The sequence below is a fragment of the Olleya sp. KJ81-1 genome (assembly GCF_055808135.1).
Genome location: NZ_CM147854.1, coordinates 1,219,598 through 1,277,268, shown reverse-complemented (window position 1 = coordinate 1,277,268; position 57,671 = coordinate 1,219,598). Strand labels below are relative to the sequence as shown.

The window sequence follows — 57,671 nt, the reverse complement described above, 5'->3', positions numbered from 1 at the left end:
AATCTCTAACATCTAGCGTTGGATTGTCTTGTATGACGGTATTAGTGCCTACTAATATGGCTTGCTCTTCAGCTCTCCATTTATGAACTAATTGTCTAGAATACGTGTTGGTAATCCAAACAGGTTTTTGTTCATTTTTAGATTTTGGTGCGATAAATCCATCGTTTGATTCTGCCCATTTTAATATAATATAAGGTCGTTTTTTATTATGAAAAGTAAAAAAACGTTTGTGGTGTGCTTTGCATTCGGCTTCCAAAACACCAACTTTTACATTACGACCAGCTTCTAATAATTTTTTGATACCTTTTCCAGCAACTTCAGGATTATCATCAATACATCCAATAACTATATTTGGTATTTGATGGTGGATAATTAAGTCGCTACAAGGTGGTGTTTTTCCATAATGACTACAAGGTTCTAGCGTTACGTAAATAGTAGCATCTTTTAAAAGGGATTGATTTTTTACACTATTTATAGCATTTACTTCTGCATGATTGCCACCATATTTGCTAGTGTATCCTTCGCCAATTATACGATTGTTTAAAACAATAACGCAGCCAACCATAGGATTTGGACGTGTTTGTCCTAATCCACTTTTGGCTATTTGTAACGCGCGTTTTATGTAAAATTGATCATTCAAAATTATAACTTTATTTTAATGTCCTCTGTACGATCCACTTGGTAAGAATGAGAAAAACCTAAAATCTTGTATTTAATATCTCCAAGGTATTGAATTTTTATTTTTTTGCTAAAAAAACTACCTAATAAACTGCTTAAGTTTTTATTGCTTAGTAAGCTGTCTGTTGGTATTTTAGCTTGAAGTGGTATTGTAAATTCTTGTCGTGAAGGTACATCAAAACTAACGCTTGAAACAGCACCAATATGATTGTTGTTTACCAATACTTTGATGCCATCAGTTTTAATTTTGCCACCAATACTATTAGGATTTAAAAAAAGAGCATCTGCTGTGATAGTGATAAATTTTGATGAAGACTCTAATACTTTTATGTTTTCAACTCTAATAAATTCTGGTTTTTCAGTCACTTTACAGTTAAAAAAACAGGTTAATATTGTTAATAAAATAAGTACTTTCTTCATGGGTCTTTTTTTGGATTTAATGTATCTTCATCCTCTAAAATAAGGCGCAAAAATACTATATAAAAGTGAGTAATACTATTATTGAAATAAGAGAAATCCAGCCACATGATAATCCTCAAATAGAGGCTGTCATTCGCGAGGTTTTTATAGAATATAATTTGCCTTTAGTTGGGACAGCATATGCAGATCCTGAGACACCAAAAATGTTTGAAGCCTATGCAGACCCAAAATCGACGTATTACGTCGTAGTGGTTGATGGAAAAGTTGAAGGAGGAGGTGGTTTAAAACCTTTACATGGAATGGAAGAGGAGGTATTTGAAATTCAGAAAATGTATTTTTCTAATCGCTTACGCGGAAAAGGTTTTGGTAAAAAACTATTTCTGAAATGTCTGGAAAAAGGTAAAAATCAAGGGTTTAAAAAGGCGTATTTAGAAACTATTCCTATTTTAAAAGAAGCCATACATATTTACGAATCTAACGGTTTTAAGCATTTAAATGGTCCATTAGGTAGCACAGGACATTTTAATTGTGGTATTTGGATGGAAAAACAATTGTAATATCAGCCTATGTTAATAAAAGATTTAAAAGCATTATTCCACAAAGAACTAGATGATATTTATGGTCCAGACGAAGTCTTTACCTTTTTTTTATGTTGACAGAGCATTATTGTAATATTTCTAGATTGGATGTAGCTTTAAATACTAATTTAAGTGTGACAACAGAAGAGAAAATTAGGATATTTAAAGCTTTAGAAAGCCTAAAGCAGCAACAGCCCATACAATATATAATAGGTGAAACTGAGTTTTTTGGAATGCCTTTTAAGGTTAACCCAAACACTTTAATACCACGTCCAGAAACAGAGGAGTTAGTGCAATTAGTTTTAGATAGTTATGACAATAAAAAACAAGGACATAATGCTTCGATTTTAGATATAGGCACTGGTAGTGGTTGCATTGCTATTAGTCTGGCCAAAAATTTAGCTGAAGCAACTGTTTTTGGGCTTGATGTTTCCGCGAAAGCGATAAAAACAGCCACAGAAAATGCCTTATTAAATAAAGTAAACGTGGATTTTATTGAAGCTAGTATTTTAGAAGATACTGCTTGGAAAAGTGTTTTTAAGGATTTAAAATTTGATACTATTGTGTCTAATCCTCCTTACGTGAGACAATTGGAAAAGCAAGCAATGACGTCTAACGTGTTGGATAACGAGCCACATTTAGCCTTGTTTGTGTCTGATGATAATCCGTTAATTTTTTATAAAGCGATTACAAAATTTGCTTCGCAATACTTAAAAACTAATGGCGAATTATTTTTTGAGATAAATGAATATTTAGGTAAAGAAATGATAGCTTTATTGACCGATAATGGATTTAAAAATGTACAATTAAAACAAGATTTTTTTGGTAAAGACCGAATGATTAGTGGTGTTAAACAATAATGAAAGTAATATATTACATACTACTGTTTGTGTTAGTTTTAGGTTGTAAAAAAACCGATAAACAAATGGTAACGCCTGCTGTTAAAAAAACAGTGGATAATAGTGCTTTTATTGACCGTTTTGAGGATGAATTTTTAGGTAGCGTAGGATATGTTGATCTAAAAAAACCACATTTAATTACTTCACGACTATTTAATACGTTTAGTATTTTTTCTGAAGAAGATAATAAGGTACTTGAAACACAAAAGTTATTTAATACTCAGGATACAATTACTAAATTTGGAATGGCTTTAAATATAAATTTTAGTAAAGCATTTAAAGCGTTTGTAATTTACAAGTTTATTGAAGACCAAGTCATGGATTATAAATTAGTTACCTACACTAATAACTACCAATTTATAGATGCTATTGATGTGTCTTATTATAATTTGACACATAAAATTAATCAAACCGAAACTTATGTTTATAATAATAAGTTATTTGTTCATGACAAACAGCTTAATAAGGTTATCCATTACTATTTAAACCCTAACGGAACTTTTGAAAAGCAAAGTGATAGTATAAAATTTAATTATTTACCACTAATAGATTATCAAACTTTAGATTATTTTAAAGTAAACTTTGATCAAAGGATTGTAAAGTCCAAAAACGGTTTAATCATTAGGGATAGTTTGGGTAATAAAGTAGGTGAGTTTGAGTATTTAAAAACTGTTTCTGTTATAGAATATTCGGATAATAAAACAAAAATTATAGATAATGATCAAGTTGTTTATAGTCGCAAAGCTAAAGTGATTATTAACCCTGAAGTTTTAAAGAAAGACGAGAATTTTTATATTGATAACACCAATATAGGTTACGTACCTGAAGCTTATTTTTTCAAAACTTATAGCAATGATGGTAATCATTATAATTATGATGGCTTGTCTGTTAAAGGAAAAAATTTACAGCCAATAGCGCTTAGTGAGTTATTTGATGTAAAGCAAGTTGCTATTAATGAGTATAAAAACCGAGTTTTATATCAACCCAATAGTATAGATGTTACTAAACTTTACAAGAAGGATAACGTATTAACCTTATTGGCAGAAAATGGTAAAAAAGTAGTGTATAAAGACACGACTTACAACTCTGAGTTTAGTCCAACAAAAACATACAGTGTCTTTAAAAATTCAGGTTTTAAAGATGTGTTTTTGGTGCATTATCACATGGTTTTTGATTATCAACGTTTTGATTTTATTGGTCAAGAGACAGGAGAATTATTAGACCAATACGCAGGAGGTTATCCTCATGTATCGCCTAAAAAAGATATAGTAATTTCTATAGATTATGATACTGAGTGTCCTAGCCAGCGTACATTATTTATAGACAAAATAGTGGATGGTAAAATCATAAAGGCTTTTGAGTTATATTATAATTTGGAAGAAAACTATGACTACATAACTTTTGAAAAAAACTCTGATGACATGGAAGTTTATTGGTTAAGCAATAAAGAATTTATTGTGAAATTTTGGGGAGCATCAGAGTGCTATTCGGATTCAGAAAATTATTTTTATTATAAATACAAGATTAAACAGCAATTTTTAGAATTGCTAGAAGGCATATAATATGAGCATACAATTAAAAATAAACGCATTAAGAGAACAGTTAAGAGAGCATAATTATAATTATTATGTTTTAGACAGTCCGACAATTAGCGATTATGATTTTGATATACAATTAAAAGAGTTACAAGCTTTGGAAGAAGCGCATCCTGAATATTTTGATGCAACTTCGCCAACCTTACGTGTAGGAGGTCAAGTGACTAAAAATTTTAATACACTTGTGCATAAGCATAGGATGTATAGTTTAGATAATTCGTATTCTCTTGAAGATTTAAAAGATTGGGAAGCACGAGTTAAGAAAATGGTAGATGGTGAGATAGACTATGTGTGTGAATTAAAATACGATGGTGCCTCCATAAATCTAACATATCAAAATGGAAGTTTATTAAAAGCAGTTACACGAGGTGATGGTATGCAAGGAGACGAGGTTACTGCTAATATAAAAACAATTAATTCTGTCCCTTTACAATTAAAAGGTAGTTTTCCTGAAGAGTTTGAAATTAGAGGTGAAATTATTTTACCCTTTGAAGGTTTTAATAAAATGAATGAGGAGCGACTTGCTAATGGAGAAGAGCCTTATAAAAACCCACGTAACACAGCTTCTGGAAGTTTAAAGTTACAAGATAGTGCAGAGGTTGCAAAACGACCTTTAGATTGTTTGTTGTATGGTTTAGTAGGTGGTGATTTTGATTATAAAACGCACCTTGAAAGCTTAGAAAAAGCAAGACAGATGGGATTTAAAGTCCCAAATGAAATTAAATTATGTAAAACCATTGACGACGTATTTGCTTTTATAAATCATTGGGATACTGCTAGACATGAATTACCTTATGAGACTGATGGTGTTGTAGTAAAAGTTAATAATTTGCATCACCAAGACGAGCTTGGTTTTACATCCAAAGCGCCACGTTGGGCTATGGCATACAAGTTTAAAGCAGAACAGGTTAGTACTATTTTAAATACTATTACTTATCAGGTTGGTCGTACAGGAGCTATAACTCCTGTTGCAAATTTAGAACCTGTAGAATTGGCTGGTACAATTGTTAAACGTGCATCGTTACATAATGCAGATCAAATAGAAAAACTGGATATAAGAGAAGGTGATACTGTGTTTGTTGAAAAAGGAGGCGAAATTATACCTAAAATTATAGCAGTCAATTTTTCTGAAAGACCAGATAACTCTGTACCTACAAAGTATATAACACATTGTCCAGAATGTAATACATTATTACAAAGGGAAGCAGGTGAGGCTAAACATTTTTGTCCTAATTATAATGGTTGTAATCCGCAAATAATAGGACGTATTCAGCATTACATCTCTAGAAAAGCAATGGATATTGAAGGTTTGGGAGGCGAGACTGTCGCGCTTTTAGTGCATGCAGGATTAATCCATAATTATGCAGACTTGTACGATTTAACTAAAGACCAAATCTTACCGTTAGAGCGTATGGCAGATAAAAGTGCAGATAATTTAATTGCAGGTATTGAAGCGTCAAAACAAATACCGTTTGAACGAGTTTTATTCGCGTTAGGTATCAGGTTTGTTGGAGAGACGGTTGCAAAAACGCTAGCTAAACATTATAAAAGTATTGATGCACTTGCTTTTGCATCTGTAATTGATTTAGAACAGGTTAATGAAATAGGTATCCGAATTGCTGAAAGTGTAGTCGACTTTTTCTCAAATCCAGAAAATCAAAAAGTCATTGATAGACTTAAGCAGTGTGGTTTACAATTAGAAATCTCTGCAGAAAAGTTAGCCAACCAAACAGATAAGTTAAAAGGACATAATATTGTAGTTTCAGGCGTATTTTATAAAGTATCACGTACTGAGTTGAAAAAGCTTATTGAAGATAATGGCGGAAAAGTAAGTAGTTCTATCTCTTCAAAAACAAGTTATATAATTGCTGGAGACAATATGGGACCAAGTAAAAAAGACAAAGCCGATAAGTTAAATATAGACATGATTTCAGAAGATGATTTCTTAAACAGCTTAGAATAAATGTGTTAATAGTCGATTAAAAGCTTATTTTATCGTTTAATAACAAATTATTTGTATATTTGTCATCCCAAATAAATAATAATGAAGTTAACAAAGTTTAATTTAGTATCGATAATTTTAGTGATTCTCGTAATACTTACTATGGCTGGACGCATATTTGATGCGCCAACATTGTCTGATTATTCCTGGATTTTGGTGTTTCCTTTTTTTGCCTATTTATACTATAGTCAGACTAAGCAAACCAACCATTATTTTGGTTTTTTTCTTATTGGATTTTCTTTAGTAGAAATTTTGAAAATTGTCTTTTACGGAAATGATACTATGGCTTATTATGTTGCTAATTATCTAGTAATAGCTACTTATACTTCCTTAATTATTTTTCTAGTTAAAGACTTTAATATCAAGTTGTTGTTAAAGGAATTTAAGTTGCATATAATTGTCTTATTAATATTTAATGCATATATAATTTATGTGTTAAATCAGATGATAATGCAAGATGCAAAGTTAGCAGTATACTCGTTAGATTTTATCATAGAAGTAACATATAATGTATTGATATTGTTAGTACTATCACTATCATTAATACATTATTTATATCACGAAACCAAACAAGGATTACTATTGTTTTTAGCCAGTGTTTGCATCGTTTTTTCCGAAATGGTACAAGTCGCTTATTTGTTTATATCTTCAGCATATTTACTTCAAATGGTATACACTGCTTTAATAGGTGTAGGCTTTTACTTTCTATACGTTTACATTAAAATTAAATATAAATCCACTCAAAAAAAACTGAAATCGCTTAGTTTTAAACAATAATAGAAGTTCCTTCTGCTTTTTTAGTACTATCTGCATCAAAGTAAAAGTCTATTTTACCTAAATTTATACCATAACAACCTACTTGGTTAACTAATACGTTTTTACCTTCTAAATTTTGCGCAACGGTTGGCTTAGGTAAAAAAGTATGTGTGTGTCCACCAATAATTAAGTCAATATCTTTAGTTGCTTTAGCCAAACTTAAATCGCTTATTTTATCAGGTGTTTTGCTGTAATTGTATCCCAAGTGTGACAAGCAAATAATAAGATCGCATTTCTCGTCGGTTTTTAAAATACGTGTCATTTCTTGTGCAGCTTCAATTGGATCTAAATACTCAGTTTCTTTGTACATTTTTTTGTCAACTAAACCATCTAATTGAATTCCTAATCCAAAAACACCAATTTTAATACCTTCTTTTTTAAATATTTGATATGGTTTTACATGAGTGTCCATGACTGTATTTTTAAAGTCATAGTTAGCAGATACAAATCCAAAGCTAGCATGAGGTAATTGGGCATATAATCCATCTATACCATTATCAAAATCATGATTCCCTATTGTAGCTAGATCGTATTTAAGTTTACTCATTAACTTAAATTCTAATTCGCCACCATAGTAATTAAAATATGGTGTGCCTTGAAAAATATCTCCAGCGTCTAATAGTAATGTATTAGGGTTATCTTGTCTAATGTTTTCAATTAAAGTTGCACGTCTAGCCACACCACCTTTATTTGCATTTCTACCATCCTCTGGTCCAAAAGCATCAATGTGACTGTGCACATCATTAGTATGTAAAATCGTTATTTTTTTAGATTTTGAAGATGTTGCAAACGATTGTAATCCATAACCACCAACTGTAATTAAAGCTGTAGCTGCTGTTGCTTGTTGTATAAAATCTCTACGTTTCATTGTGTGGTTATTTAGTTTGGATAAATCTATTGTCAATTACAGGTTTGATGGTATCAGTCTTTTTAAAGTAGTCTATCATCGCATTTCTTATTTTATAATCAAGAGTATATAGGCTATCATTTACCTGAAAAAATCGCATTCTGTCTCCTCCATTATAAAGGTAATCATTAGTCGCAACGTAATAGGTTTTATCCTTTTCAATGGGATTGTTGTTTATTAAAGCTTGTGTAATATTATACGTTTTATCCAGGGTTAATTGTATTCCGCTTACAGGATGTGCACGCTTAGCCTGACTTAAATAATGTGTCATGCTATCTATTTGTTGTCCTTTTAGTGCGACTACTACAATACTGTTTTCAAAAGGCATAATTTCAAAAGCAGTTCTAGTGGTAATATTTCCTTTAGAAATTATAGATCTAATACCACCATGATTTAGGATAACAGCATCTATATTTTTTCCAGTACGTTTGTTAAAAATAGGATTACTTTCTTGCATAACAGCATCAGCCATAAGATTACCAATTGCAGTATTTAAATCACCATCACTTTTGCTATAAGTTTCTGGAGCGTAAGACAAAACAGCGTCCATGTCCTTATTTATGCTTTCGCGAAAGGGTTTTACAAAGTCATCGATAGCTTTATCTGTTGCTAAAGTGTCTGTAATTGTAATCTGTTTGCCTTCTATTTTACTCAACGAGTAAGTGTCTTGCTTACAAGAGTTTAAAACAGTAATTAAAAGCAAGATGAAAAGATGTTTGTATTTCATATTTAATGTTGAATAATTTAAAGCTAATATAGTTACAATTACTACATTTGTAATAAAGGAATAAAGATAAATGATTTTAAAAGGTTTTAAAGAAAAATCTAATAAAAAGTACATTATTAAATGTGCTCAAAGTCGTGTAATTGCACCAAACGCAAACAGGATTAAACATGTTGGAGTCCTAGTAAATAGTCATGAGTTTTCTGATCCAGAATGGATTAATAGTTTGTCAGAGCAATTAAAAATTAACGCTAAGGACTTAAAAATCTTATCTCTTTTTAATGGTAAAAAAAACGAAACGTCTGTTTATAACCATATTTTTTCTGAAAAAGAACTTGCTTGGAAAGGACAATTTAAATCACAAACAGTTAAAGATTTTTTAGCCAATAAATTTGATTTGTTGATTAACTTTTATGAAACCGATTCCTTAGCTTTGCAAGCTGTTAGTGCATCAGCCAATGCTGACTTAAAGGTAGGTCTGCATAATGCTAATCCTGACGTAAATGATTTAATTATAGATATTACAATAAAAGATAAAAACATCTTTAAAACCGAAATTATAAAATACCTAAACATTTTAAATAAATTAAGTAATGAATAACCCTTTTTTAGGCACAGGAATAGCAATTGTAACGCCATTTAATGATGATTTATCAGTAGATTACAAAGCGCTAGAAAATATTGTAGAATATAACATTACCAATGGTATCAATTATATAGTTATAAATGGTACAACAGGAGAAAGCGTTACAATTACAAAGCAAGAAAAACAGGATATAGTTGCTGCTATTATTAAGTATAACAAAGGACGTGTACCATTAGTTTTAGGTATTGGAGGTAGTAACACTGCACAGGTTGTAGAAGAAATTAAAGCTACTGATTTTACAGGTATTGCAGGAATACTATCTGTATCGCCTTATTACAGTAAGCCAACTCAGGAAGGTATGTATCAGCACTTTAAAGCGATAGCTCAAGTCTGTCCAATTGATATAATTTTATATAACGTTCCTGGCAGAACTTCTAAAAATATGACACCAGAAACAACGTTGCGTTTAGCAAAAGATTTTGATAATATAGTTGCAGTTAAAGAAGCTGGTAATAATGTGGCTCAATATTTAGAATTGTTAAGAGATAAACCAGACAATTTTTCTGTTATATCAGGAGACGACGACTTAGCTTTAGGTATCGTTTTAGCAGGTGGAGCAGGAGTAATATCAGTAATTGGACAAGGGTTACCTAAAGCTTTTTCTACAATGATAAATCTAGGTTTAGAAGGTAAAAACAAGGAAGCGTATCAACTTCATTTTAAAATGATGGATATCGTTAACATGATTTTTGAAGAAAATAATCCAGCAGGTATTAAGGCGGTATTAAATAGCCTTGAGTTATGTAATACAACCGTTAGATTACCTTTAGTTACTGCTACAACACAATTACAAAGTCGTATAAATACTTTTATGACTAATTTTAGTAAAAGTTAAATTATACTTAAACCTAAGTCCAACTTGATTTCTTCAATTAATTTAGCAATCAAATTATATTTTTAAAATCCATTTAAATAGCGTATTTTTGCGCTTCGTTAAAATTTTATGAAGAATTTACTTTACATCTTAATTACATTTTTAGTTTTCACTTCTTGTAGCGAGTATCAAAAGGCATTAAAGTCTGAAGATGTTGCTGTTAAGTTTTCAATGGGTGAAAAACTTTATAATGAAGGTAAGTATAACAAGGCAAGTCGTTTATTTACTCAAATTGTTCCTGCTTACAGAGGGAAGCCTCAAGCAGAAAAATTGATGTTTTTAGATGCCGATAGTTATTTTCATTTAGAAGATCATTATTTAGCAGGATATAGATTTGAGCGTTTTGCATCTGCGTATCCAAGAAGCGAAAAAGTAGAAGAAGCATACTATAAAAGTGCATTAAGTTATGCGCAATTATCTCCAGTGTATTCTAAAGATCAACACGATACAGATCATGCACTAGAGCAATTACAATTGTTTGCTAACTTATATCCAGACTCGCAATACATGCCAAAAATTAACGAGTTGGTTAAAGAGTTACAATACAAATTAGAATTAAAAGCATATAGTATTGCTAAGCAATACAATCATATTTCAGATTTTAAAGCTTCTATTAGTTCATTTGATAATTTTATTGCAGATTTTCCTGGTACAACCTTACGTGAAAAAGCGTTGTATTACCGTTTTGATTCTGCTTACCAATTAGCAATGAAAAGTGTAGAGTATAAAAAAGAAGAAAGATTAAATACAGCTATCGCATATTATAACAACTTTAAAAAAACAAATGCAGAGTCAGAGTTTATTAAAGATGCAGATAAACAGGTAGAGGATTTAAAAGAACAATTAGAAAAATATAGTACTAAAAGCTAATATATTATGGATTTAAAAAAAATCGACGCTCCTTTAACAACAACGACTTACAATAGAAACGAGATAGATGCACCAACAAATAACATCTATGAAGCTATTTCTGTAATTGCAAGAAGAGCAGAGCAAATTAATTCTGAAATTAAAAAAGAATTAATAGAAAAGCTTGAAGAGTTTGCTACATATAATGATAGCTTAGAAGAAATTTTTGAAAACAAAGAACAAATTGAAGTGTCTAAGTTTTACGAAAAATTACCTAAACCTCATGCTTTAGCAGTACAAGAGTGGTTAGACGATAAAATATACCACAGAAATACAGAGCAAGATAACCAAGACTAAACCTATGTCTATATTAAGTGGCAAAAACATACTATTAGGCATCAGTGCTGGTATTGCTGCTTACAAGACAGCCTCATTAGTCAGAGCATTTATAAAAGCAGGTGCAAACGTACAAGTCGTTATGACACCTGCTTCTAAAGACTTTGTGACACCACTCACACTGTCTACGCTTTCCAAAAATCCATTACACTCAACATTTACCAACGATCAAGATGATAACGCTATGTGGAATAACCACGTAGAGTTAGGGCTGTGGGCTGACTATATGGTTATTGCACCAGCAACAGCCAATACACTATCTAAAATGGCAAATGGTACGTGCGATAATTTATTATTAGCAACATATCTTTCTGCAAAATGCAAAGTCTATTTTGCACCAGCAATGGATTTGGATATGTATGTTCATCCCTCTTCAGTTAACTCATTTAAGACACTTCAAAGCTTTGGTAATGTTATGATTCCTGCAACATCAGGAGAATTAGCCAGTGGACTTGTTGGTCAAGGTCGTATGGCAGAACCAGAAGATATTGTCTCTTTTATAGAAAATGATATTATCAGTGGTTTGCCACTAAAAGACAAAACGGTTTTAATTACTGCAGGACCAACCTATGAAGCTATAGATCCTGTACGTTTTATAGGTAATCATTCCTCTGGTAAAATGGGATTTGAAATTGCCAAAGCAGCAGCAAATTTGGGAGCAAAAGTTGTTTTAATTTCTGGTCCAACACATCAAACTGTAAAACATAGTTTAATAACAGTCATACCAGTAATTAGCGCACAAGAGATGTATGATGCAGCCCATTTGCATTTTAACAGTGCAGACATTGCTATTTTATCTGCAGCTGTTGCAGACTATAGACCAAAAAATATTGCAACTCAAAAAATAAAAAAGAAAGAATCTACGTTAACCTTAGAACTAGAAAAGACCAAAGATATTTTAGCCTCTTTAGGACAAATAAAAACAACTCAATTTTTAGTTGGTTTTGCTTTAGAAACTAATAACGAATTAGAACATGCAAAATTGAAGCTAAAAAAGAAGAATTTAGATTTAATTGTTTTAAATTCGTTAAACGACAAAGGTGCAGGTTTTAAGTCAGACACTAATAAAGTAACTTTGATTAACAAGGAAGAAGAAGCTACTGTGTATCAATTAAAATCTAAAACAGAAGTTGCTAAAGACCTTTTTAATACTATAATAAATACATTAAATGCGTAAACTTTTATTTCTATTTTTAATTTGTTTTAGTGTTTCATTACAAGCTCAAGAGCTTAATGCAACAGTAGTTGTAAATGCACAATTAACAGGAGACGAAAATTTACAGCAATTTAAAACACTAGAAAAACAATTAAAAGAGTTTATTTCTGGTACAAAATGGACAAACAAAAAAGTTGAGCCTCAAGAGCGTATTGATTGTAATTTTGTAATTAATATTGGAGAATATTCTGGCAATAGCTACAAGGCAACTTTACAAGTCCAATCGTCAAGACCTGTTTTTGGATCAAGTTACACAACACCTATCTATAACATAAATGATAAAGATTTTACTTTTGAGTATGTCGAGTTTCAAAATCTAATTTATAATCCAACACAATACGCTTCTAATTTAATCTCTGTTTTAGCTTTTCATATCCATATGATTTTAGGTATGGATGCCGAGTCTTTTAAACAAGAAGGTGGAGATGAGTACTTTAGACAAGCACAAAATATTGTAAATTTTTCTCAACAAGAAAATTATTCTGGTTGGAAGCTAGAAGATGGTTTACAAAGTCGTTTTGCTTTAATAGATAATTTGTTATCACCAACATTTAAAGAGTTTAGAACCGTATTATATAATTATCATAGACGTGGTTTAGATACTATGAGTGATAATCAAAAGGATGCAAAAAACGAAATAGCTATAGCTTTAAGCTTATTTAATGACATGAACAGAAGACGTCCAAACTCGTATTTACTTCGTGTATTTTTTGATGCAAAAGCAGAGGAGATAGAACAGATTTTTAGCGAAGGTCCAAGTGTAGATATTGCTAATCTGGTCGATACTTTAAATAAAGTTGCGCCAATGCACTCTTCTAAATGGAGAAATATTAAATTTTAGACACTAATTATTTTCATTCTTAAAAAGCGTAAAACCAAAACTTTTCACTTTTTAAATTTTAACCTTTCACTTTAAGAATGCTTACTGGATTAACCATAAAAAATTACGCACTAATTGATCAACTTCAAGTTAATTTTAATGATGGCTTTACCATTATTACAGGAGAAACTGGAGCTGGTAAATCTATACTTTTAGGAGGCTTATCATTAATTTTAGGTAAACGTGCAGACTTATCTAGTTTACGTAATCCTGAAAAAAATGTATAATAGAAGCCTCTTTTGATATTTCTAAATACAAACTTAAAAACTTGTTTAAGGATCAAGATTTAGACTACGACACACAAACGATTATTAGACGAGAGATTTTACCATCAGGTAAATCTAGAGCGTTTGTAAACGACTCGCCTGTAAACTTGTCTAATTTGCAAGCGTTAGGAGAACATCTTATTGATATTCATTCGCAAAACGAAACATTACAGTTGGTCGATGACGCATTTCAATTTCAGGTTATTGATGCATTGGCAAATACAGAAGCTAATTTAGAAACCTATAATCTGCATCTAAAAGAGCATAAAGTATTACAAAAGCAGCTAAAACATTTACAGCAATTTCAGGCCGAAGCTATAAAGGAACATGACTATAATTCGTTTTTATTAAATGAATTAGTTGCTGCAAATTTAAAAGAAGGCGAGTTAGAAACTCTAGAAGAAGAGTATGAACTTTTAAATAATGTAGAAGCTATACAACTTAAACTAGAAGAAGTTAATGCGCTGTTAAGCGAAGAGCAAGCAGGTGTTTTAACATCACTTAGAGAGGTTAAAGCAGCCTTTCAAAAACTAGCTTTAATATCAAATACTTATCAAGATTTATTAGATAGGGTTACTAGTAGTTTAATTGATTTAGATGACGTTTTGGTTGATATTGAACGTTTTGAAGACAAATTAGACGCTGATCCAAATAGGCTAGAGGTTGTTAATGCTCAACTTATGACCATAAATAACCTAATGCAAAAGCATCTAGTCAAGTCTATTGCTGAGTTAATAGATATTAGAGAAGCATTATCTAAAAAAGTAGAGGCAACTGAAAATGCTGACCAAGATATTATAGATAAGCAAGAAGAAATTAAAGCATTAGAAAAATTATTAGATACCCAAGCTAACAGTATTACAGATAAGCGTAATAAAGCTATACCAGAATTAAAAAAACAATTAGAAGCGTTGTTAACGCAATTAGGTATGCCAAATGCACAGTTTAATATAAGCTTAGAAGCATCCAAAACGTTTTTATATAACGGAAAGGATAATTTAAACTTCTTATTTTCTGCCAATAAAGGTGGTCAATTTAACGTGTTAAAAAAAGCAGCATCTGGTGGAGAATTATCAAGAATAATGCTAGCTATTAAGTCTATTTTATCAAAATACGTTAAGCTTCCAAGTATTATGTTTGACGAGATTGATACAGGTGTTTCAGGAGAAATTTCTAATAAAATGGCAGATATTATGTCACAAATGAGTACTAAAATGCAAGTCTTTAGTATTACCCATTTACCACAAATTGCAGCTAAAGGAAACACGCATTATAAAGTTTATAAAGAAGACGTTAATGAAGTGACCACAACTAATTTAGTTAAATTGGACTATGATGAGCGTGTTGTAGAATTGGCTCAGATGTTGGGAGGGACTCAATTATCAGATTCGGCAATAGCACATGCTAAACAACTATTAAATTAGTGGCTAAATTTCCGCGAAAGCGAATTAAAAAAATTTTAAATACTATCTTTGACAGATAATATAATAAACTAACATATCAACTGATAAACTATAAGTTATGTCATACAATTTATTAAAAGGAAAAAGAGGAATCATATTTGGAGCATTAGACGAAAACTCTATAGCATGGAAAACAGCAGAACGTGTCCATGAAGAAGGTGGTACTTTTGTACTTACAAATGCACCAGTTGCAATGCGTATGGGTCAAATTAATGTTTTAGCAGAAAAAACGGGCTCTCAAATAATTCCTGCAGATGCAACAAGCGAGGAAGATTTACAAAATCTTGTTACGCAAGCAATGGAAATCTTAGGAGGTAAAATAGACTTTGTATTACACTCTATTGGTATGTCAATTAATGTTAGAAAAGGAAAACATTATACAGATCAAAACTATGCTTGGACACAAAAAGGAACAGATGTTTCTGCAATGTCTTTTCATAAAACAATGCAAACGTTATACAAGCAAGATGCAATGAATGAATGGGGAAGCATCGTGGCTTTAACTTATATGGCAGCACAACGTGTTTTTCCTGATTATAATGACATGGCAGATAATAAAGCCTATTTAGAAAGTATAGCACGTAGTTTTGGTTACTTTTTTGGAAGAGATAAAAAAGTTAGAGTTAACACAATATCACAGTCGCCAACACCAACTACAGCAGGTAGTGGAGTAAAAGGATTTGATGGATTTATCGCTTACGCGGAAAAAATGTCGCCTTTAGGTAATGCTACAGCTTTAGATTGTGCAAACTACACAGTATCGTTATTTAGTGATTTAACTAAGCGTGTGACTTTACAAAACCTGTTTCATGATGGTGGTTTTAGTAACATGGGAGTTAGCGATGCAGTAATGAGCGCATTTGTAGATGGTATTGATAAATAGACACTACTAATACAATTTTAAAAAAGCCTTACAGAAATGTAAGGCTTTTTTTATGTAATTAAACTACTGGTAATCAGTTGTGTGTAAAAACTTACAATTCTATTAATTACATTTAACATAAGGTTAATGGTATTTTAACCCTTTTTTAAGACTTCTTGTCGATTTGATGTATATGATAGTGCTAGGTTAAGAATAAATCAATATTTTTAGAAGATGATTAATTAATTACTAACTTATACTAAACTTATGATGAAAAAAATTACTTTATTATTTTTATTGATGCTTTTTGCTTTACAGTCCTTTTCTCAGGTCTGTTCTAGCTTTACATCAACAACCACTAACACTACTACTTTTATAGATGCTGTTAGTACCACAAACGGTGTAGTAAATATCTCTAATACAGGATCGGGATTAGATTCTGGAGATGCAACTATTCGTTATGTTAATAATTTTGATACAATGTCAGTATCCACTTATCCAGGTGGTACATTTGACTTTAATGTTGTAATACAAGGAGGTACCGTTGGTTGTGCTGTATGGGTAGATTGGAATGGTGACGATGTTTTTGATATTGCTACAGAAACAGTATTTAACACAGTATCGTATGGTAGTGGTCCTTTTACAGGGAGCATAACAGCACCATCATCTACTATAGATGGAGATTATGTTATGCGTGTCATGATAGATTGGAATGATTCTAATCCAAATGATAACGCTTGTTCTTTTGAATTTGCCTCAGGAAGAGGAGAGGTTGAAGATTATAAAGTTACAGTTGATGCTGCATTAGCACCATCGTGTATTGCACCATCTGCTCTTACATTTGAAGCAACTACATTAACTACATCAGATCTTAGTTGGTCAGAAAATGGTACTGCTACAAGTTGGAATGTAGAATTGGTTAATGTAACTGAAGGAGAAACAGTTACAGGAATAGCTACAGCTACAGGAGTAACTAACCCTTATTCTGCTTCAGGATTAACTGCAGGAAATCAATACGAGTTTTATGTTCAGGCGGATTGTATTGCAGATGGGACTTCAGAATGGTCTGGACCTTTTTCATGGACTCAACCATTAGAAGGTGATGTTTTTAGTTTACCATTAGCTATTATACCTTCAGAAGTAGGAACTGCTTGTGAAACTTCGAACTATACTTTTTCTTATGATTTTTCTACAGGAATTACTGATAGCGGAATGAGTAGCACTTGTGGGACGACTTCAACATTTGATATGTTTTTCTCATGGACAGCTACAAGTGATGGACTAATTTGGAATGATGGCGCGTCAAATCCTGGAGTTGCAGTTTATGACGCAACAGGGACGCAAATAGTTTGTTTAGGTACTTTTGCACCAGTAGATTCTCAGTTAAGCGGTTGGGCAATTGGAGATGAATTAATTATTCAGGTTTACGATTTTGGAACAACTGGAACTAATCCAGTATCTTTTTGTTTAACTCAGTACAATTTACCTGATTTACCAGAGTGTGCAACTAATACAACGTCAACACCAGATGCTACTTGTGGTAGTTTAGATACAGTATTATCTTGGGATGCTGTGGTACTTGCAGAAGGTTATAATTTAACGGTTGGTACTACAACAGGAGGTAATGACATTCTTGATAATGTTGATGTTGGAGATGTATTATCTTATAGTGTAGGTAACCAAACAGAAGACACTACTTATTACTGGACATTAACACCTTATAATGTTTCAGGTTCTGCAGAAAATTGTACAGAAAATAGTTATACTACAATTGCTGTTGGATGTTATTGTGTTTCTACACCTTCAAGTAATGATGGTACTGGAATAGGAAATTTACAAGTAGGTACTACAGATTTTCCAAGTGCAGGTGATGTAACATATGAAGATTTTACAGGTACACCTGTAGATTTAGGTCAAGGAATTACAGCTAATGTTGTAATTACGTTTATGACTAATTATACATATAACACAAATATTTGGATTGACTTAAATGATGATTTAGTTTTTGATGATGCAACTGAATTATTATATTCAGGTGAATCTCCAGATAGTAATACAGGAACTGATATTTTAGATGCATCTTTCTTAATGCCAGCTACTGCTACTTTAGGACAACACAGAATGAGAATTGGTACTGCAGACACTGGTCAAGCAACTCCAAATTCTTGTTATAATGGTACTTATGGTGTAACTATGGATGTAGATGTTAACATAATAGTTGTATCATGTATTGCGCCAACTGGAACAGCAACTTTAGTTACCGATTGTGATAATACACAATTTTATGTTGATGTTGATGTAACAGGTTTAGGGGATGGAACATCTCAAATTAATGATGGAACAAATACTTATCCTGCAACTGCTTTAGGTGTGGTGCAAGTTGGACCTTATGCAGATGGAACATCAGTGACATTAGTGTTAGAAAATGGTACAGACAGTGCATGTGATACAGCATTAGGAACTTTTAATTATTCTTGTCCTCCTGCTAATGACTTATGTGGTGGAGCAATTGATTTGACAGTTGGTTTTGCTTTTGCAGATAATGCAATTGTAGGAACTAATACAGCAGCAACTGGCTCTGGAGAATTACCTTTACCAGGTTGTGCTTCTTACGATCCTGCAGATGCTTCGGGTAATGGAGGAGATGTTTGGTTCAGTGCTATTGTTCCTGCAAACGGAATGCTTACATTAGAGGTTAATACAGAAACTGGAGGTATTACAGATACAGGAGGTGCTGTTTATTCAGGATCTTGTGGTTCTTTAACATTAGTTGAATGTAATGATGATGGAAGTGCTAATGGTGCTCATCCAATTATAAATATTGATGATATGGCTTTAGCTGGTCAAACTGTATATTTTAGAGTTTGGGAGTATGGAGGTGATAGTGCTGGAGATTTCCAAGTTTCTGCATATTCTCCTGTACCTAACGACGAGTGTACAGCTGCCGAAGCATTAACAATAGGAGTTGAAATTACAGGAGATAATACTGGAGCAACAGATTCTGGTGTAGCTGCAGATTGTTTTACAGGTGCAGTTGCTGATTTATGGTACTCATTTGTAGCACCTCCTTCAGGAGAAGTTACAGTGACTACAACTGCTGCTCAATATGGTGTTTATACAGATTGTGCTGGTACAGCAGTTGGTGCTTGTAATACATCAGTAGTTGGTGGATTAACGGATGGTACAACTTACTACGTGAGAGTGAGTGATGATGGTACTGCAAGAGCACAAGCTCCAGGATCGTTTACTTTATTACTTTCTGAGTCTTCTTTAAGTACTGCAGAGTTTAATACAGAAGCTTTATTCTCTTACTATCCAAACCCAGTTAATGACAACTTAACATTAAAAGCTCAAAAAGAGATTTCTAATGTATCAGTTTATAACATGTTAGGACAAGAAGTGTATAGAAACGCACCTAATAGTGTAGATAACCTAGTAAACATGTCTGACTTACAGTCAGGAGCATACTTTGTTAAAGTTACTATTGGAGATGTTACTGAAACAATAAAAGTAATTAAGAAATAATCTTAAACTTTAATACAATTAAAAGCCACCTTTTTAGGTGGCTTTTTTTATACGTTTAACTTACATTTGTTATATGGAATTAAGTTTTTCGTTTATTATACCTGTTTATAATCGTCCTATTGAGATTGAGGAGCTATTAGAAAGCTTTCTAACCTTAAAAGGTAACTATAGCTACGAAATTGTAATTGTAGAAGATGGATCTACCATTACGTCTAAAGCTATCGTAGATAAATACATGGATAATCTTGATATATCCTATTATTTTAAGTCAAATTCAGGACCAGGAGATTCCAGAAATTTTGGAATGCAACACGCTAAAGGTAATTACTTTATTATTTTAGATAGCGATTGTTTATTGCCAAGTCACTACTTGCAAGAGGTAGAAGCTAGCTTAAAACTTAATTATGTAGACTGTTTTGGCGGACCAGATAAAGCACATCATTCGTTTTCAAATCTTCAAAAAGCGATAGATTTTAGTATGACGTCTGTAATTACAACAGGAGGCATTAGAGGTAATAAATCTAGTTTGGATAAGTTTCAACCTAGAAGTTTTAACATGGGATTATCAAAATTAGCATTTGAAGCTACCAAAGGATTTGGTAATATCCATCCTGGAGAAGATCCTGATTTGTCTATTAGACTATGGGACTTAGGATTTAAAACAACTTTATTTCCAGAAGCTTATGTGTACCATAAAAGACGTATATCTTGGAGTAAATTTTATAAACAAGTTAATAAATTTGGTTCCGTAAGACCTATTTTAAATAAGTGGCATCCACAAACTAAAAAAATCACCTATTGGTTTCCAACAGTGTTTTTTATTGGAGTTATTATAGCTTTGGTTTTAACACTGTTTAATCTATTTTTACCATTATACTTAGTGTTATTTTATTATTGTCTAATCTTTGTTGTAGCAGTATTAAAAACTAAAAATATTATTATTGCTTTTCAGGCTTTATTAGCAGTATCCATCCAGTTTTTTGGATATGGTTACGGATTTTTAAAGTCAACAATATTATTACATTTTAAGTCAGAAAAACCAGAAGTAATTTTTCCTCATTTATTTTTTAAAAATTAAGGCATGCAAAAACTTAAATTGAAAATATTAGGATTGTTTAAAAGTAAAAAGATCAATATATTTTTACTGTTTTTTGTTTTAGCTTTTTCAATTTTAGTTTTAACAAAATTATCTAAAGTATATACAGCCACATTAGCCTTTAAAGTAAAACCTAAGGATATTAGTGATACGCATGTTATAGTAAATTCAAACAATCCAGAGCTTGATATTACAATACAAACTACAGGTTTTAATTGGCTTAGGTATGCTATTAAAAGACCAGAATTAGATATTAATTTTAAAACAGACATTTCAAAAAAAGATTCAACTTTAATTTGGAGTGTTTCCAAAGGGTTTTCAAATATTAATAAACAGTTTGATAAAGAAGAAAAAATTATCAGTATTAATCCGGACACACTACTTTTTAGATTTGATGTCAATGATGTAAAATATGTACCAATAATCTTAGACTCTAAAATTCAATATGCTAAAGGGTATAACACTTTAGATACTTTAAAAACTGTACCTGATAGTGTTAAGTTAATTGGGCCAAGTTCTGTTTTAAAAACAATTAGTAAAGTAAAAACTCAGTATTTAGAATTAAAGGAGGTGAAATCCGATGTAAATAAAACGTTGTTACTGCAATTGGATAGTTTAAATAAAAATATTAAAACCAATATAAAGCAAGCTAAGTTGATGGTTAATGTTTCTAAATTCTCTGAAGGCGTTTTAGACATTCCAATCCAAATAATTAATATTCCGGAAGGTGTAAAAGTTAACTATTTTCCAAAGCAAGTGTCCTTAAGTTTTACCACAAGCTTGGAAAAATTTAATACAATAAAGTCAGAAGATTTTAATATCGTTTGCGATTATAACGATGCTTCTGGAAATACAACTTTAGCACCAAAATTAATTAAACAGCCAAATAATGTTAAAAACATTAGGTTATTGCAACAAAAAATTGAATTTATAATTACAGAATGACACCAACAATAGTAGGCTTAACAGGAGGTATAGGTAGCGGAAAAACTACAGTTGCTAATTATTTTAAAGCATTAGATGTGCCAGTTTATATTGCTGATAATGAAGCCAAAGCATTAATGGATCGTTCTAAAGTTATTAAACGTAAATTAATTAAGCTTTTTGGTGATAGTGCTTACGTTGAGGATACATTAAATAAACCTTTTATTGCTAGTCAGATATTTAGTAATCAAGCTTTACTAAAAAAAATGAATGCAATTGTGCACCCAAAAGTTGCAAAACATTTCTCTAATTGGGTAAAAAAACAAAACGCTCCATACGTTATTAGCGAAGTCGCTATAATTTTTGAAAACGGAAGTCAAGGCAAATACGATTATATAATTACTGTCGTAGCACCAGAACAGACTAGACTAAATCGAGTAATTAAACGTGATAACTCGTCTGAAGCTAAGGTTAAAGCAATCATGAATAACCAATGGACTGACCAACAAAAGACAGAATGTTCAGATTTTGTAATTAATAATACCGATTTAAAAGACACAAAACTTCAGGTTCAAAATATTCATAGTAAACTCTTAAAATCTATAACAAAGAATTAAATTTTAACGTTTTTGTTAATGTAAGGTTAAATGGTAACATTGCTAAATGTTAAAATCTTAATTTTGGATGATGAACAAAAGGATTTTTTTGTGTTAGTCGTTTTAATGAGTTGTTCCCTAATAGGAATCATACTAGTTCAGGCGTATTATATAAATAATTCACTTCAAAATACTGAAAAGCAGTTTAACTTCAATGTAAGAAAAGCACTAAGCTATGTGTCTAACATTGTAGAAAATGAAGAAAAGGAGGATTATTTAAGAAAGTTTAATGATTTATTAAGCAATGGATCAATTAATGTAAATGATACAACTGCAATTATAAACATTTACATTAAAGAGGATAATCCTGATACAAACGAAACAGTAATTTATCGAAACGGTATATTAGAAGAAAATTATAAAGTATCATCAGCGCTCTTTGACATAGGTTTAGATAGTTTAAACGTAAAACGTATTTTACAAAAAAGAGAAACCGAAATTATTGAAAACAACTCTATAGATGGTAGTAAAAACCTATCATCAATGCTTGCAAGGTTAAGTAAACTTAATGAAAGTACACGTATAGCTTTAGAGACTGTTTATAAAGATAAAGCCTATTTAAAACCAATACACAAACGTGTTGACGTGGACAAAATCAATAGGTTACTAGCATTAAAATTGTTAGAAAATGATATTGATATAGGTTACGAATTTGCAATATATAGCAACGATTTAGCAACAAAAATTAAAACTCAAGATTTTCAGTTAAATCCAGCATCTACGTTTAGTGTACCATTTTTTTATAATGAAAATGATAAAAGTAATTACAGACTATTAGTTAATTTTCCAGAACGTAAAAAGTTTATATTATCATCAATTTTAACGATGCTAATATTATCTATAGTTTTTACTTTAATTATCGTCATAGCTTATTCTAGCGCATTATATCAATTAATAAAACAACGTCAAATTTCTGAAATTAAAACAGATTTTATTAATAATATGACGCATGAGTTTAAGACGCCAATTGCGACTATTAATTTAGCATTAGATTCCATTAAAAACCCTAAAATAATTGACGACAAAGAAAAAGTCCTACGTTATTTAGGCATGATAAAAGAAGAAAATAAGCGTATGCATGCGCAAGTGGAAAATGTACTAAGAATATCTAAACTTGAAAAAAACGAACTAAACATTAGTAAGGAACGTGTGGAACTTAACGACTTAGTAGAAGATGCTATATCACACGTAGAGTTGATTATTGAAGATAGAGGTGGACATATTGAAACACATCTTGATGCCGAAAAATCTTCGGTTTTAGCAAACGAAACACACTTTACAAATGTATTAGTAAACGTATTGGATAATGCAATTAAGTATTCTCCAGATGCACCAAAAATTATTGTCACTACAGAGCTGGCAGGAAATAATATATTAGTGCATATAAAAGACCACGGAAGTGGTATGGGTAAAGCAGCTCAAAAACGTGTGTTCGAAAAATTTTATAGAGAGCATACAGGTAACATACATAATGTTAAAGGTCATGGATTGGGCTTAGCATATGTAAAACGAATAGTTGAAGACCATCATGGTCATATATCAGTAGAAAGTGAAAAAGAAAAAGGAAGTACTTTTACAATAAAGCTTCCGTTAATCTCGTAGTATTATGGATGAACAATTAAAAAGAATATTATTAGTAGAAGATGACCCAAATTTTGGAACAGTCTTAAAAGATTATTTATCAATGAATGATTACGAAGTTACCCATGCAAAAAATGGTATGGAAGGCTTTGAAAAATTTAAACGTGGTGATTTTGATTTATGTATTTTAGATGTCATGATGCCATATAAAGATGGATTTACTTTAGCTAAAGAAATTAGAGAGAAAAATGCAGAAGTGCCTATCGTATTTTTAACTGCTAAAGCCATGAAAGAGGACGTGCTTAAAGGTTATAAAGTTGGTGCAGATGACTATTTAAATAAACCTTTTGATAGTGAAGTCTTATTAATGAAGATAAAAGCTATCATGCAACGTAAAGCAAACGATACAGTTGCGGATAGTAAACAATTTGAATTTAAAATTGGAGGATTTGATTTAAACTCTAAGCTTAGATTTTTAACATACAATGGAGGAGAACAAGTTAAGTTATCTCCTAAAGAAAACGAATTACTACGTATGTTAGCATTGCATGAAAACGATTTAATGCCACGTGAGTTAGCATTAACTAAGATATGGAGAGATGATAATTACTTTACATCTAGAAGTATGGACGTGTATATTGCTAAACTTAGAAAGTATTTAAAGTTAGATCCAAATGTGGAAATTTTAAATATTCATGGAGAAGGATTTAGATTAGTAGTTAATCAAAACGATTAATTATCAAATATATATATTAAAAAAAGCTAGCATTTATGCTGGCTTTTTTTGTTTAATAAATCGAGTCTAAAATAATTTTAGCAACATTAGGTTTATAATGGCTGCTTTCAAAATAATTACTAATAGGCTCTGTTAAATTATTTTTCCCTGAAAAGTCATAGACTTTATCTTTACCAAAAATAGAATAGAGTAGTACTAATTGTTCTTCTTCCATTGGGATTTGATCATACAAAGGCGAAACAACGATTTTGTAATTAGTATCATGTTTATTAAATATAGATTTTATTTTATTAAGTAAATCTATTTCTCTTTTAGTTTTTTGTAATGTAATATTAGATTCTTGAGGTCTTTGATAAAATACACCTTGTTGTTTCAATTTATTATAATAGCCTAAACTGTCTTCTTTAATCTCTTTAGCTAATCCGTAATACGAATCATTGAAAATTGGTGTAAACGTATCTGGATATTTGTCCATACGTACATAATTTTTCATATAAGTTCTATATGTTTTAAATAAAGTAAAATCTGTGTAAGCCATCATAAATCGTGGATTTAGATTTGCTAAAATATAACTACTATAAAATTCGTATTTAGAAACATCATTAAACTCCACTGGGTTGATGTATAAATGATTTAATCTTTTTTTGTTCCAGCCAACACCTCGCGATCAATAATAATTAATGCATGGTTTATTGACGAACTTAAATGGTCTAAAAATTCTAATTTTTTATAAATACCATATAAATCTTCACTATGTGCATTATAATGAAACGGAACCGATTTTTCTGGTAAGTAGTGCTTCCAGATTGGAGTCTTAAAGGCTTGAGATCTTGAGCTACCAAAAATAAAACTATCATAATTTACACTGTCTTTATTTTTTTGAAAAATCTTTGTAGATACGTAAGTTCTATTTAATGTAGTTATATCTTGATTATAATAGTTATCATAATCTTTAAAAATTTTAAAAATATCTAAGGATAAAACTATTAGTACATAGAGTATAATAGGAATAAAAAAGAATGCTAATTTTTTTAAAAAAATTTTCATTCTATCTCAGATTCTATTTTGGTAATTATAGTGGTCAAAGGTGTTTGATAGTCAAACCAAAGGGTTTCAGGTTTTCTTCTAAACCAAGTTAATTGGCGTTTTGCAAACCGTCTAGAGTTTTTCTTAATTTCAGAAACAGCAAAATCTAATGTCCAAGTTTTATCTAAATAATTAAAAATTTCTTTGTAGCCAACAGTGTTAAGACTGTTTAGATTTTTAAAGGGAAGTAAGGACTCTACTTCTTTAATTAACCCATTAGCAACCATAATATCCACTCGCTGGTTAATTCTGTCGTAAATAACATTACGATCAGCCTCAAGTCCTATGGTAATTGTTTTAAATGGTCTTTGGTTTTTATCTTTATTTAAAAAGGAAGAATAGGGTTGCCCACTGCCAATACAAATTTCTAAAGCACGAATGACACGTTGCGGATTATCAATTTTTATTGTGTTATAGGATTGCTTATCTAAAGTTTTCAGCTTAAGCTGAAGTATTTCCAAACCTTCCGTTTCTAATTGTTTATTTAGTTGCTCTCTTATCTTTTTATCGACCTCAGGAAAATAATCTAAACCGTTAGTAACAGCATCAACATACAATCCAGAACCACCAACCATTATAACAACGTCATTAGTTTTATGTAGATTTGTTATGCAGTCGATTGCTTCTTTTTCAAAAGCACCAACATTATAGTCTTCTGTTATAGATTTATTATGTATAAAATAATGTTTAGCAGCTGCTAATTCTTCTGCTGTAGGAGCAGCAGTACCAATACTCATTTCTTTAAAAAACTGCCTGGAATCTGCAGATATTATTTGGGTATTAAAATGATTAGCCAACTTAATACTAAGTGCAGTTTTACCAATAGCTGTTGGTCCAACAATTGAGATTAAATATTTGTTAGCGTGTTTCAAATTTATTGTAATTAAGTAATTGTTTAGTGTAGATTGTTACCGCAAACTCTGCAAAAGTTGGCATCATCGTCATGATTGTCTTCATGACAATTAGAGCATCTTTGTGTATTTAAATTTAGTTTCTTACTTGTTGGATTAGAGGGTTGGTCCTCAGATTTTTTTAAGCTTTTGGAATATTCTGCAGACACAATTCCTGTAGGTACTGCTATAATACCATAACCTAAAATCATGATAATAGTGGTAATAAATTGTCCAAGTGCAGTTTGTGGTGCAATATCCCCAAAACCAACTGTAGTTAATGTTACAATACACCAATAGACGCTTTTTGGAATGTTTGTAAATCCGTTATCTTCACCTTCGACCAAATACATAATGGTTCCAAAAATTACGGACGATATTAATACAGCAAATAAAAACACAAATATCTTTACACGACTAGCAATAATGGAATCTCTTAATTGGTTTGATGCTCCAAGATATCTTGCTAATTTAAGTATTCTAAAAACACGTAGTAAGCGTAACGCTCTAAGAGTTACTAAAGCGTGTGATCCTGCAAAAATAAACGAGATGTACATTGGTATTGTAGATAGTAAATCTAAAATACCGTAAAAGCTAAAGATGTATTTAAATGGCTTTTTTACTGTAATTATGCGTAAAATATATTCGATACTAAAAAAGATAGTTATAATCCACTCGCCAACATATAACGCGTTGTGGTACTTTTTATCAATGTGATTTACACTTTCTAACATAACTAGTAGTATACTAGCTAAAATTAAAATAAGTAAAACGACGTCAAAAAACTTACCAGCAGGCGTGTCTGCTTCATAAATAATTTCATGAAGTTTATCTTTCCAATAAGTTTTATCGTTTGTTGGGCTCATGTGGTAAAAATACTAAATTAACATTAGATATTTTTTTCTAAAACTATAACCGAGTTATTTTGAATATTTACAATGTTGCTAAAAAAAGATTTTAGTTCAGTATAGTAATTAGTTGGGTAAATTGTATTGTAAAAATTAATCCTAAAAGATAAATCAATGTTACCATTTTTTGGTTGAGTTAAAAAATTAAGTAAGCCAGAGTTATTTGATAATTCAATAGTTTTATCTAGAGGCTTATCAGCAATTTTATACTTATCATTTGTGTCAATTTGAATGTAATAAATAAGGTTGTTTTTATATCCAAAATCAATAGGATATGTCCTTGTATTAAGTTGTAAAGGGTTTTTTGTAAAAAACTTAAATATAAAAGGGTCCAAGTATATTTTATCGCCAATTACAGTTAATGGACCTGATATTGATATGGTCTCTGTATATATTGCTTTATCGTTTTTATTTGTGTCTACTTGACTATTTTCAAAAGTTAAATCAGGATATTTTTCTCTGAAGTACTTTAAATTATTAAGATTGTTTTTTTTGTACAATTGACGCGCATCCAAAGCATCATATCCTAATTTTGTTGTTGTTAATGTTCCAGAAAAGGTATTATCATCATTAATTTTGATATTAACTTTATGTTGTGTTGTAGAATTGATATTAGTGTTTAGGTCTATCCAACGACTATCATTGTCAAAATCCATTTCGCGACCATACTCATTTAAACATTTAAATGGAATTTGTCCAAAGACTAATAAAGGGTCTGTTGCATCTAAAAAATAAGATTTTCCATTAATTTCGGCTCTTAAAATCACATAATTAAATTCTGAAATTACAGGATACAGTGTAGTGATAAATCCGTTTTCTCTTGTAGAAATTAAAACAGGATAGGTTACTATATCATGTCTTTTTAAAAGGTTATATAGAAGTAGGTTGATTTCGGCTACATTACCTGTTTTTTCCTCAATAATATCTTTAATGGACACATCTTTAAAAATTCGATAATAGCCATTCCAAGTATAATTATTTTTAACATAATTAAAAATGTATTTAGCTTTATCTAAATCACTTTTTTGATCCAATAAGGTTGGGTCTATTAGTTTTTTTACTAGACTTTCTTTTTTTAGTTGTTTTCCAAAATCTTCATTTTGTTTAAGTTCATCATCCGCAGTTTCCCATGTTTTGGTAATGTTTTGTACAGAGCCATCAAAGCCTTTTATTACTTTTAATTCATATTCCATTCTAGAAATATAATTTTTAGAAGCAGTCGTGTAATCTTCTTCTATAAAAGCAGGTATATCTTTCATTACATACTTACCTATGGTACAGTCTGCACTTGCACCATTGTCTAATTGGATACAGTATTTTTTTATATCACTTTGATTGACGCTTAACTTAAGCTCTCCTACAAGCTTTATATTATAATCGTAGTTTCCTGGTATGCTAGTATTGTACTCGCTGTATAGCTTTGGTATGTCTTCTTGAAATTTCCATGAGTTAAAATTGAATAAAAATGGACTTTCAAAGGTGTAGCTATATGTAATAACAGACCCTTCTTTTATATTAGGTAAAACAAATTTAAATATGGTGTAATTATCGTTAACCTTTTCTTCAAATACTTGAGAAGGATCTAAGTTAATTCGGGTAACTTTACCATCTTCAATATTAGTTGTTGTAGCAACTAAGTTTGTGATTTTTTCTGATTTTCTATCAGAATTGTATAAATTAACCTCAATATTAGCTTGGTCAAATCCGTTACGGTTTAAAATTTTAACTTTCTTCTTATAGTCTAAAACTAAGTTGAACGTTTTTTTATGAATTTCGGCATCTCCATATTCATAAAGTACTATGGCATTTGCAGTGGTGTCTTGTTTAAATTCATTTAATTCTAAATCAGCTCTTGTCGTCGTTAAATTTTCAGTATTAAATTGGCTTTGAGCGACTAAAAATTTTGAAAAGAGTAGCGTAATAAGAAATATTTTTTTCATTATAAATCTATAATTTTTATGCGTTTATTTTTTCTTAGGTAACTTTGTATGATGTGTTGTTGATCTCTATTATTCTCCATTGGAGTAATGATAGACTCTAGAATGTCCAAATTATTAATTTGGTAATTTAAATTATAAAAGCCAAAACCTTTAAATATTCCATTCTGAATTAAAATGGCACTACGCTCATCTACCTCTCGACCACGATCAATAATGACCATGTTTTTGTTTTTGTAGCTGTATTTATCTAATAATTCTTGTACACGTTTATTATAATCCTCTGGAGATTCCTTTTGTATGCATGCACCTGCACATGTTTTTACTTCATAATGGAAGCAACTGGTTTTGGTTTTATAAATACCTGATAGTTTTTGACACAAATTAAATTGTTCGACCATTTTTTCTAAAAAATGACGTCCACTTTGTCTAGTGCTAAAGGTTGTTATGCAAGGTTTTCTACCATCAGCTTTATCAATGGTAAGATTAATATAACCGTTATCGTCTATAAAACTGTATAGTGCATGTGTAAAAATACTTCTGCGTAAAGCTCTATTTAATATAGGTTTATTACGCTTAATCTCTTCGCTTTCTTTTAAAAGCGCCACTAATTCACTTCCTGTAGCTTCATATTTTACAGCTGCTACTTGTGTTTGCATTTTCTTGGACTTTGGTGTAGTACCAGTAAAATGTTGATTAACGCGATTTTTTATGTTCTTACTTTTTCCAATATAGATTAACTCACCATCTGCTTTATACATGTAGTAAACTCCAGTAACAGAGGTTAAATTATCAATAATATCTATTAACCTAGGCTCCATCTGGAATTTTGGTTCTTTTTTAATAGATTCCTTAATAATTGTTTTGTTAGTATCCTTAGTAAGTAATAGCTTAAAAAGTTTAACGGTTGCTAAAGCATCTCCAGAGGCACGATGCCTATCTGTTACAGGTATACCTAAAGATCTAACTAGTTTACCTAAACTGTAAGATTTTTGATCAGGAATTAAATCTTTAGACAACTCAACTGTGCAAAGGGTTTGTCTTTTAAAAGGAAATCCAAGACGTTTAAACTCGGTTTTTAATATACGATAATCAAATTGCGCATTGTGAGCCACTAAAATAGTGTCTTCTGTAATTTCAACGATTCGCTTAGCTATCTCGTAAAATTTAGGCGCATTTTTAAGCATTTTGCTATTTATACCTGTAAGATTAACCACAAAGGGTTGAATCTCTCGTTCTGGATTTACTAAACTTATAAACTGGTCTACAACCTCATGACCATCAAATTTGTAGATAGCAATTTCGGTTATTCCTTCTTCATTAAACTTACCACCAGTGGTTTCTATGTCGACTATTGTGTAAATAAAGTTTGTTTTTTAATTATAATTTCTAGCACCAAATATACTACTTCCCACTCTAACCATTGTGCTACCACAATCGATTGCTAATTGATAATCACCACTCATTCCCATACTAATTGTCTTTAAACTAGGATGTATTGTTTGCAGCGAATCAAACGTAGTTTTAAGTAAATCAAATTCTTGTTTAATCTGATTTTGGTCTTTAGTAAATGTAGCCATTCCCATCACGCCAATAACATTAATATTAGTTAAAGCTGAAAATTCTTCAGATTTAAGTAAACTAGTTGCGTCTGGTATAGACATTCCAAATTTAGAATCTTCCGATGCTATTTTAATTTGAAGTAAACAATCGATGCTTCTATCGTGCTTTTTAGCTTGTTTATTAATTTCTTTAAGTAATTTAAAGCTCTCCACACCATGTATTAAATCTACAAACTCAGCCATATACTTTACTTTATTAGTTTGTACGTGACCAATCATGTGCCATTTAATGTCCTTTGGCATTTCTTGATGTTTATCTGCCATTTCTTGGATTTTGTTTTCTCCAAAAATGCGTTGACCAGCATTGTAGGCTTCCATTAAATCACTAACAGGTTTTGTTTTAGAAACCGCAACTAAAGTTACATGATTAGGAAGTGTAGCTTGTATTTGATTTAGGTTTTGTTTAATTGACATTTGCTTTATTTTTTTGCTTAAAACTCGTAAATAGTAACACCACTTCTAATTTTAGGCTCGATATAAGTACTTTTTGGTGGCATTGTTAATCCGTCGTCTGCAATTTGCTTCATCTGAGAAATTGTTGCAGGAATCATACCAAAACCAACAGTAAATTCTTTACTATCCACCTTACTTTTTAAATTTACAATATCTTTTTTACCACTAAGGTAATGTATGCGATTATCGTTGCGTAAATCTGTGATTCCTAAAATAGGCTGTAATATGGTTTTAAAAAGTACTTGTGCATCTAATTCGTCCAAAGACGTATCAAATGTATATTCTGTTTTTCTTAAATATAATGAGTAAAATTCGCCATCTAAATACATACTAAAGTGATGTGATTTTGAGGGTTGGTAAGGTGTTAATCCTCTGTTTTCAATTCGATAAACGGTATCTAGTTGAATTAAAAATTCTTCTTTAGTTAAGCCATTTAAATCTTTTACTAAACGGTTAAACTCGTGTATGCGTAATTCGGATTCCGAAATTAAATAACTCATAAAAAAGTTATAGCTTTCTTGACCAGAATGATTTTTGTTTTCGTTTTTTAAATCCTCACAAAGTAATTGTGAAGAGGCAGACCTATGATGTCCATCTGCAATGTACAACGTTGGCATTTTGCTAAAATTAGTTGTAATAGCTTGGATGTCTGTGTCGTTTTCAATTAACCATAAATAGTGCGTGTCTCTGTATGTTGTTGTAAACTCAAACTCGGCACGCTCTTTTTGTTTTTCGGTTATAATTTTAGAGATCGTATCATTATCAGGATAGGTTAGTAGTACAGGTTCTGCATTAAAACCAACGGTTTTTAAATAGTCTTTAAAAACGGTTTCGCGAGAAGCGATAGTATCCTCATGTTTTTTAATAATATTATTGTTATAATCGTCTACGCTAGCAGCTGCAACAATACCATTAAATACTTGAGAATCACGATCTACTATTTTGTAAATGTAAAAACAAGGTTTTTGATCTTGCTTAAATACACCATCTTCTTTAAATTCAGAATATCTGTTTTTAACTAACTTATAACGTGCTTCTCCAGAGATTTCTTTATCATATTTGTAACCAGGATTTACAATGTGTAAAAACGAAAATGGATTATGGTCTAAACGTGCTTCTCTTTCGGGTTGCGTATAACTTTGATAGGAACGTGAGGCTACTAAACTAACCTTATCTCTAGTAGGTCTAACCGCTTTAAATGGTAGTATTTTAGTCATTGTTATTGCAAATAAATCAAGAAAGATTAGACAGTTGGTAAACTTTAAAAAAAATAAAAGGCATAAGATTGCAGGTTAAAACTGTTAATCTAAATATGCCTTTTATTGTTAATTATATAAATTGCTGAGATACTTTTTCTGCCTTTCTGCTTTCAGAATAATCATAAAAACCTTCACCAGATTTAACACCTAATTTTCCTGCATTAACCATATTAACTAATAAAGGACATGGTGCGTATTTAGGGTTTTTAAATCCATCGTACATGACATTTAAAATAGAAAGACATACATCTAATCCAATAAAATCTGCCAGTTGCAAAGGACCCATTGGATGTGCCATACCTAACTTCATTACTGTGTCAATTTCTTGGACACCAGCAACACCATTGTATAGCGTCTCAATAGACTCGTTAATCATTGGCATTAAAATACGGTTGGCAACAAAACCAGGATAATCATTAACCTCAGTTGGTATTTTACCTAATTGCTTAGATAATTCCATGATAGTATTAGTTACTTCATCGCTTGTATTATAACCACGAATAATTTCGACTAATTTCATGATTGGCACTGGATTCATAAAATGCATTCCAATAACCATATCAGGTCTAGAGGTTACAGCTCCAATTTGTGTGATAGAGATAGAAGAGGTGTTAGTCGCTAAAATCGTGTCATCACCACAAGCTTGGTCTAATTGCTTAAATATTTTTAGTTTTAAATCTAAGTTTTCTGTTGCAGCTTCTACAACTAGGCTTGCATATTCAACACCTTCTTCAATATTAGTAAAAGTGCTAATATTACTTAAAGTTTCAGCTTTATCTGCTTCAGATATTTTTTCTTTAGCGACCATGCGATCTAAATTTTTAGAGATGGTATCCATTCCGCGTTTTAATGACGCTTCGCTAATATCTATTAATTGTACTTTAAATCCAGATTGTGCAAAGGTATGTGCAATACCATTACCCATTGTTCCTGCACCTATAACTGCTATGTTTTTCATTAAAATTTATTGTTTTTGTGTCCCACAATTATGGGCTTTTATTATTGTTTTACTTTTTTTCTTACCACCAAATAGCACGTTGACAAAAAAATCTACAATATATTTTAGCAACGATTTTTTGTTTTTATCTTTTTGATTGGTCATAATTTAAAAGGTTTTAAAACTGATCTATAATCATAGTGGCCACACGTAAAGCTTCTGTACCATCGTGTAAGGTTACTATTGGAGTTGTATTATTGTTTATGGCGTCAGCAAAGGATTCTAACTCGTCTAAAATAGCGTTGTTTGCAGCTATTTCTGGGTTATCAAAATAAATTTGTTTTTTAACACCTTCTGCATTTTGTAAAACCATGTCAAAATCACCAGGTGTTTCTGGTGCATCTTTCATTTTTACAACCTCACATTTTTTCTCTAAAAAGTCTACAGAGATATAAGCATCACGTTGAAAAAAACGTGTTTTACGCATGTTTTTAAGCGAAATTCGGTTGGCAGTTAAATTGGCAACACAACCATTAACAAATTCGATACGTGCATTAGCAATATCAGGTGTATCACTTATCACTGAAACTCCGCTTGCAGATACATTTTTAACTTTAGATTTAACTACACTTAAAATAACATCAATGTCATGAATCATTAAATCTAAAACCACAGGAACATCAGTCCCACGAGGGTTAAACTCGGCTAAACGATGCGCTTCTATAAACATTGGACTGTCCAATTGGTCTTTAACTGCAATAAATGCAGGATTAAAACGCTCGACATGACCTACTTGACCTTTTACACCATTTTCTGCAACTAAAGCTCTAATACTTTCGGCTTCATGAACTGTATTGGTTATTGGTTTTTCAATAAATATATGTTTACCTTTAGATATAGCTTGCTTAGCACAATCGTAATGCGATAGGGTAGGCGTTACAATATCTACAACATCTACAGCATCAATTAAGGCTTCAATGGTATCAAAATATTTGTAACCAAATTCGGCTTCTACTTTTTTAGCGTTGTCCGCATCAGCATCGTAAAATCCTACTAATTGGTATTTATCTGATTGATTTAATAATCTAAGATGAATTTTTCCAAGGTGACCAGCACCTAATACACCAGCTTTTAGCATAGTTTGTTCTGTTTTCAACAAAAATAAGTTTTTTTATACACTATTTAATATCAATTTGATAATTATATGCAGGATTTAAGACAAAATTATAAATTGAATGAAAACCTTTTCAGGGTTATATTTTTGAAGTAATTTTATGCTCTAAACTATCCATTACCATTGAAAGACACTTTTAAACATCAAGGCTTACGACAGCAACTAGTAGCTGTTTTGAAGGACAAAGGAATTACTAATAGCGCAGTTTTGGCTGCAATTGGCAGAATACCAAGACATTTGTTTATGGATTCTAGTTTTTTAGATCATGCGTATCAGGATAAGGCATTTCCTATTGCAGCAGATCAAACCATTTCTCAGCCTTATACTGTAGCTTTTCAAACCGAATTAATGCAAGTTAAACGAGGTGATAAAGTGTTAGAGATTGGTACAGGTAGTGGCTATCAGACTGCTGTGCTTTGCGAACTTGGTGCTAAAGTATATAGCATTGAAAGACAACAAGAGTTGTTTAAAATTACGAGTCGTTTTTTGCCAAAATTAGGCTATAGAGCAAAAAAACTAATTTTTGGAGATGGTTATAAAGGTTTAAAAACCGAAGCACCTTTTAGCAGTATTATTGTAACTGCAGGAGCACCTTTTGTGCCTAACCCTTTACTAGCACAATTAGAAATTGGAGGACGTTTAGTAATTCCTGTTGGAGATAAAGTGCAAACTATGACGCTTTTTGTTAGAAAAGGTCCAAAGGATTTTGAGAAAACAGAGTTTGGCGAGTTTAGATTTGTTCCGCTTTTGGAGGATAAGAATTAGTAGATTAAGTTCTAGTCATTTTCGTAATCATGAACAAACGTAATATGACTGCTGCTTGCCATTAAATTAGGGTTTGTACCTTTAATACCTTCTGGAATTGATTGGTTGCGTGCTTTATAATATTTAACCCAACTAGTCATTGGCTGACCAGAACTATCATTAAAAGTCATTGGGTGTGTAAGAAATGGGATGGAATCTTTAGGTAAGTCTTGAGTTGAAAACATTTTGTAAACTAGCTCTGAGCAATAATAGGAGGTGTCATCCCATAAAAAAATATCATCATAAGGTGTGTTAACTCTGGTAATACCATAGTTTATAGCTGTTTTTATATAGGGCTTATAGTAGTTGTTTAGTCTGGCTACTGTGGTTTGAGATTTATTAAATTTATTTTTATTCCTTTCTAAAAATTTAGCTATAGGTGTTATGCAAACGCCTTGTTTGGGTATTGCTTCCACCACAAACCATTTGTTGTCTTTTTGCATAGCCATACCAACATGAGAATAATTTTTTGCAGATGCGGTTGCTGTAACGTCCTTTATAGCATTATCAATGTCGTCTGATCCTGTGTTTTGAAACAGTAAATCACCTTCTTTTAACTGAAAACTTGTGTTGGTTTTTGTATTGCAACTTAACAAAATACATGATAGTAATAAAGTGAATGCTATGCGTTGTAAAAATTTATTCATTATTTATAAGTGTTAAAACTAATTGTCAAAATTACGTAAATACTGTATTTACTTAAAGCAATACTATAAAAAACAAAAGCTATTTCTTTTTTTGAAAGTTAAGATAATACTTAAAAAATGTTAATAGCTACTAATAATAAGCCACACATGTTGTTTCTTTGTTTGCTTATAAATAAAAATAAATTATGACTTTTTTTATATGCTTACTATTAGGTTTTTGTATTGCTGCATTAGGAAGTATTACACCTAGTTTTCTAAATTTAACGGTAGTAAAGTATAGCTTAAAAAACGGTAAAAAATCGACATTTTATCTAATAGCTGGTTATGCTACAGTTTTGTTTTTTCAAGCCAATTTAGGCGCTTATTTGGCTAATATTTTAATGAAAAATTCTGAATACATAACCTTAATTCAAAAAATAGGAACAGGTATTCTGTTTTTGTTGTCTATTAATTTTTTTAGACTTTATTTTTCTCCTAAAAAGGAAGTTAGTGAGAAAGAAATTCCTAAATCTAAATCCTATTTTTACGGTATTTTAATGTCCTCATTAAATATGATGGCTATACCGTTTTACTTTACATTTATTTCGTTATTAATTGGTTTTAAATACTTTGAATACACTGTATTTAATGCTTTTTATTTTTCAATCGGTTCTACCATTGGTTCTTTTACTTTGTATACGATTTATGCGATTGTTGCTAAAAATATTGAACATAAACTAACTTACATTGCTTCTAAAATGGATTTTATCTTAGGTTGTTTAACTGGTGTTGTTGGTATTGGTAACGTGATCTATTTGTTTAGTAAGTAGTACAGGTAGTAGGCCTATATTAAAAACTAAACCCAAACATAAAGGTATCGTTAACCAAACCGCTTCCTTGGTAGGCACGCACATAATCTACACGTAAAAAACGCATTTTACCCCAACCTAAATTGCTTAATCCAAGCGAGTATTCGGTGTATGGTTTGTTTTCTTTAGTTGCTGCTGCATTAAATCCAGCTACCAAATTAAAATTAAGCTTATTTAGTAACGGAATTTTGTTTAAAATGTATCCTTTAAAGTTGTGTTCTGCATGAAATTCGGCGTAAGCCTTATTAGTACTTAAAGCGTAATATGGTAGTATTTTAAAGGCATTTATGTAATTGCCATCTATAACCGTATTGGTTTGATTACCATTAAAATGGTGGTAGTCTACAAAAGCAATATCGTCTGCATTATTAAATATTCCTCCTTTTGCTAAGTAAGTTAAATCACCTTTGTTACCTAGGTTTAAGCTTTGGTAAATTTGAGCTTTAAATTGATCAAAATTATAATCAGCGTTACTACTTCCAAAACCTTTTTCGTAACCTAGATATAATGTCGGTATTTTACTATTAGGAAGGTTGTATTTTCCAAATGGGTAACTCATGTAATTTTGTCCAAAGTTAATACGTGTATTAAGATTAAACTTCATGATATTGTGCGCATCAAAAGAGGCTACACCATTTGCAGTTGGATCTAATGGATTGTTACTAGTGTAGTCTCTGTTATCTTGAGGTTGCCAAGTTTGATCTGTAGTGTTAAATAATGGTTTACGATCATTATAACTTAGGTCAGAGTACACATGTAAACCGTTTAGCAACTCTTGACTATAATTTAATTGTGCAAAATTACGATCGTAGATTTTTAGATAATTTTTTTCGGCCCAAAGGGAATATGATGTGTTTAAGAAATCTAAACTAGTTAGGCTAGGATTAAACTGCTCAACTTTACTACCTCCTGATAAGGACACAAATGCTCTGTTTTTTTTATCAAATCTGTAATTAATAATTCCTGTAGCTCTTAATCTGTCCTCAGACTCGCCATAATTAATAGTAGATGACATATTAAAATACTCTGGACTATCGTCTTTAAAACGCTTAGTATAGCTTGCGGTTAATGATCCATTCCAACCTTGTACTGTGTTAAAACCTAGTTTAGTAATAGGAGAGGAGATATTAAAATACGTTTTGTTATACGAGTCACGATAACTATAACCACCTAAAATATCACTAATTTTAAACTTGTTGTCAACTTGGTCAACAGAGTCTAAATAGGTTTTTGATTCTCTGATTAATTGTATGCTATCCCTTCTAACATAGTCATTAGCCTCAACAGTAGTTAAAGGGACAGGTCTTTTTGTATCCCAATATAATGAGTCTTTTTTATTGGCATTATCTTGAAACGAAAGTACTTCTCTTGTAAAATTCTTTTTATCAAAATTAGGGTTAAAATCATAATCACTATAAGCAGCTGTAAAACGACCATCACCATTAAAGCCAAATATTCCAAACTCAAAATCAAATAATTGTGTGGTTTTAACCCATTGTTTTTCTTGGTCGTAATAGGTAAAGGTTTGTTTAATTTTAAATAGGTCCACAGCTGGTATTTGCGCTTGTTGTCCAGTTAGTGTAACGTCTGTACCAAACAAACTCCATTGGTCTTCTACGATGTATATAAAGCCTCCAAATGCTTTATCATTTTTACGTTTAGCAAGTAATTCAATTTTATTAATAAGGTTGCCTAAGTCGTCGTAAAACGTACCGACTAGTTTGTATTTGTAATAGTTAAAGGCAAAGTCAGCAATAGGAGATACAATCTCGCTACCTAACTCAAAGGTGTTTTGATAAAAATTAAATTCGACGTCAGTTGCATTATTAAAACTAAAACCATTGCTGTCTCCACTAATTTTAGAAGCGACAATAGTTTCTTTGATAGGTTTAGGAGATTGGTATTCTAGTTTGGATATTGTCTCAGATAAATAGACAATACCAGTTCTGGTCGAGTCTAATGCACCATCCAAATCACCAACCTCTTGACCCATAATTTTTTCTGGGACATTGACCATTTTTAGTAATCCTCTTGAGTAAAACTCGGCTTTAAACGATTTAAGTTTATTTAGATTTTCTTTACGTTTAGCAATAGTCTGTCTGATAATTGCATTTGCTGGATTTTCATCCGAATTTATTACAACCTCATCTAAGTTAATGTCTTCTTCTACTAAAACAACATCAAGCACAAACGGAAACTTTGTAACATTAACTTGTTTTTTTATAGTCTTATAACCTAAGTATTGAAAGGTAATGGTGTACTCTCCCGTTTTTGAAAGGTCCAATATGTAATTACCATCATTATTGGTTGTAGTACCAGTGTACGTGTTTTCAATAAAAATATTGACTACAGGCAGTGGGTTGTTTTGGTTGGATGTTACAGTACCTGTAATTTGTGCAAAAGCAAAACTGCTAACTAAAGTAAATAGTGTAAGTAAAGAATATTTCATTTTTTTAAGTTGGTTGTTTAATAGTATAGACGCACATTTTTATAAAAAGGTTGCCTAGCCTCAAACATATAACTTATTGAAATTGAATATTGTTATAAAAATTATAAAGTTTTTCTTGAAGAAAAATAAAAAAAGAAAGGTCTGCTATTTTTGTTTTAGTCGAAACTAAAGCATAAAACGGAAGCAGCATAAGTAAAACTAATGTTTAGTTGAAAGATTTTTTAATACGATCTAAATCACGTTTATTATCTCTATCCTTAAGCGTTTCGCGTTTATCGTAAAGTTTTTTTCCTTTAGCTAAAGCAATATCTAATTTAGCTAACCCTTTTTCATTTAAAAATAAACGTAACGGAATGATTGTTAAACCAGAGGTGTTTACCTCTTTTAATAATTTTTTAAGTTCACGTTTGTTAAGTAACAATTTACGTTCTGCTTTTGGTCTATGGTTATAATAGTTACCAAATGCATATTCCTGGATATTCATGTTAATAACAAACAATTCGCCTTGCTCATTAAACTCGCAAAAAGATTCGGCAATAGACGCTTGACTGTTTCTAATGGATTTAATCTCTGTTCCGGATAAAACAATTCCAGCAGTGTATTTGTCTAAAATTTCATATTGAAATTTAGCCTTTTTATTAAGTATGTTTATCTTTTTTTGCATTAGTGCAAAGCTAATAAAATTGAAGTTAAAGTAATTATAATTGTTTAGTCATTTTATGCATGCCTCTAAATTGATCTAAAATTAAATCAAAATCTAATGTATAAGAGTCCACGATTTTAAAACCACATTTTTTATAAAAGTGTAACGCCTGTAATTGTGTGTCCATAGCTTCTAACCAAATGGATTTGGATAGATTATCTGTTGCTATGTCATAGCTTAATTGCATTAATTGTTGGCCTAAACCTAAACCTTGATACGCTTGGTCTAAATATAAGCGATGTAGTTTTGTGGTCTTTAATGGTTTTTGATGCACTAATCTTAAAATGCCAATGGTTTTGTTATTGTATTCTACAAAATAATAATTGGCGTTTTTGTCTTGTAACTCTGTATTGAGTTGTTTTAAATTATATTGCGAGTTTATGTACCAGTTACAATCATTGTTTATCCATAAGTGTTGGTAAGCAGGAGGATAAATGCGTTGCATTAATTGCAATAATGCATCGTGTTTGGCTAATGTAATGGGTTGTAAATGTAATTTCAAACGATCAGTTTTAAGCTAACTCCAAAGCAATATCTATCATGTCTTTAAAAGTAGTTTCGCGCTCTTTACTAGTTGTTTTTTCTCCAGTAACTAATGAGTCTGATATGGTACAAATAGTTAAAGCATTAACATTGTGTTTGGCAGCTACGGTATATAAACCAGCAGTTTCCATCTCGACACAAAGCACACCAAATTTACTCCATTTTTTATAGGACTCAAAATCGTCTGCATAAAACTCGTCAGAAGTAAAAACATTACCAGCTTTAATAGTAATATTTTTATTTTTAGCAGCTTCTACTGCTTTTTGAAACAATTCAAAACTAGCTGTAGGTGCGTAATCCGCTCCTCCAAATCTAAGCTCGTTTACACCAGAGTTTGATGAGGCAGCCATAGCCAATACGACATCTCTAATTTTGATGTGTTTTTGGTACGATCCAGCACTACCAACACGAATCAGGTTTTTTACGCCAAATTGTGTAATCAACTCATGAGCATAAATAGATATACTTGGTACACCCATTCCTGTTCCCATTACAGAGACACGTTTACCTTGATACGTACCAGTGTAACCTAGCATACCTCTAACTTCGTTAAAGCAAACAGGGTTTTCAAAAAATGTTGTGGCAATCCATTTAGCACGTAAAGGGTCTCCTGGTAATAAAATAGTTTCTGCAACATCGCCTTTTTCGGCTCCAATATGTATACTCATGTTTTTTTTATTTAGTTGAAATGAATAGCCTAGTGTTTAATAACTTTTATCTCCTGATGCCTTGCCTGTCACAATTGCAATTCCGTTGGACGTTCCAATACGGTCAACACCTAGATTTATGTATTGTAATGCAGTGTCAGTGTCTCTAATACCTCCAGAAGCTTTTATTTTTGTAATACCATTATTAATGGCTTCTTTCATTATAGTTATAGCTTCAATAGTAGCACCAGAAGTACCAAAACCTGTTGAGGTTTTTATAAATTCGGCTTTAGCCTTAATGGCTAATTTACTAGCTTCACTTATTTCTTGGTTATCAAGATAACAAGTTTCTAAAATTACTTTTAATGTATTGTTTGGCATCGCTTTTTTTACAGCCTCAATATCTTCAAATACAGCCTCAAAAGCTTCACTTTTAAGTAAACCTATATTTAAAACCATATCAATCTCATCTGCACCATCTTTTAAAGCTTGTTTAGTTTCTTCAACTTTAGCAATAGTACTCATGGCTCCCAAAGGAAAACCAATAACACTACACACTTTAACATCGCTATCTTTTAATTCGGCTTTAGCCAAACTAACATAACAGCTATTGACACAAACAGAGAAAAATTGTTGTTGTATTGCTTCTTGACACAATTGTATAATATCTGCTTTAGTTGCAGTTGCTTTTAAAATGGTGTGATCTATGTATTTACTTAATGGTTTCATCTAAAAAATATTAAGATATAAAGTTAGTTGTTTTTTGATTAAATAAGTTAAAGCATTTTATCAAACTACATGCTGCAAAAACGTTAAATAAACTTACTTAAACAATGACATAAGTCAGCTTTTGTGTTTTAAGTCTCACTTAAATTTGCAGTATACAAAAACAACTAATTTAATTTATTATGAAAAAAATAATTATACCCTTTGTGTTACTATTACTATTATCATTTAGTGTAAAAGCGCAAGATGCACCTTCTAACGATTCTGATTTTAATACTTGGCAAGCTCGTTTTAGAGTAGCAACTGTAATCCCTTCTCCTGGAGATAATCTTGAAGGCGCAGATGTTGATATTTCTACGACTGTAATTCCAGAGGTTGACTTTACTTATTTTTTTACCAAGCATTGGGCTGCAGAGCTTATTTTGGCAACCACTAAACATGAGGTTGAGGTTGAAGGTTTGGATTTAGGTCATATTTGGTTATTACCTCCAACTTTAAATGTGCAATATCATTTTTATTCAGGAGATTTTAAACCTTACGTTGGAGCAGGTGTAAACTATACTATTTTTTATGGAGAAGATGCTGGAGATGTTGTGGGTATGGATTATGAAAACTCGGTAGGCTTTTCATTTCAAGCAGGAATTGACTATAATTTAAACGATAAATGGTTTTTAAATTTAGACGTTAAACAATTATTACTTAGTACAGATGTGACGGTAAATGCAGGTGAGGCTGTAATACCTGTAGAGGTGGATATTAACCCTTTAATTATTGGTTTAGGGATTGGTGTAAAGCTTTAATTTAAAAATACACTATATAAAAAAAGACTACAATTTGTAGTCTTTTTTTGTTTCAAACTTATTTTCTCGTTTGACTTATTTATATTTAAAAAAATATAATTTGGAATGAGCAAAGCTAAACTAGACAGTACACAGGAATACGATTTAATTTGTGTTGGAGGCGGAATTATGAGTGCTACTTTGGCATTAATGTCCAAGATTTTAAAACCGGATTTAAAAGTGTTGATTGTCGAGCGTCTTAGTGAGGTGGCTCAGGAAAGTTCTGCTGCTTGGAATAATGCAGGTACAGGACATTCTGCACTCTGCGAACTTAATTATTGTCCTGAAGAAGATGGGAAAGTTGTTATTGATAAAGCCATAAAAATTTGCCAACAGTTTGAAGAGTCTAAACAGTTTTGGAGCTATTTAGTAGCGCTTGGTTTAATAGACAATCCTGATAGTTTTATTGCTGCAGTTCCACATCATAGTTGGGTTTTAGGTGAAGAAAATGCTACATATTTAGAGCAGCGTTTTAACACCATGAAACATCATTTTATGTTTGATACGATCCAGTTTACTAAGGATAAAAATAAAATGAAAGACTGGTTTCCGTTAATTATGCATAACAGAGATGAAGATGAGGTTATGGCTGCGTCCAGAATTGACAGAGGTACAGAGGTTAATTATGGGACGTTAACAAAAACATTATTCAATATTTTAGAAACCAAATTTGATACACCAGTGTATTGTAATATGGAAGTTAAAGATATTGATCCAAGTCCAGATATTGATTGGACGGTAGAGATGGAGAATCTTGAAACTAACCAAAAATATAATCTAGAATCTAAACATGTTTTTATTGGAGCAGGAGGAGGAAGTCTTCTTTTATTGCAAAAAGTAGAAATTGAAGAAAAAGAAGGATATGGTGGTTTTCCTATAAGTGGAGAATGGTTAGTTTGTAAAAATGAAGCTATTATTAACCAGCATAATGCTAAAGTATATAGTAAGGCTGGACTTGGTGATCCACCAATGTCCACACCGCATTTAGATACACGTTATATAAACGGAAAACGCGAATTGCTATTTGGTCCTTTTGCGGGACTTAGTCCTAAATTTTTAAAAGAAGGGTCTAATTTTGATTTATTAAAATCGGTTAAATTTGATAATATCTCACCTTTATTAGGTGCGTTTTGGCATAATCTACCTTTGACTAAATATTTGATAGAGCAAGTAACATCCTCTCATGAAGACCGCATGAAGGAATTACGCAAATTTGTTAAAGATGCTAATAGTGACGATTGGGAAATTTTAGTAGCTGGACAACGTGTTCAAATTATTAAAAAGGACGAATTTGAAGGTGGTGTTTTACAATTTGGTACAGAAGTAGTAAGCAGTAAAGATGGAAGTGTTACTTGTTTGTTGGGAGCGAGTCCAGGAGCATCAACAGCAACGTCAGTAATGTTACAAGTATTAGAAAAAGCCTTTCCAGAGATTTTACATTCAAATGAAGGTAAGGCTGTTATGGATAAAATGATTCCTTTTTATAATGCTGAGGTGACCGAAGTATTGTTTAAGGCGCAATTAGAAAAAAGTAAAAAAGCACTAAAATTGTAATACTGTAGTTAAGTACAGGTATTATTTTTCTTTCAAGGAAGTGCAAGTGGTTTGTTGTTTTGTTTAAGTGCGTCATTAATCCAGAGTATAGCATCGCTTAAATTTTCAAAAACACTAAAAGGTTTATTATGAAATTTATTTTCAAACTCTGAGGTTTCACGCATTTTAGCGTCATTTGTTATAACAGCAAAGACAATTAAATTATCTATTTTATTAGCTTCGGAATAAGTTAAGGGGTTAATTGTATAAGAGGTTACACGATTAGAAATAAATCCAAATTTTTTAGATTTAAAATGTTTGTCAATTATTTCTACTAATTGCTTAACATCTTGTATGTCTATAAACACACCTTCTTTTACTTGTTTAATTATAAAATCATCAAAAACGTAAATTTCTGTATTTCCAATATCGTAAAAATGAAATAATCCCATAACTTGTAAGGTGTTTAATAAAAAAGTACACGTTTAAAGAAAGTAATTTAATGGGAGTTAGTAAAATATGATATTAAGTTTTTAATCTTTAAAAATAGAATTTAATCATTAAAATAACGGACTTGCTTTATATATAACTCTCGGTTTTCTCCATCCAATTTAAACTCGATATCCAAACCAAAGTCTAAATACTTCTGTTTGGATTTATACACGTTATAGTAATAGTGTTTTTTGATTTTTTCTAATTGTTCGGATAGTGTAATAATTTCGGCTTCAGTCATCACTAGTTTACCATTGTTAAGGTTAGAGTGTGATATGATTTCGACAATACGTTTTTCGTTATATAATTTAGAAGACGATCCAGAGTAGCATATAACTTGATCGCAGGTCACACCATTTTCAGGTTTAACAACACTAGCATCTCCAACTTGTACATTTATAACATTACCTAAGTAGTTTTTACGATATAAATTTTTGGTAATAGCAACACCATTGGCTTTCTCGTTAGGGAAGGAGCGATGCACTAAAATACCCATTGCAATACTATTTTGGTCAATATTGAAGTAGTCACGTTCTAAAAAGGCACGTTTGTACCATAAACTTGACCATACTTTTTTGATGGCTTTTTCAATCGATTTTTTCTTACTACCAACAATTCCTGTTTTAGAGTCGTACAATCCTGCTCCAGAAAACCCAACAATATCTTCTGCGTTTGTCGAGCTTCTAAATCGCAAGCGTGTTTCGTCTCCTAAACTTTTAATTTTAGCATCGACTTTAGATATTAAATCAGGATCTAAAGTTGTTTTTTTTATTAGTTTTTGAATTGTTTTTAATTGCTCGGTTAATTTATTAACATCTTGATTGATTTTAAAATCATAAATCATTTGTTTGACTAAAGTGTCTGCTCCAGATGTTTTTAGATGTGTTTCATAATAGTAAAACGGAATGGCAAAAGCAGATTCTGGAATTTTAAAGGCTTCTTTTTTAGCTAAGTCATATAAAACACCAAAGTTAGCTGCTTTGCCTCCAACAGTGTTAATTGAGTTTTGACTTAAATTGTCAGCATTAATTAGTGTTTTTACATCTAAATTTTTTTCTAGAAATAAAGGTGCTTTTTTCTGTTTCTTTGTTTTTCTTTCAAACAGTTCTTTAGAGATTGGTTTGATGTAAAAGGTGTCTAAAGCGACTTCAAAAGAGACGTATTGATTGTCAAAGTTTCTTAAAACATCAGATTGCATGGCTTTAGTATAAGCTGCAATTGGAATTTGTCTATTTTTTCCTAAAACGGAAATGTGACTTAAAGGCGTTTGAAGAATAGTAGTTATAACACCAGCGGTTATTGGCAACTCTAAGATAGGTTGGTTAATGACAATAATATCATGTTTACCAATGTTGTTTTGTTTTAACGAATCAACATCAACAAACTTTAAACAGCCATAGCTTTTTTGTACACTTACCGCCTGATACGTTTGGTCTCCATATAAATCTGAAGCTGATATTGTAGGAATGTCCAAAACAGCATCTAGTTGTTCTAATCTTGCAGTATTTAAAAAGAAATTAAAATTTTTGAAATAGGTTGCTTTTTTGATGGCTTCAAAAAAGATTTTTACATCTGCGATTTGCATATCATCAATAGGAGAAAGCTCTAGGTTGTATGTGTCGTTTGCTAAATAGTGGTTGATGTTTCCTAATAAAAAGCGTTTATTTTTATGTTGTGCTTTGTAATTAGAATTATTAAATTCTTTTAAGGTTTCTGGTATTTCCAAATAGCCTTTACAAAAATGGTAATGGTATTTGTAGTTTTTACTATTAATAAAATAGAGTTGTTGTTCTTTAATATCAAAAACGACTTTTAACGCATCAACATTTCCGTACTTATTAGTATTTGGTGTTGTTTTTAGTGCATTAAAATCGGTTTGTGACGTTAAAACACGTTTAAATTTAGATTGAGATAAAACAAATGTTGAGGTTAATATGAAAAGAACGACAAGATGTTTTTTAATTTGGGATGTAATCAAGCTAAGTGGTTTTTTATTAGAGAATTACAATATAGAACAAAAAAAGCAACACGCCACTTTTGTAAAGTATTGTGTTGCTTTTCAACTAACCAACCATAATTAAAACGTACTATTTTACGGTTTATTTTATGTTAACAGAACTTTGTGATTACAGTTCTTCAGTTACTAAATCATTTTGATTTCTAAAGACTAATTCGCCATCAAAAGCATCTAGTAAAATAATGCTGTCTGTTGTTACTTTTCCTGATAAAATCTCTTTACTTAATTGATTAAGTACGTCTTTTTGTATTACACGTTTTACAGGTCTTGCACCATATTCTGGATTATAACCTTTGTCTGCTAAATATGCAATAGCTTCAGGTGTTGCATCAAATGTAATCCCTTGTTTTGCTATCATTTTAGAAATACCTTTTAGTTGTAATCCTACAATTTGGGTGATATTATCTTGCGTTAAAGGTGTAAACATGATGATGTCGTCAATACGGTTTATAAACTCTGGTCTAACCGTTTGTTTTAATAATGCTAAAACATCTACTTTTGCACCTTCTATTGCAGTATCTACATCTTTTACAGCATCAAAACGCTCTTGTATTATCTGACTACCCATATTGGATGTCATAATTATAATAGTGTTTTTAAAATCTGCAATACGACCTTTATTGTCCGTTAAATGTCCTTCATCCAATACTTGTAATAAAATATTAAAAGTATCAGGATGCGCTTTTTCAATTTCGTCTAAAAGTACTACAGAATAAGGTTTACGTCTAACAGCTTCGGTTAACTGTCCACCTTCGTCATAACCAACATATCCTGGAGGTGCCCCAACTAGTCTGCTAACCGCATGACGTTCTTGGTACTCGCTCATATCAATTCTAGTCATTGCACTTTCATCATCAAAAAGGTATTCTGCTAATGCTTTAGCCAACTCTGTTTTACCAACTCCAGTGGTACCTAAAAACAGGAAGGTTCCGATTGGTTTTTCAGGGTTTTGTAAACCAGCACGACTACGTCTTACAGCATCACTAACTGCAACAATAGCTTCTTCTTGACCAACCACACGTTTGTGTAATTCGTTTTCAAGATTTAATAGCTTTTCGCGATCGCCTTGTAGCATTTTGGTAACAGGAATACCTGTCCATTTAGCAACAACTTCGGCAATATCCTCATAAGTAACTTCTTCTTTAATTAAAGAATTTTCAGATTGGTTATCAGCCAAATCCTTCTGTAATTTTTCTAAAGCTTCCTGCGCTTCTTTAATCTTACCGTAACGCAACTCGGCAACCTTACCATAATCTCCATCACGTTCTGCTTTTTCAGCTTCAAGCTTAAAGTTTTCGATGTCTTGCTTTCTGTTTTGGATGTTATCTACAACTTCTTTTTCGCTAATCCATTTTGCATTAATCTCGTTGCGCTCTTCTTTTAAGTTAGCTAAATCAGATTGTAATATTTTTAATTTACTTTCGTCTTTTTCACGCTTAATTGCTTCAATTTCAATCTCTAATTGCATCACTTTTCTGTCTAAAACATCAAGTTCTTCTGGTTTTGAGTTGATTTCCATGCGCATTTTAGCAGCAGCTTCATCCATTAAATCAATTGCTTTATCTGGCAAAAATCTGTTAGTTATGTAACGTTGAGATAACTCTACAGCACCAATAATAGCATCATCTTTTATTCGTACTTTATGGTGTGTTTCGTATTTTTCTTTAATTCCTCTTAAAATAGAAATGGCACTTTCTGTATCAGGTTCATCTACCATTACTTTCTGGAAACGACGCTCTAAGGCTTTGTCTTTTTCAAAATATTTTTGGTACTCATCCAAAGTGGTTGCTCCAATAGCGCGCAGTTCTCCACGAGCTAAAGCAGGTTTTAAAATGTTTGCAGCATCCATTGCACCTTGTCCGCCACCAGCACCAACTAAGGTGTGTATTTCGTCAATAAATAGTACAATGTCACCTTCGCTTTCCGTTACTTCTTTTATAACTGCTTTAAGACGCTCTTCAAATTCTCCTTTAAATTTAGCACCTGCAATAAGTGCACCCATATCTAGCGCAAAAATTTGCTTATCGACTAGGTTTTCTGGGACGTCACCATCCACAATTCTGTGAGCTAAACCTTCTGCAATAGCAGTTTTACCAGTTCCAGGTTCACCAACTAAGATTGGATTGTTTTTAGTACGACGGGATAAAATTTGAAGTATTCTTCTAATTTCTTCATCACGACCAATAACTGGATCTAATTTTCCGTCTCTGGCTAATTTGTTTAGATTTTTAGCGTATTTGTTAAGGGAGTTGTAGGTTTCCTCTTGGCTTTGTGAGGTAACACGATCTCCTTTTCTAAGCTCGTCAATAGCTGCTTTTAAACCTTTTTCTGTTACGCCTTGGTCTTTTAGCATCTGTGCTATTTTGCTTTTGGATTTAAAGACTGCTAGAATAAAATGCTCTATAGATACATAGTCGTCATTCATTGCTTTGGCAATAATAGACGCTTCGTTTAGTGTTTTGCTAGCTTCACGAGACAGCATTAAATCTGCTCCTGTAACTTTTGGAAAACTTTCTAGTTGCTTATCTAATGCTAGTTCTAAAACATTAAGATTGACATTCAATTTTTTTAAGATGAATGGTAATACGTTTTCATCAACCTCAAAAATGGCTTTAAAAAAGTGTTCATTTTCTATTTGTTGATGACCATAACTTTGCGCAATCTGCTGTGCGCGCTGTATGGCTTCTTGCGATTTGATTGTATAATTATCTGGGTTCATATATAGTATGTGTTTTTTAATTTCCGCGTAAGCGAAAACCTTAAGTTTATTATCGTTTACGAGTGCTATATTTCAATTACCTTACCAATTGTAATTGCAAGACAAAATGTCGCTTTAGCGTGGTTTTTAGCTGACTTTTAGTCAGTTGGTGGTTTCGTTTTATTTCTATGTAAGTTAATCAAAACCTTTCGACATAATCTATGATATGTATCATAAAAATGATATTTTTGTTTAACTTATAGCCTTAATTTGCTAAAAAGAAATTATTATGTTTGGAAAATTATTTGGAGGATCAAAAGCGCCAAAAGAAGAGAAAGTATTACCATGGAAAAATTTAACCGAAGTGTCTCAGTTATCAGAGATAGAGCGTTTATCACTTGGTAAAACACAGGTTATATTTAAGCATTCTACACGTTGTGGAATAAGTAGTATGGTTATGAACCAGTTTGTTGCTGCGTTTGACGTGGATGCTAATTTAGATTTATATTATCTAGACTTATTAAGCTACAGAGAAGTCTCTAATGAGACTGGTTATAAGTTTCAGGTAATGCACCAAAGTCCACAATTATTAGTGATAAAAAATGGAGTAGTGGTGGCACATGCTAGTCATGGTGCAATAAATGAGATTGATTTAACTAAATTTATTTAAAATTATGAGATATGTATTGCTTTTTATTATCGTGTTAGTCACTTTTAGTTGCGAAACTGAACAGGAAGACGTCTATGTAGCTTCTAATAATTGGAAAGCGATGCAATGGAATAAACCACTTAGTGACTCGTTAGTTTCTGGGTCAACATATTTATCTGTGTACTCGCAAATATATAGTGTTACAGAGCATAAACGCCATGATTTGACAGCAACTGTTAGTATTAGAAATATTAATAAAAAGGATACTATTTTTATAAAAGAAGCAGATTTTTATAATACAAAAGGGGATTTAATTAAAGTGTATTTTACCGAAACGATTTATGTAAATCCAATGCAAACTATTGAAATTGTTATTAATGAAAGAGATATAGAAGGTGGTACAGGTGCTAATTTTGTTTTTGATTGGTTAGCGTCTAAAGATGCAAAACCGCCTTATTTTGAAGCAGTGATGATCTCTACCTCAGGACAACAAGGTTTGTCTTTTACAACTAAAGGTGTTGAAATCGAGTAATAAATATGAAAGACATTTTAACAACTATATTATTTTTAATTGCAGTAATTGATCCATTAGGATCAGTACCTGTTTATTTAGAAGCTACTAAAAATTTTGATAAAAAATATAAAAAACGTGTGGCCATCAGAGCTAGTATTGTTGCGTTTTTTGTACTTCTGTTTTTTATGGTTATTGGTCAATTTATTTTAGAAGGTATGCAAGTCACTTTAGATGCGTTTCAGATTTCTGGAGGTGTGATCTTATTTTTGTTTGCTTTAACAATGATTTTTGGAGATGGTAAACCAGAAACCGAAAAACATTTAATTAAAGATTATAAACACGTCACTATTTTTCCTGTAGCTATACCATCCATAGCGTCTCCAGGAGCCATAATGGCTGTGGTTTTAATGACCGATAATCATGTTTATACAATAGAGCAGCAAACCATAACTATTTTATTAGTTTTAGTTGTTGTTGCAATTACATCGCTATTACTTTTAGCAGCAAATGTTGTGCAAGAAAAGGTTGGCGAGTATGGTATTACCGTAATAAGTAAAATTATGGGATTAATATTAGCCTCATATGCAGTACAAAGTATACTGAGTGGCTTAAAAGATTTTTTTGCTTAACTATTAATTAATTGGCTTCTGATATTATTTGGGAGTTTATATGTTTGATGTAACACATTAAAACCAAAGTACTTCTGAAATTAATGGACAGTATCTTATTTTATAAACTTCTTCATTCAATCATACCATTAATTTTTATAATTGTAGGAATATATTCCGTAATAACACAATGGAAAAATAAAATTTCTGTGATAATATCTTGTGTTGCGATTTTAATTGGTGGTTTTAATTTAAAAAACACACTTTATGATTATCCAAACTTAACTGAGTCAGAAAGACATTACACTGATTTTAAAATATTAAATGCTACTGATTTAAAAGAAATATTAGTTACGAGCAAAATCATAAATGGTAAACCAGAAATAAAATCTAAAGTTATTTTAAACGAAAATAAGATTAAAGAGATTTTGAGTTGTATGGACTACAATAAACTACAAATTTTTGAATTTAAAGATTGGAGTCCAGAAAATTGTTATACTCTAAATTACGTTACGAATGAAAATATAACATATAAACTCTTTGTTTGCGAATCAGAGGACGAAAGAAGTTATATTGATTTTCTGTATCTGAAAAACGAGAAGTTTGTGACAATTGGATATTATAGAAATGATGTGATTAAGAAATTAGATATATTAGGACAAAAATAACGTGTTACAACACCGTATATAATTTATTGCTAGTTCTAGCTTGCTTACGAAAATTCTTCCGAATTTTCTATTCCGTTTTTATTTGCTAAATTAGTTGTTTACACACGCAACAAACCATATACAAAACCGTTGGCAACAAGCTGAACAGAAACCTATGACAAGAAAATTAACCTTCATTTTATTCATTTTAATATCAATAACAAGTTGCGCTCAAGAAAGCGTTGTTTTCAAAACTAAATTCAAACCAAACAAAAAATATAAAACCCAAGTCAAAACAACTTCTCATACCGAAATTGAATTTGTTGCAGATAAAGAAATAATTGACAGAATAAAAAGTCAAGGAATTGAATTGCCAATGATTACGGAAAGTGAAACAAATATGGCGACTGATATTATCACTCAAAACCTTGATAAAAACGGAGAATTTCCTGCGACAATGGAATATGGAAAAATGATTTCTAAAACAACAATCAGTGGAAAAACAACGACTGAAGAAAAGCCATATTCTGGAATGAAAATTTTAGGAAAATATGACATTGAGAATAAGTTCAAAGTAGATACTATTATTGGAGACAAAGTTTCTCAACAAATGAGAAATATATTGAAGACAACTTTGGCAAGTGTTCAACAGACAATTAAATTTCCCGAAAAACCAATGAAAGTTGGTGACAAATTTAATAGTGAAATTCCAATGACAATTCCAATGGAAGGTATGAACCCAATTTCTGTGAAAATAAATATGGAATATTTACTAACTGAAATTAAAAATGGAAAAGCATATTTTGACATTAAACAAACTGTAGGTTTGGATATGAGTCAAGAGCAATTAAACATAATTGCAAGTGGATCTGGAACAGGAATATCGGAATTTGATATTGAAGAGAATTATTTGACAAAATACAAATCCGAATTACCAATGAATATGACAATTAAAGTCAATGAAAAAATGACTATGAAAATGAAAATGACTACTACATCTGAACAAAATGTAGTAATTGAATAATAAAAGCCAGTTGGCAACACTGTATATAATTTATTGCTAGTTCTAGCCTACTTACTAAAATCCTCGCGGATTTTCTATTCGGTTTTTATTTGCTAAATTTAGAGCCTAAACCACGCAACTTTCAATATACAAACACGTTGCCAACAATACGAAAAATGAAAATCGGATCTAAAATATTAATCCTTTTTCTGACTTTTAATATGCTTTCCTGTAAAGGAACTGCTCAAGAATCGGATACTCAAATACCAACCACTGAATTTGATTTCTCAACAATTGAAAAATTCCAAAAAACAAAGCTTGAAGGTCTAATAATAAACGATTATGACAGTATTTTTAATCCTTTACAAAGAAAGGAACTATCTGATATCATTTATAACTACAATATCGAAACAACAAGACAAATAGTTATTGTAACAATTGACAGTATTTTGCCCTATAATGATATTCAAAAATATGCGACTGATTTAAGTAATTATTGGGGCGTTGGAGATGAAGGAAAAAATAACGGACTGACAATCGTTATGTGTAATCCTTGTCGACAAATCGGAATTGCAACTGGAACTGGAACCAAACTGATTTTAACTGACAAAATTTGCAAAAAAGTAATTGAAGAAAAAATAATACCTGAATTTAAAAACGGAGAATTTTATAGCGGAATTAAAAAAGGTGTGTTAGAATTAATTGAAAAGTGGAAATAAGTGCTGTTGGCAGCATTGTGTAAAAATAATTCTAAATTAGGTGCGTAATCGAGAGTCCATGCAATTTTGTTACATCTGATTTTCCTTCGGACAATCCTCGCACACAAAACCTTACTATTCTTATAAGTAACCGTTGTAAAACTATTAAAACAAACATTCTGCTGAATTGAAAAAATTAAAATCTGACTTAACGATAATGGAAATTGGGAAGTTCCGATTTTATAGCGGAATCGTTATTGGAATTGGATATTGTATTATTTTCAATTCACTTTTACGAATAAGTTTAAAATTGTGTAATATCGGAGATAATATTGAGGCTATGAATTGGCTGAACATTATTAATTACGAATTATCATTTAATTATCTCACTTTAATCGGATTTGCATCGGTTGGGTTTTCGTTTTGTTTTACAACATATTTATGGATGAGTAAACCTTTTGCAACTGATAGAAAAAAAACCAAAAGGTTGAGAATGGCACAAATTAATCCAATTTGGATTTTATTTGGAACATTATTGTTCTTATTGAGATTATTTTGGTTTTTTGCTGGAATTGAATTGACTATTGAAAAAGACTTTCCGTATTTAGGTTTTATGATACCAATTTTTATTTATTTGTATTGTTGGAATTTAATTTCGGATATTTATAAGACTAAAAAACCGTTTATATATACAACGCTGATTTTTATAATAGTCGGATTTATTTTGAGCGGAATTTAAGATTGAGAATAAAAAACATTGGACAACAAAGCTTATAATTAATGGCTAGTTTTAGCCTACTTTTAAATGTCCTCGCAGATTTTCTATTTGGTTTTTATTTGCTAAATTAGACGCTTAAACCACGAAAAAAGCACACACAACAACGCGATACAACATTAAAAAATGAAAACGAAAAACATATTTTTATTGACTTTAGCATTAATTTGCTCAACTTCTATTATTTGGGCTCAAGGTGCGGAAGATAGTTTAAAAATAAGGAAAATTATTCATGCAAAATACAGTACAAATAGATTTTCAGAAATGCCACGAGATTCTGCATTTAAAGACGACCATTTTGTAAAGTATGAAGTGTATGATGACAATGAAAAGATAATTGAATACGGTCAATACGATGGCAAAGGGAATATTTATAGGGTTACCAAAATTCAAAAAGACGAAAGTGAAAAACAAATAAAAAAAACAATTTGTGATTTAAAAGGAAACTTGAAACAATATTATATTATTACAATTGACGATAACGGAAATGAAGTAGAATTAAAAAATTATAACAGCAAAAATAAATTATTTTATATCCAAAAAAACGAATATGATAAAAACGGAAATGTAATATCAAAAATTGGAGGCGTCCCTAAATCGGATAAAGTTTCTACAACTGAATTTGAATATAATTCTAATAATGAAATGATACAAAAAATACATTACGATTCATATGGAGGTAACGAAACTCAAACATACATTTATGATTCAAATGGAAATGAAGTGATTTCCGAATTTTTTAAAGCCAATGGTGATTATACAAAATTTATTTCTACTTATGATAAGCAAAACAATATCTTAACACAACATTGGTACGACAAAGATGGTAATCAAAAACAGTGGAATAATTGGGAATACCATTATGACAAGCAAGGACATTGGATAACAAAAAAAGCTATACCAATGGAGAGTTAGGTTTGGTATGGGAAAGAAAAATCGAATATCAAAAATAACGATATACAAAATCGTATATAATGAATTGCTGGTTCTAGTCTAACTACAAAAATCCTCGTGGGTCTTCTATTGGGCTTTTATTTGCTAAATTAATGATAAACCAACGCAACAACTCATACACAAACACATTAGCATACAATAGTGAAAACTGAACAAACATTTAAAACTAAAACTGGATTTTGTCACATTACTGAGGATAAAATTATTCTGACTCGTGATGGAATTATTGGAAATGTGGCCGAGTTGACAATTGGAAAAAGTATCTATCGTATATTAGGAATGTATGGTATTATGGCTGTTATCTTGTTCTATATGGCTTACACCAAATTAATAAAAAAAGATTGGATTGAATTAGCTATGTATTTCGGAATTGGAGCTTATCTAGTGTACAGTATGACTAAAAGTATAAATTTAAGTGCAATACCAATTATTGAGCGGGATAAAATAAAAAACGTGGAATTTAAGTCTGCTAAAAAGTTTTTGACTAGAAGTTATTTTAAAGTGAATTTTGAGCAGAATGACGGAAAAATAAAAAGTCGCCTTATTATGCTTCCAGGATCATTAACTGATGGAATAAATGAAACAGAAAAAGCAATTGGGATTATGAAAAATGCTGGACTGATAAAAAATAACGTTGGGTAGCACTATATATAATCTACTGCCAGTTTTATCTTACCAACAAAAACACTCACGGATGTTTTATCTGTGATTTATTGGTTAACTTTAGTTTGGAAACACGTATCTAAGTCGTACATCAATACGTTACCCAATAGAAGAAAAAAACATCAAAATGACTAACAAATTTATTTATAATCTTAAAATAGTAATTATCCTTTTGTTAGTCACCTCTTGCAAAGTTGAAGATCAATATTATGATTTAAGTCAAGAAGGTAAAGCATTACTAACTTATGAAATAGGCGAAATTTTTCAATTGAAAAACATAGAAACTAATGAAATTATTTCTTTTTCTGTTAACTCAAAAACTATAGAATATATTGCTGATGGTCCTAACGAATCATCATTTATATTTGGCTCTTCTTCAGACGATTTTATAGAAGTTGGAAGAATTTCGTTTATTGATAATTCAAATTGCTATAAAGGAGAGATTACTGTAAAAAGTGATAGAGATAATGACTTTGAATTTACAGCTTATCTTTATGATTGTTTTGGAGATGATTTTTACTATTTCCAAAATGAATTTATTGACACTACAAGTGTAGAAGGTGTTGATTATTCAAATATATATATTCTTAGAAATTATCCTAAAACGCTTTACTATTCAAAAGAAAAAGGAATTTTAAAAATTCTTGACGTCGATGAAAATACATTGTTTGGACTGATTGAATAAAAACGTTTGGTAACACCAACAACAAAAGGCACGTATTTTTTATTCTGTAATTATTTGATAAGTAACTAACTCAAAATATGCGACCTAACTAAACAATTACATGAGTTGCAATAAAATAGAGACTGTAACATTTTGATAAAACATCTATCTTTAATAGAAACAATCACAAATGAATCAAAGTAAATATTTAGTAATTTTAATAGTTTTTTGCATAATTCCAAACATAGTATGCGCTCAAAATTTAGAAACCAAAATTGATAAATTATATAAAGTAGAAGCAAATGAACCTGGATTTTCGATTGCAGTCTTTAAAAATGACCAAATTTTGTTTCAAAAACAATATGGAACAACAAATTTAGATTACAATATCCCTATTTCCAGCAAAACGGTTTTTGATATTGCTTCTATTTCTAAGCAATTTACAGCAGCAGCTATTTTATTACTTGAGGAAGAAGGTAAATTAAATATAAAAGAGCCAGCATATAAGTACATAGATAAACTTCCGCGTTATAAAAAAGGAAATCCTACTATAGAACAACTGCTAAATCAAACTAGTGGAATTAAAGAAGTTGATCCTTATTTTGGTGTTATTGATTTGTGGTTTAACGACTATATTGATCAACATCAAATGATTAACATTATTACTAAAGTTAGTGACCTTCGTTTTAAACCTG

General features: G+C 31.1%; 58 protein-coding genes (2 of these 58 running past the window's edge). 35 read left to right on the top strand and 23 right to left on the bottom strand.

Features of this window, described 5'->3' with window-relative positions; genetic code table 11:
* Both ribD and AC0L3M_RS06045 read right to left on the bottom strand, forming a co-directional pair.
* Nucleotides 1-640, bottom strand: partial view of a bifunctional diaminohydroxyphosphoribosylaminopyrimidine deaminase/5-amino-6-(5-phosphoribosylamino)uracil reductase RibD gene (gene ribD, locus AC0L3M_RS06050; RefSeq protein ID WP_473432210.1) — the 5' portion only. It extends 455 nt beyond the left edge of the window; only the first 640 of its 1,095 coding nucleotides appear in the window; the start codon lies at nt 638-640; its stop codon lies beyond the left edge, outside the window.
* A 2-nt stretch (nt 641-642) separates the two neighbouring features.
* Nucleotides 643-1,098: a hypothetical protein gene (locus AC0L3M_RS06045; protein ID WP_292948541.1), complete on the bottom strand. Its 456-nt coding sequence runs from the start codon at nt 1,096-1,098 to the stop codon at nt 643-645.
* 65 nt (nt 1,099-1,163) lie between these two features.
* Between AC0L3M_RS06045 and AC0L3M_RS06040 the strand changes: the two genes are divergently transcribed.
* The 5 genes from AC0L3M_RS06040 (at nt 1,164) to AC0L3M_RS06020 (ending at nt 6,949) form a co-directional block, all read left to right on the top strand.
* On the top strand, nt 1,164-1,655 hold the full coding sequence (locus AC0L3M_RS06040) for a GNAT family N-acetyltransferase (protein WP_292948543.1): 492 nt from the start codon (nt 1,164-1,166) through the stop codon (nt 1,653-1,655).
* A gap of 92 nt (nt 1,656-1,747) precedes the next feature.
* On the top strand, nt 1,748-2,536 hold the full coding sequence (prmC, locus tag AC0L3M_RS06035; RefSeq protein ID WP_473432209.1) for a peptide chain release factor N(5)-glutamine methyltransferase: 789 nt from the start codon (nt 1,748-1,750) through the stop codon (nt 2,534-2,536).
* Nucleotides 2,536-4,137 carry a hypothetical protein gene (locus tag AC0L3M_RS06030; RefSeq protein ID WP_473432208.1) on the top strand — a complete coding sequence of 534 codons (1,602 nt, stop codon included), beginning with the start codon at nt 2,536-2,538 and terminating at the stop codon, nt 4,135-4,137. The genes prmC and AC0L3M_RS06030 overlap by 1 nt, the downstream gene beginning before the upstream one ends.
* 1 nt (nt 4,138) lies before the next feature.
* Nucleotides 4,139-6,133 (top strand): NAD-dependent DNA ligase LigA, encoded by a 1,995-nt coding sequence (ligA, locus tag AC0L3M_RS06025; RefSeq protein ID WP_473432207.1) that lies wholly within the window; start codon nt 4,139-4,141, stop codon nt 6,131-6,133.
* A gap of 81 nt (nt 6,134-6,214) precedes the next feature.
* Nucleotides 6,215-6,949, top strand: coding sequence for a hypothetical protein (locus AC0L3M_RS06020; protein WP_473432206.1), 735 nt, complete (start codon nt 6,215-6,217; stop codon nt 6,947-6,949).
* Here the strand turns inward: AC0L3M_RS06020 and AC0L3M_RS06015 are convergent.
* Both AC0L3M_RS06015 and AC0L3M_RS06010 read right to left on the bottom strand, forming a co-directional pair.
* A complete protein-coding gene (locus AC0L3M_RS06015; protein WP_292948553.1) occupies nt 6,939-7,856 on the bottom strand; it encodes a bifunctional metallophosphatase/5'-nucleotidase in 918 nt (305 codons plus the stop codon). The two genes, AC0L3M_RS06020 and AC0L3M_RS06015, sit on opposite strands and share 11 nt — an antisense overlap.
* 7 nt (nt 7,857-7,863) lie before the next feature.
* Complete coding sequence (locus AC0L3M_RS06010; protein ID WP_292948555.1) at nt 7,864-8,622, bottom strand: 5'-nucleotidase C-terminal domain-containing protein; 759 nt, start codon at nt 8,620-8,622, stop codon at nt 7,864-7,866.
* A gap of 70 nt (nt 8,623-8,692) precedes the next feature.
* Here AC0L3M_RS06010 and AC0L3M_RS06005 point away from each other — a divergent pair, with 70 nt between their 5' ends.
* The 15 genes from AC0L3M_RS06005 (at nt 8,693) to AC0L3M_RS05935 (ending at nt 24,589) form a co-directional block, all read left to right on the top strand.
* Nucleotides 8,693-9,220 (top strand): DUF6913 domain-containing protein, encoded by a 528-nt coding sequence (locus AC0L3M_RS06005; protein WP_473432205.1) that lies wholly within the window; start codon nt 8,693-8,695, stop codon nt 9,218-9,220.
* The gene (gene dapA, locus AC0L3M_RS06000; protein ID WP_145002002.1) at nt 9,213-10,100 is read left to right on the top strand and encodes a 4-hydroxy-tetrahydrodipicolinate synthase; all 888 of its coding nucleotides are present in this window, start codon (nt 9,213-9,215) and stop codon (nt 10,098-10,100) included. Before AC0L3M_RS06005 ends, dapA begins: the two co-directional genes overlap by 8 nt.
* A 108-nt stretch (nt 10,101-10,208) precedes the next feature.
* Nucleotides 10,209-11,009, top strand: a complete 801-nt coding sequence (locus tag AC0L3M_RS05995; protein ID WP_145002001.1) for an outer membrane protein assembly factor BamD — start codon at nt 10,209-10,211, stop codon at nt 11,007-11,009.
* 6 nt (nt 11,010-11,015) lie between these two features.
* Nucleotides 11,016-11,345 carry a DNA-directed RNA polymerase subunit omega gene (locus AC0L3M_RS05990; RefSeq protein WP_292948562.1) on the top strand — a complete coding sequence of 110 codons (330 nt, stop codon included), beginning with the start codon at nt 11,016-11,018 and terminating at the stop codon, nt 11,343-11,345.
* A gap of 4 nt (nt 11,346-11,349) precedes the next feature.
* Entirely contained in the window at nt 11,350-12,561 is a 1,212-nt protein-coding gene (coaBC, locus tag AC0L3M_RS05985; protein ID WP_473432204.1) for a bifunctional phosphopantothenoylcysteine decarboxylase/phosphopantothenate--cysteine ligase CoaBC, read from the top strand.
* A complete protein-coding gene (gene porD / locus AC0L3M_RS05980; protein ID WP_292948566.1) occupies nt 12,554-13,441 on the top strand; it encodes a type IX secretion system protein PorD in 888 nt (295 codons plus the stop codon). Before coaBC ends, porD begins: the two co-directional genes overlap by 8 nt.
* Nucleotides 13,442-13,518: 77 nt before the next feature.
* On the top strand, nt 13,519-13,707 hold the full coding sequence (locus AC0L3M_RS05975; protein ID WP_473432203.1) for an AAA family ATPase: 189 nt from the start codon (nt 13,519-13,521) through the stop codon (nt 13,705-13,707).
* Nucleotides 13,708-13,748: 41 nt separating this feature from the next.
* Nucleotides 13,749-15,170, top strand: coding sequence for a DNA repair protein RecN (locus AC0L3M_RS05970; protein ID WP_473432202.1), 1,422 nt, complete (start codon nt 13,749-13,751; stop codon nt 15,168-15,170).
* A gap of 97 nt (nt 15,171-15,267) precedes the next feature.
* Nucleotides 15,268-16,092 (top strand): enoyl-ACP reductase FabI, encoded by an 825-nt coding sequence (locus AC0L3M_RS05965; RefSeq protein ID WP_145001996.1) that lies wholly within the window; start codon nt 15,268-15,270, stop codon nt 16,090-16,092.
* 246 nt (nt 16,093-16,338) lie between these two features.
* The gene (locus AC0L3M_RS05960; protein WP_473432201.1) at nt 16,339-19,596 is read left to right on the top strand and encodes a GEVED domain-containing protein; all 3,258 of its coding nucleotides are present in this window, start codon (nt 16,339-16,341) and stop codon (nt 19,594-19,596) included.
* A gap of 73 nt (nt 19,597-19,669) precedes the next feature.
* Nucleotides 19,670-20,674 (top strand): glycosyltransferase family 2 protein, encoded by a 1,005-nt coding sequence (locus AC0L3M_RS05955; protein ID WP_473432200.1) that lies wholly within the window; start codon nt 19,670-19,672, stop codon nt 20,672-20,674.
* Between the two features lie 3 nt (nt 20,675-20,677).
* Entirely contained in the window at nt 20,678-21,637 is a 960-nt protein-coding gene (locus AC0L3M_RS05950) for a CdaR family protein (protein ID WP_473432199.1), read from the top strand.
* The gene (gene coaE / locus AC0L3M_RS05945; protein ID WP_292948577.1) at nt 21,634-22,233 is read left to right on the top strand and encodes a dephospho-CoA kinase; all 600 of its coding nucleotides are present in this window, start codon (nt 21,634-21,636) and stop codon (nt 22,231-22,233) included. The genes AC0L3M_RS05950 and coaE overlap by 4 nt, the downstream gene beginning before the upstream one ends.
* A gap of 105 nt (nt 22,234-22,338) precedes the next feature.
* Nucleotides 22,339-23,874, top strand: a complete 1,536-nt coding sequence (locus AC0L3M_RS05940) for a sensor histidine kinase (RefSeq protein WP_473432475.1) — start codon at nt 22,339-22,341, stop codon at nt 23,872-23,874.
* A gap of 4 nt (nt 23,875-23,878) precedes the next feature.
* On the top strand, nt 23,879-24,589 hold the full coding sequence (locus AC0L3M_RS05935; RefSeq protein WP_028281877.1) for a response regulator transcription factor: 711 nt from the start codon (nt 23,879-23,881) through the stop codon (nt 24,587-24,589).
* Between the two features lie 52 nt (nt 24,590-24,641).
* On the opposite strand, the gene AC0L3M_RS05930 is transcribed toward AC0L3M_RS05935, so the two are convergent.
* From AC0L3M_RS05930 to AC0L3M_RS05885, 10 genes are all read right to left on the bottom strand, one after another.
* Complete coding sequence (locus AC0L3M_RS05930; protein WP_473432198.1) at nt 24,642-25,082, bottom strand: hypothetical protein; 441 nt, start codon at nt 25,080-25,082, stop codon at nt 24,642-24,644.
* Between the two features lie 140 nt (nt 25,083-25,222).
* The gene (locus tag AC0L3M_RS05925; protein WP_473432197.1) at nt 25,223-25,636 is read right to left on the bottom strand and encodes a hypothetical protein; all 414 of its coding nucleotides are present in this window, start codon (nt 25,634-25,636) and stop codon (nt 25,223-25,225) included.
* The gene (gene miaA, locus AC0L3M_RS05920) at nt 25,633-26,547 is read right to left on the bottom strand and encodes a tRNA (adenosine(37)-N6)-dimethylallyltransferase MiaA (protein ID WP_473432196.1); all 915 of its coding nucleotides are present in this window, start codon (nt 26,545-26,547) and stop codon (nt 25,633-25,635) included. The genes AC0L3M_RS05925 and miaA overlap by 4 nt, the downstream gene beginning before the upstream one ends.
* A 23-nt stretch (nt 26,548-26,570) precedes the next feature.
* Nucleotides 26,571-27,431, bottom strand: a complete 861-nt coding sequence (locus AC0L3M_RS05915; RefSeq protein WP_473432195.1) for an ion transporter — start codon at nt 27,429-27,431, stop codon at nt 26,571-26,573.
* Nucleotides 27,432-27,454: 23 nt separating this feature from the next.
* Complete coding sequence (locus tag AC0L3M_RS05910; protein WP_473432194.1) at nt 27,455-29,413, bottom strand: DUF3857 domain-containing protein; 1,959 nt, start codon at nt 29,411-29,413, stop codon at nt 27,455-27,457.
* Nucleotides 29,413-30,774, bottom strand: a complete 1,362-nt coding sequence (locus tag AC0L3M_RS05905) for an exonuclease domain-containing protein (RefSeq protein ID WP_292948638.1) — start codon at nt 30,772-30,774, stop codon at nt 29,413-29,415. The genes AC0L3M_RS05910 and AC0L3M_RS05905 overlap by 1 nt, the downstream gene beginning before the upstream one ends.
* Before the next feature lie 12 nt (nt 30,775-30,786).
* A complete protein-coding gene (locus AC0L3M_RS05900) occupies nt 30,787-31,446 on the bottom strand; it encodes a YggS family pyridoxal phosphate-dependent enzyme (protein WP_473432193.1) in 660 nt (219 codons plus the stop codon).
* A 17-nt stretch (nt 31,447-31,463) separates the two neighbouring features.
* Nucleotides 31,464-32,702: a DUF1015 domain-containing protein gene (locus AC0L3M_RS05895; RefSeq protein WP_473432192.1), complete on the bottom strand. Its 1,239-nt coding sequence runs from the start codon at nt 32,700-32,702 to the stop codon at nt 31,464-31,466.
* A 112-nt stretch (nt 32,703-32,814) separates the two neighbouring features.
* Nucleotides 32,815-33,702 (bottom strand): 3-hydroxyacyl-CoA dehydrogenase family protein, encoded by an 888-nt coding sequence (locus AC0L3M_RS05890; protein ID WP_339809067.1) that lies wholly within the window; start codon nt 33,700-33,702, stop codon nt 32,815-32,817.
* A 157-nt stretch (nt 33,703-33,859) separates the two neighbouring features.
* Nucleotides 33,860-34,819 (bottom strand): Gfo/Idh/MocA family protein, encoded by a 960-nt coding sequence (locus AC0L3M_RS05885; protein WP_473432474.1) that lies wholly within the window; start codon nt 34,817-34,819, stop codon nt 33,860-33,862.
* 159 nt (nt 34,820-34,978) lie between these two features.
* Here AC0L3M_RS05885 and AC0L3M_RS05880 point away from each other — a divergent pair, with 159 nt between their 5' ends.
* Nucleotides 34,979-35,620, top strand: a complete 642-nt coding sequence (locus AC0L3M_RS05880) for a protein-L-isoaspartate(D-aspartate) O-methyltransferase (protein ID WP_473432191.1) — start codon at nt 34,979-34,981, stop codon at nt 35,618-35,620.
* An 11-nt stretch (nt 35,621-35,631) separates the two neighbouring features.
* Here the strand turns inward: AC0L3M_RS05880 and AC0L3M_RS05875 are convergent, their stop codons facing one another.
* Complete coding sequence (locus AC0L3M_RS05875) at nt 35,632-36,306, bottom strand: YiiX/YebB-like N1pC/P60 family cysteine hydrolase (protein ID WP_473432190.1); 675 nt, start codon at nt 36,304-36,306, stop codon at nt 35,632-35,634.
* Between the two features lie 185 nt (nt 36,307-36,491).
* Here AC0L3M_RS05875 and AC0L3M_RS05870 point away from each other — a divergent pair, with 185 nt between their 5' ends.
* Nucleotides 36,492-37,115 (top strand): LysE family translocator, encoded by a 624-nt coding sequence (locus AC0L3M_RS05870; RefSeq protein WP_099569556.1) that lies wholly within the window; start codon nt 36,492-36,494, stop codon nt 37,113-37,115.
* 19 nt (nt 37,116-37,134) lie between these two features.
* On the opposite strand, the gene AC0L3M_RS05865 is transcribed toward AC0L3M_RS05870, so the two are convergent.
* The 5 genes from AC0L3M_RS05865 to deoC all read right to left on the bottom strand — a co-directional run bounded on the left by AC0L3M_RS05865 (nt 37,135) and on the right by deoC (nt 42,225).
* Nucleotides 37,135-39,603, bottom strand: coding sequence for a DUF5686 and carboxypeptidase regulatory-like domain-containing protein (locus AC0L3M_RS05865; protein ID WP_473432189.1), 2,469 nt, complete (start codon nt 39,601-39,603; stop codon nt 37,135-37,137).
* 205 nt (nt 39,604-39,808) lie between these two features.
* Complete coding sequence (gene smpB, locus AC0L3M_RS05860) at nt 39,809-40,267, bottom strand: SsrA-binding protein SmpB (protein WP_145001975.1); 459 nt, start codon at nt 40,265-40,267, stop codon at nt 39,809-39,811.
* A gap of 34 nt (nt 40,268-40,301) precedes the next feature.
* Nucleotides 40,302-40,808: a GNAT family N-acetyltransferase gene (locus tag AC0L3M_RS05855; RefSeq protein ID WP_473432188.1), complete on the bottom strand. Its 507-nt coding sequence runs from the start codon at nt 40,806-40,808 to the stop codon at nt 40,302-40,304.
* Nucleotides 40,809-40,818: 10 nt separating this feature from the next.
* The gene (gene deoD, locus AC0L3M_RS05850) at nt 40,819-41,517 is read right to left on the bottom strand and encodes a purine-nucleoside phosphorylase (RefSeq protein ID WP_473432187.1); all 699 of its coding nucleotides are present in this window, start codon (nt 41,515-41,517) and stop codon (nt 40,819-40,821) included.
* 36 nt (nt 41,518-41,553) lie between these two features.
* Nucleotides 41,554-42,225 carry a deoxyribose-phosphate aldolase gene (deoC, locus tag AC0L3M_RS05845; RefSeq protein WP_473432186.1) on the bottom strand — a complete coding sequence of 224 codons (672 nt, stop codon included), beginning with the start codon at nt 42,223-42,225 and terminating at the stop codon, nt 41,554-41,556.
* Nucleotides 42,226-42,404: 179 nt separating this feature from the next.
* Here deoC and AC0L3M_RS05840 point away from each other — a divergent pair, with 179 nt between their 5' ends.
* Nucleotides 42,405-43,022: an OmpW/AlkL family protein gene (locus AC0L3M_RS05840; RefSeq protein WP_473432185.1), complete on the top strand. Its 618-nt coding sequence runs from the start codon at nt 42,405-42,407 to the stop codon at nt 43,020-43,022.
* 105 nt (nt 43,023-43,127) lie between these two features.
* Entirely contained in the window at nt 43,128-44,615 is a 1,488-nt protein-coding gene (mqo, locus tag AC0L3M_RS05835; protein ID WP_473432184.1) for a malate dehydrogenase (quinone), read from the top strand.
* A gap of 32 nt (nt 44,616-44,647) precedes the next feature.
* Here mqo and AC0L3M_RS05830 read toward each other — a convergent pair whose 3' ends face one another.
* The 3 genes from AC0L3M_RS05830 to clpB all read right to left on the bottom strand — a co-directional run bounded on the left by AC0L3M_RS05830 (nt 44,648) and on the right by clpB (nt 49,822).
* Nucleotides 44,648-45,046 carry a hypothetical protein gene (locus tag AC0L3M_RS05830; protein WP_473432183.1) on the bottom strand — a complete coding sequence of 133 codons (399 nt, stop codon included), beginning with the start codon at nt 45,044-45,046 and terminating at the stop codon, nt 44,648-44,650.
* 101 nt (nt 45,047-45,147) lie between these two features.
* Nucleotides 45,148-47,064: a PEP/pyruvate-binding domain-containing protein gene (locus AC0L3M_RS05825; RefSeq protein WP_473432182.1), complete on the bottom strand. Its 1,917-nt coding sequence runs from the start codon at nt 47,062-47,064 to the stop codon at nt 45,148-45,150.
* Between the two features lie 148 nt (nt 47,065-47,212).
* The gene (gene clpB / locus AC0L3M_RS05820; RefSeq protein ID WP_473432181.1) at nt 47,213-49,822 is read right to left on the bottom strand and encodes an ATP-dependent chaperone ClpB; all 2,610 of its coding nucleotides are present in this window, start codon (nt 49,820-49,822) and stop codon (nt 47,213-47,215) included.
* Nucleotides 49,823-50,090: 268 nt separating this feature from the next.
* On the opposite strand from clpB, the gene ytxJ reads away from it, so the two are divergent.
* From ytxJ to AC0L3M_RS05765, 11 genes are all read left to right on the top strand, one after another.
* On the top strand, nt 50,091-50,471 hold the full coding sequence (gene ytxJ / locus AC0L3M_RS05815; RefSeq protein WP_409994622.1) for a bacillithiol system redox-active protein YtxJ: 381 nt from the start codon (nt 50,091-50,093) through the stop codon (nt 50,469-50,471).
* Between the two features lie 4 nt (nt 50,472-50,475).
* The gene (locus AC0L3M_RS05810) at nt 50,476-50,982 is read left to right on the top strand and encodes a DUF3124 domain-containing protein (RefSeq protein WP_473432180.1); all 507 of its coding nucleotides are present in this window, start codon (nt 50,476-50,478) and stop codon (nt 50,980-50,982) included.
* 5 nt (nt 50,983-50,987) lie between these two features.
* A complete protein-coding gene (locus AC0L3M_RS05805; RefSeq protein WP_145001963.1) occupies nt 50,988-51,593 on the top strand; it encodes a MarC family protein in 606 nt (201 codons plus the stop codon).
* An 83-nt stretch (nt 51,594-51,676) separates the two neighbouring features.
* Nucleotides 51,677-52,240 carry a hypothetical protein gene (locus tag AC0L3M_RS05800; protein WP_473432179.1) on the top strand — a complete coding sequence of 188 codons (564 nt, stop codon included), beginning with the start codon at nt 51,677-51,679 and terminating at the stop codon, nt 52,238-52,240.
* A gap of 94 nt (nt 52,241-52,334) precedes the next feature.
* The gene (locus tag AC0L3M_RS05795; protein WP_473432178.1) at nt 52,335-53,243 is read left to right on the top strand and encodes a hypothetical protein; all 909 of its coding nucleotides are present in this window, start codon (nt 52,335-52,337) and stop codon (nt 53,241-53,243) included.
* Between the two features lie 155 nt (nt 53,244-53,398).
* Nucleotides 53,399-53,941: a TPM domain-containing protein gene (locus AC0L3M_RS05790; RefSeq protein ID WP_473432177.1), complete on the top strand. Its 543-nt coding sequence runs from the start codon at nt 53,399-53,401 to the stop codon at nt 53,939-53,941.
* 424 nt (nt 53,942-54,365) lie between these two features.
* Nucleotides 54,366-54,659 carry a hypothetical protein gene (locus AC0L3M_RS05785; protein ID WP_473432176.1) on the top strand — a complete coding sequence of 98 codons (294 nt, stop codon included), beginning with the start codon at nt 54,366-54,368 and terminating at the stop codon, nt 54,657-54,659.
* A gap of 162 nt (nt 54,660-54,821) precedes the next feature.
* On the top strand, nt 54,822-55,610 hold the full coding sequence (locus tag AC0L3M_RS05780) for a hypothetical protein (protein ID WP_473432175.1): 789 nt from the start codon (nt 54,822-54,824) through the stop codon (nt 55,608-55,610).
* Nucleotides 55,611-55,790: 180 nt separating this feature from the next.
* Entirely contained in the window at nt 55,791-56,291 is a 501-nt protein-coding gene (locus tag AC0L3M_RS05775) for a phosphoribosylaminoimidazolesuccinocarboxamide synthase (protein WP_473432174.1), read from the top strand.
* Nucleotides 56,292-56,439: 148 nt separating this feature from the next.
* The gene (locus AC0L3M_RS05770) at nt 56,440-56,997 is read left to right on the top strand and encodes a hypothetical protein (protein ID WP_473432173.1); all 558 of its coding nucleotides are present in this window, start codon (nt 56,440-56,442) and stop codon (nt 56,995-56,997) included.
* A 169-nt stretch (nt 56,998-57,166) separates the two neighbouring features.
* Nucleotides 57,167-57,671, top strand: partial view of a serine hydrolase domain-containing protein gene (locus tag AC0L3M_RS05765; protein WP_473432172.1) — the 5' portion only. 1,151 nt of this gene lie beyond the right edge of the window; 505 of the gene's 1,656 nt are visible here — the first part of the coding sequence; its start codon is at nt 57,167-57,169; the stop codon falls past the right edge of the window.

What these genes read in the sequence shown, in the direction of transcription:
- AC0L3M_RS06045 (WP_292948541.1), bottom strand. Translation starts at nt 1,098, where the DNA reads ATGAAGAAAGTACTTATTTTATTAACAATATTAACCTGTTTTTTTAAC.
- prmC (WP_473432209.1), top strand. Translation starts at nt 1,748, where the DNA reads ATGTTGACAGAGCATTATTGTAATATTTCTAGATTGGATGTAGCTTTA.
- AC0L3M_RS06030 (WP_473432208.1), top strand. Translation starts at nt 2,536, where the DNA reads ATGAAAGTAATATATTACATACTACTGTTTGTGTTAGTTTTAGGTTGT.
- ligA (WP_473432207.1), top strand. Translation starts at nt 4,139, where the DNA reads ATGAGCATACAATTAAAAATAAACGCATTAAGAGAACAGTTAAGAGAG.
- AC0L3M_RS06020 (WP_473432206.1), top strand. Translation starts at nt 6,215, where the DNA reads ATGAAGTTAACAAAGTTTAATTTAGTATCGATAATTTTAGTGATTCTC.
- AC0L3M_RS06015 (WP_292948553.1), bottom strand. Translation starts at nt 7,856, where the DNA reads ATGAAACGTAGAGATTTTATACAACAAGCAACAGCAGCTACAGCTTTA.
- AC0L3M_RS06010 (WP_292948555.1), bottom strand. Translation starts at nt 8,622, where the DNA reads ATGAAATACAAACATCTTTTCATCTTGCTTTTAATTACTGTTTTAAAC.
- AC0L3M_RS06005 (WP_473432205.1), top strand. Translation starts at nt 8,693, where the DNA reads ATGATTTTAAAAGGTTTTAAAGAAAAATCTAATAAAAAGTACATTATT.
- dapA (WP_145002002.1), top strand. Translation starts at nt 9,213, where the DNA reads ATGAATAACCCTTTTTTAGGCACAGGAATAGCAATTGTAACGCCATTT.
- AC0L3M_RS05995 (WP_145002001.1), top strand. Translation starts at nt 10,209, where the DNA reads ATGAAGAATTTACTTTACATCTTAATTACATTTTTAGTTTTCACTTCT.
- AC0L3M_RS05990 (WP_292948562.1), top strand. Translation starts at nt 11,016, where the DNA reads ATGGATTTAAAAAAAATCGACGCTCCTTTAACAACAACGACTTACAAT.
- coaBC (WP_473432204.1), top strand. Translation starts at nt 11,350, where the DNA reads ATGTCTATATTAAGTGGCAAAAACATACTATTAGGCATCAGTGCTGGT.
- porD (WP_292948566.1), top strand. Translation starts at nt 12,554, where the DNA reads ATGCGTAAACTTTTATTTCTATTTTTAATTTGTTTTAGTGTTTCATTA.
- AC0L3M_RS05975 (WP_473432203.1), top strand. Translation starts at nt 13,519, where the DNA reads ATGCTTACTGGATTAACCATAAAAAATTACGCACTAATTGATCAACTT.
- AC0L3M_RS05965 (WP_145001996.1), top strand. Translation starts at nt 15,268, where the DNA reads ATGTCATACAATTTATTAAAAGGAAAAAGAGGAATCATATTTGGAGCA.
- AC0L3M_RS05960 (WP_473432201.1), top strand. Translation starts at nt 16,339, where the DNA reads ATGATGAAAAAAATTACTTTATTATTTTTATTGATGCTTTTTGCTTTA.
- AC0L3M_RS05955 (WP_473432200.1), top strand. Translation starts at nt 19,670, where the DNA reads ATGGAATTAAGTTTTTCGTTTATTATACCTGTTTATAATCGTCCTATT.
- AC0L3M_RS05950 (WP_473432199.1), top strand. Translation starts at nt 20,678, where the DNA reads ATGCAAAAACTTAAATTGAAAATATTAGGATTGTTTAAAAGTAAAAAG.
- coaE (WP_292948577.1), top strand. Translation starts at nt 21,634, where the DNA reads ATGACACCAACAATAGTAGGCTTAACAGGAGGTATAGGTAGCGGAAAA.
- AC0L3M_RS05940 (WP_473432475.1), top strand. Translation starts at nt 22,339, where the DNA reads ATGAGTTGTTCCCTAATAGGAATCATACTAGTTCAGGCGTATTATATA.
- AC0L3M_RS05935 (WP_028281877.1), top strand. Translation starts at nt 23,879, where the DNA reads ATGGATGAACAATTAAAAAGAATATTATTAGTAGAAGATGACCCAAAT.
- AC0L3M_RS05930 (WP_473432198.1), bottom strand. Translation starts at nt 25,082, where the DNA reads ATGAAAAATTATGTACGTATGGACAAATATCCAGATACGTTTACACCA.
- AC0L3M_RS05925 (WP_473432197.1), bottom strand. Translation starts at nt 25,636, where the DNA reads ATGAAAATTTTTTTAAAAAAATTAGCATTCTTTTTTATTCCTATTATA.
- AC0L3M_RS05915 (WP_473432195.1), bottom strand. Translation starts at nt 27,431, where the DNA reads ATGAGCCCAACAAACGATAAAACTTATTGGAAAGATAAACTTCATGAA.
- AC0L3M_RS05910 (WP_473432194.1), bottom strand. Translation starts at nt 29,413, where the DNA reads ATGAAAAAAATATTTCTTATTACGCTACTCTTTTCAAAATTTTTAGTC.
- AC0L3M_RS05900 (WP_473432193.1), bottom strand. Translation starts at nt 31,446, where the DNA reads ATGTCAATTAAACAAAACCTAAATCAAATACAAGCTACACTTCCTAAT.
- AC0L3M_RS05895 (WP_473432192.1), bottom strand. Translation starts at nt 32,702, where the DNA reads ATGACTAAAATACTACCATTTAAAGCGGTTAGACCTACTAGAGATAAG.
- AC0L3M_RS05890 (WP_339809067.1), bottom strand. Translation starts at nt 33,702, where the DNA reads ATGAAAAACATAGCAGTTATAGGTGCAGGAACAATGGGTAATGGTATT.
- AC0L3M_RS05885 (WP_473432474.1), bottom strand. Translation starts at nt 34,819, where the DNA reads ATGCTAAAAGCTGGTGTATTAGGTGCTGGTCACCTTGGAAAAATTCAT.
- AC0L3M_RS05875 (WP_473432190.1), bottom strand. Translation starts at nt 36,306, where the DNA reads ATGAATAAATTTTTACAACGCATAGCATTCACTTTATTACTATCATGT.
- AC0L3M_RS05870 (WP_099569556.1), top strand. Translation starts at nt 36,492, where the DNA reads ATGACTTTTTTTATATGCTTACTATTAGGTTTTTGTATTGCTGCATTA.
- AC0L3M_RS05865 (WP_473432189.1), bottom strand. Translation starts at nt 39,603, where the DNA reads ATGAAATATTCTTTACTTACACTATTTACTTTAGTTAGCAGTTTTGCT.
- smpB (WP_145001975.1), bottom strand. Translation starts at nt 40,267, where the DNA reads ATGCAAAAAAAGATAAACATACTTAATAAAAAGGCTAAATTTCAATAT.
- deoD (WP_473432187.1), bottom strand. Translation starts at nt 41,517, where the DNA reads ATGAGTATACATATTGGAGCCGAAAAAGGCGATGTTGCAGAAACTATT.
- deoC (WP_473432186.1), bottom strand. Translation starts at nt 42,225, where the DNA reads ATGAAACCATTAAGTAAATACATAGATCACACCATTTTAAAAGCAACT.
- AC0L3M_RS05840 (WP_473432185.1), top strand. Translation starts at nt 42,405, where the DNA reads ATGAAAAAAATAATTATACCCTTTGTGTTACTATTACTATTATCATTT.
- mqo (WP_473432184.1), top strand. Translation starts at nt 43,128, where the DNA reads ATGAGCAAAGCTAAACTAGACAGTACACAGGAATACGATTTAATTTGT.
- AC0L3M_RS05830 (WP_473432183.1), bottom strand. Translation starts at nt 45,046, where the DNA reads ATGGGATTATTTCATTTTTACGATATTGGAAATACAGAAATTTACGTT.
- clpB (WP_473432181.1), bottom strand. Translation starts at nt 49,822, where the DNA reads ATGAACCCAGATAATTATACAATCAAATCGCAAGAAGCCATACAGCGC.
- ytxJ (WP_409994622.1), top strand. Translation starts at nt 50,091, where the DNA reads ATGTTTGGAAAATTATTTGGAGGATCAAAAGCGCCAAAAGAAGAGAAA.
- AC0L3M_RS05810 (WP_473432180.1), top strand. Translation starts at nt 50,476, where the DNA reads ATGAGATATGTATTGCTTTTTATTATCGTGTTAGTCACTTTTAGTTGC.
- AC0L3M_RS05805 (WP_145001963.1), top strand. Translation starts at nt 50,988, where the DNA reads ATGAAAGACATTTTAACAACTATATTATTTTTAATTGCAGTAATTGAT.
- AC0L3M_RS05800 (WP_473432179.1), top strand. Translation starts at nt 51,677, where the DNA reads ATGGACAGTATCTTATTTTATAAACTTCTTCATTCAATCATACCATTA.
- AC0L3M_RS05790 (WP_473432177.1), top strand. Translation starts at nt 53,399, where the DNA reads ATGAAAATCGGATCTAAAATATTAATCCTTTTTCTGACTTTTAATATG.
- AC0L3M_RS05785 (WP_473432176.1), top strand. Translation starts at nt 54,366, where the DNA reads ATGAGTAAACCTTTTGCAACTGATAGAAAAAAAACCAAAAGGTTGAGA.
- AC0L3M_RS05780 (WP_473432175.1), top strand. Translation starts at nt 54,822, where the DNA reads ATGAAAACGAAAAACATATTTTTATTGACTTTAGCATTAATTTGCTCA.
- AC0L3M_RS05770 (WP_473432173.1), top strand. Translation starts at nt 56,440, where the DNA reads ATGACTAACAAATTTATTTATAATCTTAAAATAGTAATTATCCTTTTG.